54 protein-coding genes and 1 pseudogene (1 of these 55 running past the window's edge) are annotated in these 57,671 nt (G+C 34.6%); 17 read left to right on the top strand and 38 right to left on the bottom strand.

All coding sequences use genetic code 11. The features are described from left to right. From AC3WOM_RS13005 to AC3WOM_RS12980, 6 genes are all read right to left on the bottom strand, one after another. Positions 1-108: the 5' portion of a sigma-70 family RNA polymerase sigma factor gene (locus AC3WOM_RS13005; protein WP_492447195.1), read on the bottom strand. 411 nt of this gene lie to the left of the window's left edge; 108 of the gene's 519 nt are visible here — the first part of the coding sequence; the start codon lies at positions 106-108; its stop codon lies beyond the left edge, outside the window. 294 nt (positions 109-402) lie between these two features. Beyond that, positions 403-1,017, bottom strand: coding sequence for a class I SAM-dependent methyltransferase (locus AC3WOM_RS13000; protein ID WP_492447194.1), 615 nt, complete (start codon positions 1,015-1,017; stop codon positions 403-405). Between the two features lie 1,085 nt (positions 1,018-2,102). Beyond that, entirely contained in the window at positions 2,103-3,302 is a 1,200-nt protein-coding gene (locus AC3WOM_RS12995) for an MFS transporter (RefSeq protein ID WP_492447193.1), read from the bottom strand. Positions 3,303-3,462: 160 nt separating this feature from the next. Next, complete coding sequence (locus tag AC3WOM_RS12990; RefSeq protein ID WP_492447192.1) at positions 3,463-4,278, bottom strand: arsenite methyltransferase; 816 nt, start codon at positions 4,276-4,278, stop codon at positions 3,463-3,465. Further along, on the bottom strand, positions 4,279-5,343 hold the full coding sequence (gene arsB / locus AC3WOM_RS12985; RefSeq protein ID WP_492447191.1) for an ACR3 family arsenite efflux transporter: 1,065 nt from the start codon (positions 5,341-5,343) through the stop codon (positions 4,279-4,281). Next, complete coding sequence (locus tag AC3WOM_RS12980; RefSeq protein WP_492447190.1) at positions 5,344-5,661, bottom strand: ArsR/SmtB family transcription factor; 318 nt, start codon at positions 5,659-5,661, stop codon at positions 5,344-5,346. 590 nt (positions 5,662-6,251) lie between these two features. On the opposite strand from AC3WOM_RS12980, the pseudogene AC3WOM_RS12975 reads away from it, so the two are divergent. Beyond that, a pseudogene (locus tag AC3WOM_RS12975) lies at positions 6,252-6,659 on the top strand (ArsR/SmtB family transcription factor). Positions 6,660-6,695: 36 nt separating this feature from the next. Continuing rightward, positions 6,696-7,694, top strand: coding sequence for an NADP-dependent oxidoreductase (locus AC3WOM_RS12970; protein ID WP_492447189.1), 999 nt, complete (start codon positions 6,696-6,698; stop codon positions 7,692-7,694). A gap of 281 nt (positions 7,695-7,975) precedes the next feature. Here AC3WOM_RS12970 and AC3WOM_RS12965 read toward each other — a convergent pair whose 3' ends face one another. Then, positions 7,976-9,400, bottom strand: a complete 1,425-nt coding sequence (locus AC3WOM_RS12965; RefSeq protein ID WP_492447188.1) for an aminotransferase-like domain-containing protein — start codon at positions 9,398-9,400, stop codon at positions 7,976-7,978. A 113-nt stretch (positions 9,401-9,513) separates the two neighbouring features. On the opposite strand from AC3WOM_RS12965, the gene AC3WOM_RS12960 reads away from it, so the two are divergent. The 3 genes from AC3WOM_RS12960 (at position 9,514) to AC3WOM_RS12950 (ending at position 12,132) form a co-directional block, all read left to right on the top strand. After that, on the top strand, positions 9,514-10,437 hold the full coding sequence (locus AC3WOM_RS12960; RefSeq protein WP_492447187.1) for a DMT family transporter: 924 nt from the start codon (positions 9,514-9,516) through the stop codon (positions 10,435-10,437). 279 nt (positions 10,438-10,716) lie between these two features. Beyond that, positions 10,717-11,376, top strand: a complete 660-nt coding sequence (locus AC3WOM_RS12955) for an MBL fold metallo-hydrolase (RefSeq protein ID WP_492447186.1) — start codon at positions 10,717-10,719, stop codon at positions 11,374-11,376. Positions 11,377-11,550: 174 nt separating this feature from the next. After that, positions 11,551-12,132: an AAA family ATPase gene (locus tag AC3WOM_RS12950; RefSeq protein ID WP_492447185.1), complete on the top strand. Its 582-nt coding sequence runs from the start codon at positions 11,551-11,553 to the stop codon at positions 12,130-12,132. A gap of 745 nt (positions 12,133-12,877) precedes the next feature. Here AC3WOM_RS12950 and AC3WOM_RS12945 read toward each other — a convergent pair. The 5 genes from AC3WOM_RS12945 to AC3WOM_RS12925 form a co-directional block, all read right to left on the bottom strand. Continuing rightward, complete coding sequence (locus AC3WOM_RS12945) at positions 12,878-13,045, bottom strand: hypothetical protein (RefSeq protein WP_492447184.1); 168 nt, start codon at positions 13,043-13,045, stop codon at positions 12,878-12,880. 242 nt (positions 13,046-13,287) lie between these two features. Further along, entirely contained in the window at positions 13,288-13,473 is a 186-nt protein-coding gene (locus tag AC3WOM_RS12940) for a hypothetical protein (RefSeq protein ID WP_492447183.1), read from the bottom strand. Positions 13,474-13,728: 255 nt separating this feature from the next. Further along, a complete protein-coding gene (locus tag AC3WOM_RS12935) occupies positions 13,729-13,956 on the bottom strand; it encodes a hypothetical protein (RefSeq protein ID WP_492447182.1) in 228 nt (75 codons plus the stop codon). A 161-nt stretch (positions 13,957-14,117) separates the two neighbouring features. Next, entirely contained in the window at positions 14,118-14,831 is a 714-nt protein-coding gene (locus tag AC3WOM_RS12930; RefSeq protein ID WP_492447181.1) for a hypothetical protein, read from the bottom strand. A gap of 819 nt (positions 14,832-15,650) precedes the next feature. Then, the gene (locus AC3WOM_RS12925) at positions 15,651-16,130 is read right to left on the bottom strand and encodes a hypothetical protein (RefSeq protein ID WP_492447180.1); all 480 of its coding nucleotides are present in this window, start codon (positions 16,128-16,130) and stop codon (positions 15,651-15,653) included. Between the two features lie 291 nt (positions 16,131-16,421). Between AC3WOM_RS12925 and AC3WOM_RS12920 the strand changes: the two genes are divergently transcribed. After that, on the top strand, positions 16,422-16,835 hold the full coding sequence (locus AC3WOM_RS12920) for a DUF3888 domain-containing protein (protein WP_492447179.1): 414 nt from the start codon (positions 16,422-16,424) through the stop codon (positions 16,833-16,835). Positions 16,836-17,210: 375 nt separating this feature from the next. Here the strand turns inward: AC3WOM_RS12920 and trhO are convergent, their stop codons facing one another. The 4 genes from trhO to AC3WOM_RS12900 form a co-directional block, all read right to left on the bottom strand. Then, on the bottom strand, positions 17,211-18,152 hold the full coding sequence (gene trhO, locus AC3WOM_RS12915; protein ID WP_492447178.1) for an oxygen-dependent tRNA uridine(34) hydroxylase TrhO: 942 nt from the start codon (positions 18,150-18,152) through the stop codon (positions 17,211-17,213). Positions 18,153-18,796: 644 nt separating this feature from the next. Then, entirely contained in the window at positions 18,797-19,702 is a 906-nt protein-coding gene (locus tag AC3WOM_RS12910; RefSeq protein ID WP_492447200.1) for an NAD(P)/FAD-dependent oxidoreductase, read from the bottom strand. 706 nt (positions 19,703-20,408) lie between these two features. Then, a complete protein-coding gene (locus AC3WOM_RS12905; RefSeq protein WP_492447177.1) occupies positions 20,409-21,476 on the bottom strand; it encodes a DUF4085 family protein in 1,068 nt (355 codons plus the stop codon). Positions 21,477-21,808: 332 nt separating this feature from the next. Then, positions 21,809-21,988, bottom strand: a complete 180-nt coding sequence (locus AC3WOM_RS12900) for a hypothetical protein (protein ID WP_492447176.1) — start codon at positions 21,986-21,988, stop codon at positions 21,809-21,811. A 303-nt stretch (positions 21,989-22,291) separates the two neighbouring features. Here AC3WOM_RS12900 and AC3WOM_RS12895 point away from each other — a divergent pair, with 303 nt between their 5' ends. Continuing rightward, the gene (locus tag AC3WOM_RS12895) at positions 22,292-22,765 is read left to right on the top strand and encodes a DUF2975 domain-containing protein (RefSeq protein ID WP_492447175.1); all 474 of its coding nucleotides are present in this window, start codon (positions 22,292-22,294) and stop codon (positions 22,763-22,765) included. A gap of 115 nt (positions 22,766-22,880) precedes the next feature. On the opposite strand, the gene AC3WOM_RS12890 is transcribed toward AC3WOM_RS12895, so the two are convergent. After that, positions 22,881-23,324, bottom strand: a complete 444-nt coding sequence (locus tag AC3WOM_RS12890; protein WP_492447174.1) for an NUDIX hydrolase — start codon at positions 23,322-23,324, stop codon at positions 22,881-22,883. A gap of 437 nt (positions 23,325-23,761) precedes the next feature. Between AC3WOM_RS12890 and AC3WOM_RS12885 the strand changes: the two genes are divergently transcribed. Continuing rightward, a complete protein-coding gene (locus AC3WOM_RS12885) occupies positions 23,762-24,676 on the top strand; it encodes a C40 family peptidase (RefSeq protein ID WP_492447173.1) in 915 nt (304 codons plus the stop codon). A 58-nt stretch (positions 24,677-24,734) separates the two neighbouring features. Here the strand turns inward: AC3WOM_RS12885 and AC3WOM_RS12880 are convergent, their stop codons facing one another. From AC3WOM_RS12880 to AC3WOM_RS12865, 4 genes are all read right to left on the bottom strand, one after another. Continuing rightward, on the bottom strand, positions 24,735-25,604 hold the full coding sequence (locus AC3WOM_RS12880) for an ornithine carbamoyltransferase (RefSeq protein ID WP_492447172.1): 870 nt from the start codon (positions 25,602-25,604) through the stop codon (positions 24,735-24,737). A 115-nt stretch (positions 25,605-25,719) separates the two neighbouring features. After that, positions 25,720-26,427 carry a DNA alkylation repair protein gene (locus AC3WOM_RS12875; RefSeq protein ID WP_492447171.1) on the bottom strand — a complete coding sequence of 236 codons (708 nt, stop codon included), beginning with the start codon at positions 26,425-26,427 and terminating at the stop codon, positions 25,720-25,722. 47 nt (positions 26,428-26,474) lie between these two features. Beyond that, positions 26,475-26,948 carry a GNAT family N-acetyltransferase gene (locus tag AC3WOM_RS12870; RefSeq protein WP_492447170.1) on the bottom strand — a complete coding sequence of 158 codons (474 nt, stop codon included), beginning with the start codon at positions 26,946-26,948 and terminating at the stop codon, positions 26,475-26,477. A 212-nt stretch (positions 26,949-27,160) separates the two neighbouring features. Beyond that, on the bottom strand, positions 27,161-28,591 hold the full coding sequence (locus tag AC3WOM_RS12865) for a DHA2 family efflux MFS transporter permease subunit (protein WP_492447169.1): 1,431 nt from the start codon (positions 28,589-28,591) through the stop codon (positions 27,161-27,163). A 163-nt stretch (positions 28,592-28,754) separates the two neighbouring features. Between AC3WOM_RS12865 and AC3WOM_RS12860 the strand changes: the two genes are divergently transcribed. Beyond that, positions 28,755-29,294 (top strand): TetR/AcrR family transcriptional regulator, encoded by a 540-nt coding sequence (locus AC3WOM_RS12860; RefSeq protein WP_492447168.1) that lies wholly within the window; start codon positions 28,755-28,757, stop codon positions 29,292-29,294. 96 nt (positions 29,295-29,390) lie between these two features. Here the strand turns inward: AC3WOM_RS12860 and AC3WOM_RS12855 are convergent, their stop codons facing one another. The 7 genes from AC3WOM_RS12855 to pdxR form a co-directional block, all read right to left on the bottom strand. Next, positions 29,391-29,843, bottom strand: a complete 453-nt coding sequence (locus AC3WOM_RS12855; protein WP_427542451.1) for a GNAT family N-acetyltransferase — start codon at positions 29,841-29,843, stop codon at positions 29,391-29,393. A gap of 32 nt (positions 29,844-29,875) precedes the next feature. Next, positions 29,876-31,381, bottom strand: coding sequence for a DHA2 family efflux MFS transporter permease subunit (locus tag AC3WOM_RS12850; protein WP_492447167.1), 1,506 nt, complete (start codon positions 31,379-31,381; stop codon positions 29,876-29,878). A gap of 345 nt (positions 31,382-31,726) precedes the next feature. Continuing rightward, positions 31,727-33,223, bottom strand: a complete 1,497-nt coding sequence (locus AC3WOM_RS12845) for an ATP-binding cassette domain-containing protein (protein WP_492447166.1) — start codon at positions 33,221-33,223, stop codon at positions 31,727-31,729. Positions 33,224-33,554: 331 nt separating this feature from the next. Beyond that, a complete protein-coding gene (locus AC3WOM_RS12840; protein ID WP_492447165.1) occupies positions 33,555-34,337 on the bottom strand; it encodes a helix-turn-helix transcriptional regulator in 783 nt (260 codons plus the stop codon). Between the two features lie 21 nt (positions 34,338-34,358). Then, positions 34,359-34,934, bottom strand: a complete 576-nt coding sequence (locus AC3WOM_RS12835; RefSeq protein ID WP_492447164.1) for a LysE family translocator — start codon at positions 34,932-34,934, stop codon at positions 34,359-34,361. Positions 34,935-35,111: 177 nt separating this feature from the next. Further along, positions 35,112-35,489, bottom strand: coding sequence for a hotdog family protein (locus AC3WOM_RS12830; protein WP_492447163.1), 378 nt, complete (start codon positions 35,487-35,489; stop codon positions 35,112-35,114). Between the two features lie 657 nt (positions 35,490-36,146). Then, on the bottom strand, positions 36,147-37,577 hold the full coding sequence (gene pdxR / locus AC3WOM_RS12825; protein ID WP_492447162.1) for a MocR-like pyridoxine biosynthesis transcription factor PdxR: 1,431 nt from the start codon (positions 37,575-37,577) through the stop codon (positions 36,147-36,149). Positions 37,578-37,927: 350 nt separating this feature from the next. Between pdxR and qoxA the strand changes: the two genes are divergently transcribed. The 4 genes from qoxA to qoxD all read left to right on the top strand — a co-directional run bounded on the left by qoxA (position 37,928) and on the right by qoxD (position 41,703). Beyond that, complete coding sequence (gene qoxA, locus AC3WOM_RS12820) at positions 37,928-38,806, top strand: cytochrome aa3 quinol oxidase subunit II (protein ID WP_492447161.1); 879 nt, start codon at positions 37,928-37,930, stop codon at positions 38,804-38,806. A gap of 68 nt (positions 38,807-38,874) precedes the next feature. Continuing rightward, positions 38,875-40,824, top strand: coding sequence for a cytochrome aa3 quinol oxidase subunit I (qoxB, locus tag AC3WOM_RS12815; RefSeq protein ID WP_492447160.1), 1,950 nt, complete (start codon positions 38,875-38,877; stop codon positions 40,822-40,824). Next, on the top strand, positions 40,821-41,417 hold the full coding sequence (gene qoxC / locus AC3WOM_RS12810) for a cytochrome aa3 quinol oxidase subunit III (RefSeq protein WP_492447159.1): 597 nt from the start codon (positions 40,821-40,823) through the stop codon (positions 41,415-41,417). The genes qoxB and qoxC overlap by 4 nt, the downstream gene beginning before the upstream one ends. 1 nt (position 41,418) lies before the next feature. Then, the gene (gene qoxD / locus AC3WOM_RS12805; protein ID WP_427542406.1) at positions 41,419-41,703 is read left to right on the top strand and encodes a cytochrome aa3 quinol oxidase subunit IV; all 285 of its coding nucleotides are present in this window, start codon (positions 41,419-41,421) and stop codon (positions 41,701-41,703) included. 61 nt (positions 41,704-41,764) lie between these two features. On the opposite strand, the gene AC3WOM_RS12800 is transcribed toward qoxD, so the two are convergent. Further along, a complete protein-coding gene (locus tag AC3WOM_RS12800) occupies positions 41,765-42,319 on the bottom strand; it encodes a helix-turn-helix domain-containing protein (protein WP_492447158.1) in 555 nt (184 codons plus the stop codon). Between the two features lie 145 nt (positions 42,320-42,464). Between AC3WOM_RS12800 and AC3WOM_RS12795 the strand changes: the two genes are divergently transcribed. Both AC3WOM_RS12795 and AC3WOM_RS12790 read left to right on the top strand, forming a co-directional pair. Then, the gene (locus AC3WOM_RS12795; RefSeq protein WP_492447157.1) at positions 42,465-43,664 is read left to right on the top strand and encodes an MFS transporter; all 1,200 of its coding nucleotides are present in this window, start codon (positions 42,465-42,467) and stop codon (positions 43,662-43,664) included. 225 nt (positions 43,665-43,889) lie between these two features. Continuing rightward, complete coding sequence (locus tag AC3WOM_RS12790; protein ID WP_492447156.1) at positions 43,890-44,711, top strand: spore germination protein; 822 nt, start codon at positions 43,890-43,892, stop codon at positions 44,709-44,711. Positions 44,712-44,742: 31 nt separating this feature from the next. Here AC3WOM_RS12790 and AC3WOM_RS12785 read toward each other — a convergent pair whose 3' ends face one another. The 3 genes from AC3WOM_RS12785 to AC3WOM_RS12775 form a co-directional block, all read right to left on the bottom strand. Next, complete coding sequence (locus AC3WOM_RS12785) at positions 44,743-47,913, bottom strand: ATP-binding cassette domain-containing protein (protein ID WP_492447155.1); 3,171 nt, start codon at positions 47,911-47,913, stop codon at positions 44,743-44,745. 132 nt (positions 47,914-48,045) lie between these two features. Next, positions 48,046-48,456, bottom strand: a complete 411-nt coding sequence (locus tag AC3WOM_RS12780) for an SRPBCC family protein (RefSeq protein WP_492447154.1) — start codon at positions 48,454-48,456, stop codon at positions 48,046-48,048. Continuing rightward, the gene (locus AC3WOM_RS12775) at positions 48,453-48,779 is read right to left on the bottom strand and encodes an ArsR/SmtB family transcription factor (protein WP_427542423.1); all 327 of its coding nucleotides are present in this window, start codon (positions 48,777-48,779) and stop codon (positions 48,453-48,455) included. The genes AC3WOM_RS12780 and AC3WOM_RS12775 overlap by 4 nt, the downstream gene beginning before the upstream one ends. A 425-nt stretch (positions 48,780-49,204) precedes the next feature. Here AC3WOM_RS12775 and AC3WOM_RS12770 point away from each other — a divergent pair, with 425 nt between their 5' ends. Together AC3WOM_RS12770 and AC3WOM_RS12765 are read left to right on the top strand one after the other, a co-directional pair. After that, positions 49,205-49,837: a TetR/AcrR family transcriptional regulator gene (locus AC3WOM_RS12770; RefSeq protein ID WP_492447153.1), complete on the top strand. Its 633-nt coding sequence runs from the start codon at positions 49,205-49,207 to the stop codon at positions 49,835-49,837. A gap of 130 nt (positions 49,838-49,967) precedes the next feature. Then, on the top strand, positions 49,968-50,657 hold the full coding sequence (locus AC3WOM_RS12765; protein ID WP_427542429.1) for a M23 family metallopeptidase: 690 nt from the start codon (positions 49,968-49,970) through the stop codon (positions 50,655-50,657). Between the two features lie 258 nt (positions 50,658-50,915). On the opposite strand, the gene AC3WOM_RS12760 is transcribed toward AC3WOM_RS12765, so the two are convergent. The 6 genes from AC3WOM_RS12760 to AC3WOM_RS12735 all read right to left on the bottom strand — a co-directional run bounded on the left by AC3WOM_RS12760 (position 50,916) and on the right by AC3WOM_RS12735 (position 57,424). Beyond that, positions 50,916-51,602: a Dph6-related ATP pyrophosphatase gene (locus tag AC3WOM_RS12760; RefSeq protein ID WP_492447152.1), complete on the bottom strand. Its 687-nt coding sequence runs from the start codon at positions 51,600-51,602 to the stop codon at positions 50,916-50,918. Positions 51,603-51,712: 110 nt separating this feature from the next. Continuing rightward, positions 51,713-52,558 (bottom strand): GIY-YIG nuclease family protein, encoded by an 846-nt coding sequence (locus tag AC3WOM_RS12755; RefSeq protein WP_492447151.1) that lies wholly within the window; start codon positions 52,556-52,558, stop codon positions 51,713-51,715. A 210-nt stretch (positions 52,559-52,768) separates the two neighbouring features. Next, entirely contained in the window at positions 52,769-54,205 is a 1,437-nt protein-coding gene (proS, locus tag AC3WOM_RS12750; protein ID WP_492447150.1) for a proline--tRNA ligase, read from the bottom strand. A 570-nt stretch (positions 54,206-54,775) separates the two neighbouring features. After that, positions 54,776-56,497 carry a putative bifunctional diguanylate cyclase/phosphodiesterase gene (locus tag AC3WOM_RS12745; protein ID WP_492447149.1) on the bottom strand — a complete coding sequence of 574 codons (1,722 nt, stop codon included), beginning with the start codon at positions 56,495-56,497 and terminating at the stop codon, positions 54,776-54,778. A gap of 391 nt (positions 56,498-56,888) precedes the next feature. Next, positions 56,889-57,059, bottom strand: a complete 171-nt coding sequence (locus AC3WOM_RS12740; RefSeq protein ID WP_427542444.1) for a transcriptional regulator — start codon at positions 57,057-57,059, stop codon at positions 56,889-56,891. 215 nt (positions 57,060-57,274) lie between these two features. Further along, positions 57,275-57,424, bottom strand: coding sequence for a transcriptional regulator (locus AC3WOM_RS12735; protein ID WP_283868035.1), 150 nt, complete (start codon positions 57,422-57,424; stop codon positions 57,275-57,277). Positions 57,425-57,671: the final 247 nt, after the last annotated feature.

The following is a 57,671-nucleotide window of genomic DNA, read 5'->3' as shown; positions in this document are numbered from 1 at the left end:
TAAAATCTTTGCCGTACGATAAAGAATCAATTCATATTGACTAATTAACTGTATAAACGCTTCTCCATCTCCTTTTTGAGCTTTTTTTACTAGAAATTCAGATTCCATCTATAACACCTCTTCTTTCCTTACATACCGTTAGAGTATTTTGAATAGTAATTAGTTGCATTGAAGTTAAATGTTTTTATAAAGCTATTGTACTTAGCATTTAAGTACATGAAAATAATGACGGTGTTTCGGGAAATCAGTCGGTTTAAAAGATATTTGATTAACAAACAAAATAAAAAAACAAGAGTTAGTCAACAAGTGTTGAGTTTGCTCTTGTTTTTTTATTCGTATTTTCCTTAGCTAAGGTTTTAATTTTATGTAAACTGTAACTGTAAAACCTAAGACCATTCTTAACTATTGAATCCTCTTTGAATCAAGAATAAACATAGATGAATCGTGTCCCATGAATATTTTACTTCCTGTATAAAAAGTTTTGAATTGAATATCCCTATACCCTATTTTAGTCATAATGTCGGCTAGCTCTTCTGGATTAAAACCGTTATGAACAATATCTGAAACTATTTTTTCATTTTTATTAAAATCTACGATTAGTAAATGACCGCCTTCATTTAGAACATCAAATAATCTTGATAAAACTAATTCAACATCATGAATGTGGAGTAGAACCTGAGTCATAAAAATATAGTCGGCTTGTACATGTAAATCTGACAAACTTTCCTTTTCAATATCAAAGCATAATGAATCTACATTTTGAATTTTTAAATCAGTTATTTTTTGGTTTAATTGATTAATCATGTTTTGTGATGTATCCAGAAAAAGTATAGAATTAAACTCGTTTAACAAGTTCATTCCGACAAGACCAGTTCCACACCCAAAATCAATAGCATTCTTACTTTTAGTATCAATTAAAAAATTTTGTATGGCATCTGATGAAATCTTTGCAATTTGGATTCTTTCAGGAGTGTCATATATATTAGCTATCATTTCAAACTTATCAGTATTTCCCATTTCAATCTCTCCCTATCAGCAATATTAAACAAGTCTCATTAGCTTACATTTCTTCATATCACAATTCAACATTTAACTCAATGGTTCTCAACAAGTGTATTACTTGGTGTTAACTCCATATCAATAACCTTTTTGAAGAATAAATCAGGAAATTTTTATGATGGATCTTATTATCTTTTAAAATTTTATTCCTCATTTGATTTTTTATAAACTTTTACAAAACTGTTCAAGTCTATTTCCTTTGACAATCATATCACAACTGAACGTTTAACATTTATATAAACCTAAAGAAGTAAATTGCACAGTTAGTACAAAAAACGTTTATCTTTTTTAATTAACGCATACGTTAGTTAACGTTCATTAACTTTCCAATCTTCTTCATACAAAGAACACGCCTGGTTATTGCTCTAATATATATAGTATTGGAAGTAAAATTAAACCTATTAGAACAAGTATAGGAATCGAGGAAAGAATTAAAGCAAAATTTCGTAACTTACCCTTTTGGCTAAAAAATGCAGCTAGAAATGACGTTATAATTAATAAAATGACCAAAATGTCCCCAATTTCCGAGGTTCCGTTCACTACGATTGGTGTAATAAAAGAAAAATTAATGAACAGAGAAAACAGTAACAATGAAATAATACTTAAATATCTTTTTATCATAATTACTTCCTCTCCTCTCTCTTTTATACAATTGACTATATTTAACATAAAAAGTTTCCTTTTGTTTAAATTAAATTTTCCAGTTAAGTTAGCATACCTCATAATTTAATGAATATTAACATAAATATCCAAAAAAATCACCTCACCATATAGAAATCACTACAGGTAAGATGATTTTAATCAACTTAAAAATAAAGAAATTTAAACTGATGCATTCTTTTACTGAAGACATATAGGAACACTTTTTCTAAGTAATGTTCAAATCAAAAGAATAGACTAAAAATTTTATGCAAGTTTCAAGACCTAAGTAATGATTTTTTACTGGACTAAGATATTCATATTGCACTTTCGATTGAAAAACTATTGGAAAAAACCTTGATTTCTCATCCTTTAAGAATATGTTTTTGCATCATAAGTTACAATTATACTTCTTCATCATTGAGTTCGTAACGTCTATATTTGACCATTGATATAATTCCTAGAATAGGTCCAATCGCTAAAATTGAAAATCCCCACTCCCAACCAAGGATCTTCTGAATAATAGGGATGAGATTGATAGAAAATATAGTAATTAGGAAACCAATACACATTTGAAAGGTAAGGGCTGTACCTACATATTCAACTTCAGCAATTTCTGAAACTGCTGCAGAGAATTGGGCCGAATCGGAAATGACAGACATCCCCCAAATCATTGCAATTATGAGTGTTAACCAAATAGATTGTCCAAATGTAAAACCTATTAAGATAGAACAGATGGCACTGATTAACATAGAAATAATCGTTAAATTGGCTCTTCCGATTTTATCTGAGATTAGTCCACCTACCACACATCCAATCCCTCCTGCAATTCCTATTGAAATAAATGAGGATAATGCAATGAACCAATGCGGAGTTTCTGATGAATAGGTTAAGAAACTAGCTGTTAAGAAAGCAGGAAGCCATGTCCACATTGCGTATAATTCCCACATATGGCCAAAATAGCCGTAGTTCGCAAGCATTACTGGTTTATTCACTACTACTTTTTTTATTAATTGAAATGAGAATGGCAATTTTTGTGATGTTACAGGAGCATCTTCTAAAATAGTAATGACGATAATAGCCGATAATAGAGACAATACTGAGCTACAAATTATCACGAATTTCCAACTTAATGAAGAAAAAAACACCACAACAAAATGTGGTAATGATGAGCCTAATGTTAAAGCTGCTATTAAGATACCAATCGCCAACCCACGTTTTTTAGGAAACCATTGTGATAAAATTTTTACAGCTATTGGGTATACACCAGCAAGGGTTATGCCAGTTAAAATCCTTAATAGAATTCCGAATAAGCTGGAATTGACTAGAATTAGCAGGGTATTCAATATTGCACCTAGAAATGCTGAAATTGCAAAAACCTTTCTTGGATTAAAACGATCAGCAATCCCAAAGTATGAGCTAAATAATGCTCCTATTACAAATCCAATAGGAACAGATGCAGAAAGCCATGCTTCCGAATCTGAGCTCAAGTTCCAAGCTGTAATTAACTCAGGTGCAATCACTGATGCACTATACCATAAGCTTAAAGCGCATAATTCTGATAAACCTATCCATAACAATGCTCTCCAAGAACCTTGAATCATCATATCCCACCTCTGAAATAATATTGAATAATATAAATTATACAAGGATTAAGATATACTTCTCCATGGTTTTTGCTCTTTCAATAAATTAAATAAAATCTACCACTGATCGCATTATTTGGTTGGATAATAATCGTGTTCACGTGTTTAAAGGTTATCTCTATTCATTTTCCTTTTTAACGGCCTGAATAATTGCTGAGACAATATAATTTTCTAAATCATAATGAGGTTCCCATTCACGGATAAATTCTTTTGACTCGTCTTTTGGTATGATTGAGATATTAGTAAAGCCTGCATCTCTTAAAAGTGTTTTGTATTCTTCAATTGAAATGGCACCAGAAACACAGCCAGAATATAGATTCATATCTAATAAATAACTCTCTGGTAAGGCTGCTGTTAACACAATATCTGAAATTGCTAAACGACCAGCTGTTTTTAAAATACGGTATGCCTCTTTAAATACCTGTGGTTTGTTTGGCGATAGATTGATCACACAATTTGAAATGATAATATCAGCGGTATGATCAGCAACTGGCATGTGCTCAATTTCACCTAAACGAAATTCTACTTGTTCATATCCAGGCTTTTCTGCATTACGACGTGCCTTAGAGATCATTTCAGGTGTCATATCAATGCCAATTACCTGACCGTCTTTTCCTACTTTTTGGGCAGCCAAGAAGCAATCGAAGCCACCACCTGACCCTAAATCGACAACAATTTCTCCAGGCATCAAGTCCGCGATAGCTTGAGGGTTGCCACAGCTAAGTCCCATATTTGCTCCGTTTGGGATAGAAGCTAGTTCCTCATTTGTATAGCCCATTTTTTGCGAAATCTCTTCAATGGAAACATTTTGATTTCCTTTTGGGCTACAGCAGCTAGGAGCTGGCGTACAGCATCCCTGTGTACTGTCTAATTTCAATGCTAGCTTCGCATAGCTTTCACGTACATTTGCACGAATATTATCTTCACTTTTCATCTAAAATCCTCCTTTTATGGTTTTAAAATATTTTTTCTGCCAGCGTAAAGCAACCCATACAAGTCCAATGAGTACTGGTACTTCAACAAGAGGTCCAATAACAGCAGCAAAAGCCACACCACTGTGGAGTCCAAAAACACCTACAGCTACTGCAATGGCTAACTCAAAATTGTTACTAGCTGCTGTAAAAGATAGGGCTGCTGTAACAGGATAAGATGCACCTGCTTTACGAGAAGAGAAGAATGAAACAGCGAACATCACCACAAAGTAAATAAATAATGGAATAGCAATTCGTATTACATCGAGTGGTAGTTCAACTAATTGCTCACCCTTTAATGCAAACATCATCACAATTGTGAATAGAAGTGCTATTAAAGTAAGTGGTGAAATTTTTGGTAAAAACTTTTCCTCATACCACTGTTTTCCTTTTGTTTTCATACTGATCCATCGTGTGAGGAACCCAGCAGCAAATGGTATGCCTAAGTAAATAAGTACACTCTTGGTAATCTCCCACATAGAGATGGATACATTAATTTTCTCTAAACCAAACCAACCAGGTAATATATTTAAGAAAAAGTAAGCAAAAATCGAATACGTCACGATTTGAAAAATGGAGTTAAAAGCAACTAAACCAGCTACATATTCACGGTCTCCACGAGCCAGATCATTCCATACAATCACCATTGCAATACAGCGAGCTAATCCAATCATAATGAGCCCAGCCATATACTCTGGATAATCACGTAAGAAGATGATCGCTAAAAAGAACATCAAAAATGGTCCAAGTAACCAGTTTTGAAAAAGTGAAAGTAGAAGTACCTTCCAATCCTTAAACACTCGCCACATTTCCTCATATTTCACTTTCGCCAATGGTGGATACATCATCACAATTAACCCTATAGCAATCGGTATCGATGTTGTGCCAATAGACATGGTCTCTAATGCTTCACCAATATCAGGCATTGTGACACTTAATAAAACACCTACCCCCATTGCAAGAAATATCCAAAGCGTGAGGTAACGATCTAGAAAAGATAGCTGTTTAGTTAAGGGTTCATTATTCATTTATTTCTCCCCTTCATGGCAACAGTCTGAGACACAATTACACCTATTTAATGGCTGAATTTGTGCTAAAATTCCCTTCATCAGTGGGGTTTGATCTTCCACTAGACGATAATGCTTCCAGGTCCCTACTTTTCGCTCAGTAATAATGCCTGCCTCCTTTAATTTACGTAAATGCTGACTAACTGCTGGTTGTGATATACCTAAAACATCTACAAAATCACATACACATACTTCACCATGTTTCATGCATGCAAGTAATTTAATGCGATTCAAATCAGCTACTGCTTTTAATTGTTTTTCAATTAGTGTGTTTTCCATTTATCTGCACTCCTTATATAACCATATACTTATATATAATTTTAAATAAAATCCCCTGACTAGTTAGAGGTAATTAAATTTATATATAATTATATACTTATATTAAAGTTACTAAGTAATAATTACAATACATTCCTTCAAAAAAATTTTAGCAAAGACCTTTTTACAAGAGATTGATACTTTTGAATTTAGGGACATGAAAATAAAACGGTATTAATTTGGTAATATTGGAACTCGCGGAATTCTGGATAATTCGTAAATTATAAGTTTTCATTCATCATATTCTCGGTTACAAAGCTTATAGAGAATAATGATATGGCTCACAACCCTGCCAAGTATTGTGTTCTTCTACTTCAAAGCCATAAAGTTATGTGATAATTTCTATCCCATATTTGTTCACTTGGTATATTTGTTTCAAAACATTTCTTTCCTTCCCCTATTTGTTCATGATGTTTCCCATCTAAAAAATGATTCGTCTCGATTTACTTTCTCAATATTGCACTGAATATAACAATCATATATTGTTGAATTCTGTGGTATGGATCATTAGCTTAAACTATTCAACTAACTTAATGGAGGAGTTTAATCGAATGAATAAACAGGACCAGCTAAATAGTATTAAAGAGGATTTTATGAATTGTCAAAAAGTACTATTGGCAATTGGGGATGAAACACGTCAATCAATTTTACTGGTTTTAATGGGAACGGATTGCCAAACAGGATTACGTGTAGGTGAAATCACTGATAAAACCCATCTTTCTAGACCTGCTGTGTCACATCATCTGAAAATTTTGCGAGATGTGGTGTTATTTTAACTTCTTTCAGCGGGTGTCCAAACACCCGCTGAAAGAAGTTAAAGCCTCCGGCGGATGTCACGGCATAATTGATTGCGCAAAGAAGGTACAAAAAACTTTTATTATATTGATATACGTACAAAATTAGGTTTATTAAAAACACTTGTCTTAGATATTGAAACGTTATTTAAAAGCTTTTATTGAAATTACAGGCACATACATTATTTGGAGGTATAAAAAATGAGAGCAATGATTATTGATGGATATGGCAAAGCCCCAATGCGTTTAGCAGAGATACCTATACCTGTAATTAATGAATATGAGGTTCTTGCAGAAATTTATGCTGCTAGTATTAACCCTATAGATTTTAAAATACGTGATGGGAAAGTTAAATTGTTAATTAAATATAACATGCCACTAATCCTTGGTAATGATTTTTCGGGTGTTGTGGTAAAGGTTGGCGCAAAAGTGACTCGTTTTAAGGTTGGGGATGAAATCTATGCACGTCCACGTAAGAGCAAAATTGGTACTTTTGCGGAATACATCTCTATACAAGAAGATGACATAGCCCTAAAACCTAAAAATTTGAGCTTTGAGGAAGCCGCATCAATCCCACTAGTTGGATTAACCTCATATCAAGCTTTACTTGACATAATGCAATTACAAAAAGGACAAAATATTTTGATTCAAGCTGGGGCTGGTGGTGTTGGTACCTTTGCTATTCAACTGGCAAATTTAATGGGTGCCACTGTTGCAACGACTGTTAGTGAAGCAGGTGCAAATTTAGTAAAATCTCTTGGTGCAGATGAAGTCATCAATTACAAGACAGAAAAATTTGAAGATAAATTGAAAAATTATGATGCAGTATTGGATACACTTGGAGGTAAAACTCTCGAAAAATCTTTTGATATTATCAAGGATGGAGGAAAAATTGTCTCCGTTTCGGGAATGCCGAATGCCCGTTTTGCTAAAGAATATGGTTCAGGTCTATTCAAAGCGTTGTTATTTTCAGCAGCAAGTCATAAGCTTACGGCACTTGAAAAAAAGCATAAAGTACAATATACGTTTTTGTTTATGAAGCCAAGTGGCGATCAATTACGCATTATTGCAGACTTTATTGAGACTGGTAAAATCAAACCTGTCATTGATAGAATTTTTTCATTTGAAGATGCTCAAAAAGCGATGGAGTTCGCAGAGTCAGGAAGGGCTAAAGGGAAAATAATTTTAAAAATGAAATAGTTATCAAACGCTACATCGAGATAGAAAATAAATATCCCACATTAACTGGCAGTAATTTATCTGTACCGGAAGCGAAGCGGTAGTAAGACTCCCACCCCAAGGCTTAAGGAGACCTGAGGAGTATAGGCGGGAGATCAACTGCCCGTAAAAGCCCGATTGGTGAAGACTAATAATCAGTGGAGATGAGGAAACCCCACTGATTGAAGTTTCACTTTATTAACTCAACTTTCACAGAGCAAAAGCAAAATAGGAAGGCAGGCCTGATATAGCTTTGCAAGCCTTTAATCAAAGCCCCTTCCCTCACTTAGAGATTGCGCCAATGCAACAAACTTTTTTACTCCTTCACTTAGTTGCTTTTCATTTGCGTAAGAATAGCTCAAACGTATCCAGGATGATTGTTGTTTTAATGGATCAAAAACTTGACCTGGCACAAAGGATATAGATTGTTCGATACTTTTGGTTAATAATAATTCAGTTGGAATTTTATCTGGAAGCTGCACCCATAAATTAAGACCACCTTTTGGACTGGTCCATTTCCAATCTGTTACCTTCAGCTCTTTCTCCATGATTTCTTTTCGGATCTGTAGGGCGATCCGGATTTTCTCCAAGTGCTGCTGCAATCTTAGTGATGAAAAGTAATGGAGAAAAATTTTTTGATTGAGAAGTGGTGAGCCATTATCAGCTAACGATTTTACTGTTAGCAGTGAATTCATTAGTGATGATTGACAAATAACAGCTGCAATTCGCAAACCAGGTGAAATATATTTGCAAAAGCTTCGGATATAAATGACTGTGCCAGCAGTATCATATGTGTAAATTGGTGGCGGCGGGGCATGATCAAAATATATATCGTGATAGGCATCGTCCTCAATTAATAGAAATCGATATTGTTCAGCTAACTCTACTAATTTTTTGCGCTGCTCGACAGAAACAGTATAACCAGTTGGGTTATGGAATGTGGGATTGAGATAAAATAGGCGTGGCCTGTATTGTTTAATATAGGTTTCAACCTGTTCTAAATCGTACCCCTCTGGATGGATATCAACCGTTATAATCTGTGCTCCTTGTGCTCTAAAAATATCAATCGCAGCACTATAGCTTGGACGTTCAAATAAAACGACGTCTCTTGGTTTAATAAAAATTTGAGCGATTAAGTGAATCGCTTGCTGTGAGCCAGAAGTGATTAACAGATCGTCTGCACCCAGATGAGTTTTATACTGATTGATAAAATATTGAGTAAGTGTTTCGCGTAGCTCTAAATCACCTTGCACAGTTGAGTAGGTTGCAAGTACTTTTGGATAAAGGTCAAACACTTCCTTCACGTAATCTGAAAAATAATGATTAGGCAAAAGATTTGGATCAATTAACGCCTGAGAAAAATGATAGGAAACAGGTGATTGATGGATTTCAGATAAATGATTTTTCTGTACGTATGCAGAAACAATTGGATTGTCCAGATCAAGATCTTTCGTTACAGTTGATTGGACAAAATAGCCTGCTTTATCTTTTACATAAACTTTGTCATGCTTTTTCAATAATTGATAAGCCTTTAAGACAGTTAATCGATGAACATTCATTGCAGTTGCTAATTGCCGGACTGAGGGAATCCTTTCATGTTCTTTCCATTCTTTCCGTTCTATTCTGTGCAGTACATAATCATATACTTTCTTAAAAAGATAGTCTCCATTTTGAATCGCTTTGCCCACATCGATTCCTCCTATTCAAAACGATTGTACCACGTTCTAATCTAATCTGTTCTATCTTTTTCAATCTGTTCTACTGCCCTTCTTTTATGATAGAAAAAGAGGAGGAGTTTTATATGGTTATTATTAATTATTTCTTTATGTGTTTGATTTTTGGAACGACATTTTTAGCGATTAAAATTGGTGTTGATGCAGGAGTACCTCCATTTTTATCAGCTGGACTTCGTTTTTTCATTGCTGGTTTGCTACTATTTAGTTTTATGGTTTGGAAAGAAAAAACGACAATAGGGTTTTTATTTCGGAAAGAAATGTTTTTTACAGGAGTAGGTTTAACCTTTGGGACGTTTGCCGCATTATATTGGGCAGAACAGTATGTGACATCAGGAATTGCAGCTGTCTTATCTGCTACAGGTCCAATGATGATCATAGTTATTCAGATATTCATATTGAAGCAAAAAGGAAATCGGAAATCATTCATTGGTTGTATCGTCGGAGTTATTGGTGTCACGCTCTTGATCTTACCAAGTTTTTCAATTGAGATTAGTCCCTTCTGGATGGTTGGCTGTCTCGCCATTATATTGGGTGAAGTTTTTTACGCATCTGGAACGATTTATACGAAGCATGTCATCCAAAAATTTGAAACGACATCCCCGATTGCTTTAAATGCAGCACAAATGATGCATGGTGGGGTTTTATTAATCATTTTATCTTTTTTTACTGAGAACATTCAGCTTGATTATCTTTTAAGCCCAGCTTCAATTGGCTCTCTACTTTATTTAACTATTATTGGTTCAATGATTGGCCATAGTATTTATTATTGGCTTGTCTCACGGACAAATCCTGTTTTTCCTTCTACATGGCTGTATATCTCACCAATCATTGCCGTAATACTAGGTGTTACCTTCTATCATGAATATATTTCTTGGCTAACAGGTATAGGAGCTTTGACGATTATAGTAGGAACGATTCTAGTCAATTTCGAAACATTACGGAAGCTGTTTTGGAGGAAGGAGGCTGTTCTTCAGGATATTAAAAATTAACCTGCTAAATTTTGTCCTGGTAAATTATAAGTTTAATAATAAATAAGATAGCAGAAAAACTCGGAATTGAATTAGATTGTTGAAGTACAGCAAGAATTTTTATGAAGCAAATCTAAGTTAATAGCGTGTTTGTGCTATCCAATTAATTTTCAGGTTAGCTTTGGTAATGAGTAATTAGTGATACGCGTATATATTACAAAATTTGCTTTACTCTTTCGACTTTCTAATGTAACAAAACTTTTACATCGATAAAATCTAATGATAAAGGAGACTAAAGTTATGGAAATTTCTAAGGGAGTAGAGATGCTCCAGCTTGAATTTCACGGAAATATTATTCATCCCACTCTTTTATGGGATCAAGAAATGGCTGTTTTAATAGACACTGGGTTCCCTAGTCAATTTGAAGATTTAAGGGTGGCAATGGAGAAGGTCGGGGTGTCGTTCGACAAGCTAAAAGTTATCATTTTAACGCATCAGGATATAGATCATATAGGTAGTCTTCCTGAGATATTACAGAAGTGTGGAAGCAATATTAAAGTCTACGCTCACGAACTAGATAAGCCTTATATTCAGGGGGATTTACCTCTTTTGAAAGATGGTCACATAGAGAATCCACCAAAGGGAAAAGTGAATGATACCTTGAGTGACAGCCAAGAACTGCCGTATTGTGGAGGGATTTGTATCATTCATACTCCTGGGCATACTCCTGGCCATATCAGCCTCTATTTGAAACAAAGTAAAACATTGATTGCTGGGGATTCGATGTACAGTGTAAACGGAATAATTGAGGGAATTCATGTCCCAACCGTACTAGATTTAAAAGAGGCTCGACTCTCTTTGAAGAAATACCTAGACCTCGACATTGAGTCTGTGGTTTGTTACCATGGAGGATTAAGTAAGGTAAATATTCATGATCAGATACAAAAAGTAATTTCATAATCAATTATGCCTCGGCATAATCGACTCTGGAAGCTTTAACTTCTATCAGCGGGTGTTTGAACACCCGCTGAAAATTCTACAACTTTCTTCAGTTATCAGTCACAGTAATTGAACAACTGTTATTTTTAAATGATTAGAAACTCTATTTTAAAAAAAGTTAAGGAGTATTCAATAATGGAAAATAGTAATTTATTAAGGAATGACTTTATAATTATTACAGGTGGACCTGGCGCCGGTAAAACGACTCTATTAGATGAATTACAGAAAAATAATCATAAATATGTTCCTGAGGTTGCTAGGAAAATTATTCAAACACAGATTTCTTCCAATGGCGATGCGTTGCCTTGGGGAAATGTAACAAATTATCGTGATCTAATGTTGGATCAATCTATAGAAAGTTATATTTCAGCCTTGTCGAATCCTTCAGATCAACCTCTTTTTTTCGATCGGGGTATTCCAGATGTCCTTGCCTATTCACATTTAATAAAAATTCCTACTTCGGAAAAAATTGAAACTGCCGTCAAAAGATACAGATATAACAAAAGGGTATTTATTTTACCTCCTTGGAAGGACATATACAAAACTGATGATGAGAGAAAGCAGAACTTTGAAGAAGCCGCCGAAACTTATAAAGTCATGTTTAGAACTTATGAGAAACTTGAATATGAGCTTATTGAGGTACCCAAAATAGGAGTGAAGCAAAGAGCAAGCTTTATACTTAAAAATATTATACCGTTAAGGCACTTTCAAAGTTAAACGTTTGCCGCAAACGGGCAAGATTATTGAATAAAACTTTATTTTACCCAATCCAAAAAAGGATAGAGTTTTGTTATGGAAATATTTCGTTTTTAATGACTTATTATAACATTGACATTATCTAACTGTGGGTGGTGTCAGCTTCGTTAGTACTCCCTATTAGTTGCTTTACTTTACTCCCTTTGTTTAACCATTAATAGAACTTTGAATGGATTTTCCCAGAGTAGAGATTTCCCTTATTATTGCAGATTAAAAGCTTAATCCCCTTTTCAATTTCTTCTTCATCTCTTTCTAAGACGGCTCTCCTGTAAAAAGACAATAAAGTTATTTTTTTTATAACCTAAAACAAGTAACCCCATTCTAAATTTAGACCAGGGTTAAAATATAGTTGTTTAATTTTCGATATAAGATAGTTCACTGTACTAAAAAATACTACAATAAGATCGTTTGAAAATCTAAGGTTTTTTCAACAACAGCGCCCGATTGTTGAAGTACACAATGTTTTTATTCTTCAAAGTAAATTTGTACAATCGCGAATTGCCTATTTTCAATTTTTACGTCAACACTTATTTTTGCCTATTTTTCTCGAACAAAAGGGGGTTCAAGTAATTCCAATTTTCCTGATTAATTGTTTCTATAATCTCATTTTCGTTAACATATTTTGTTAATGTTAAATATTTTAATGGTTTTTCAGTAATTTTCACCATCTTTTTATCGCTAGTATATAGTTGCCAAACTGCCACCGTTACTGCTGAAACATCTCCATCACCCCACTCATAGAAATCAGAGAAAGCATTCCTGCAAATCCCATAAATATAGAAAATATTATTAATAGACGCCGTTTGGAAGATAATCTAGCATTTCTTAGTGCCAAACTATTTTTCTTATATTGTTCTTTTATATCATTCTTCACTTCTTGTTTTCCCCCTCTGTTTTAGTAAGATAAAGATATATTGCTTCGGCTATAATTTTTTCTGTAAATAGGATCCAATCAACATACTTTTATTACATAGGTTTCAATTTTTCTTGATATTCTTTCTCCACTAAATGGTCCTTTAATGGAAAAAAACGCATTCTTTATTAAAGAATTGCGCCCGATTGTGGAATTTTATTTTTAAGGGAGAACTGTTGATAGCTTTGGCTAAAACGATTCTATTATTCAACTAAGGTTGTAACAGCAATGCTCCATACAATTAATACAAAAGATATTGTTAACCAAATTGTGTTAGCAGTAGTTGGTTGTTCTTTTTTTACTTTCTTTATTATTTCTACAAGGTTTATACAAAATATAATAGCTAAAATCGGCATTAAATAAACACTAATGAACACAAATACTATCATATATGAAACGTTCACCTCCATAATGATTATACCAGATTCTTACAATTTCACTTAGCTTTTATTAAAGAATATGGCCCTTTAAAAGAAAAAGACGCGTTCCTAAATAACCGTGCCCGTTAATGGAATAACTAAACTTCATTTTGTGGCCTTGAAGTGTGGTTCCAAACTTGTATTTGGGAACGTTATTTGTTTTAAATTTGCATACTTTATAAAGTCATTTTGATTACTAAGGCTCAATTCTTCAAACAAAACCAATTAGTGCATCATTTGATTAAATATGTAAATTTGATAAATTGCAGGAACTCCAAACGCAAGAAAAAATGTAATGACAGCAAAAATTTTTGATTGTTTTATCAAGCGCTTATCGTCTTGTTTTAAATGTTCAAAATATGAAAGAATGAAATAAAGACACACAGCTAACATTAGAACTGTAAATATCCCCATGCCACTTCCTATTAGCCCGTTTAACGTAAATGAATCCATCTACAATCATTTCCTTTCTATTACTCAACGTTCAAATTATACCATTTATTTTTGCGGATTTTAAGCGTGGTTTTGTTACCTAACTTTCTTTTAGGAATGTTTTTGAAATTATTTTAATAATTTATACAACGATAAAATTCTGTTATAGTAACTTAGGGTTTCTAACTAATTCCTCCATATATATCACATTGAAATTCCATCTCTACGATATGTGAAGAAATAATACCACTTTGCGAGTATTTTCCTCCCACCGCAATTTTATATACAGTATTACCATCAATTAAAGACTCCTCATAGCCTAGTTGTGTCCAACTTCCATTAGCGTCCGCAGCTTCCGAAGAAATACCGTTAAATACTGAAAATAGTTGTCTTCCCTTTGATGTATTTTCGTTTAATTGTGTATCAAAAGAACCTTTAAAAATAATGTTTGCTTCTTTGGAACCTATTTTTAACGTTACTGTCTTCGGTACTGACATCGGATTATAACGTTCATTATTTTCTACAACAACAATTGACACATTAGCTCGCTTTTTTGCTAGCTGTTCAAAGTCTTCTATTTCAATCCAATATTCATCAAGAAAATCTGTTATAGGCTCCAACTCTAGTTCAAAGCCTTCGTTATTTTCTGCATTTACTCTTTCTATGATAGCTACATATTTTTTATAATATTCTTGTTTTTGCTCTTGCGTTAAGTTCAAAGGAATCGGTTCTACTTCTTCTGTTTTTGTAGTATTAGCCTCGTTGTTAATTGTTCTGGAACGTTCAGTAGCCAACGATTCTGCTGTAGTTTCTGTGTTATCAGTTTCATCATTAATACAACCTGATAAAGCCAATGTTCCTAATAAAATGCTTATGTAAAAATATCTTTTCAACATTTCCACCCCATTTAATATTATTAAAAAAGTTACTTTAATAATACCATAAATGGATTTTATTAGGTTTTAAGTGTTTTAAATTCCCAAAGCGTCGTTTGGAAACATATCATAAAAGGTTGTTATTCAATAATATGGCCCGATTGTCGAATAAGAAAAAAGCCTACATATCAACACAGGATTTTTAATCAAACTTTATTATAAATGATCGAACTTTGTTTTAAATGATCAAACTTTTTTATAAAACTATACCTGCTGAGGGACCTAGCTTGATCGATGTGCTCATAAAGATTAAAATCTATGACTCATTATTATTATTTTCTTCCAATTCAAATTGTTTTTTATTGAATATATAGTGTTCCTTGCAAGGCCAGTTTCTCGATGAATATTCATGACTGATTCATTTTGCTTTAATAATTGGACTACTACGTTATATATAAGACGATCCTTGCCCTTTGCTTCAGCATGATACTTTTTAGTCTTACCCTTGAAAGCTCCACGTTCTTTTGCAAGAGCAATTCCTTCTCGCTGGGCTGCTTTTATCCTTACCCCTTCTTCTACCTGTCACTTTAGGAGTTATTTTGCACATCCAACTTGAGGTAGTGTCAGGAACTGTATATTTACAACGTTAAGGAAATTACAATATTGAAAAGTCGAATTTCTCAGTATTAAAAAATTGAGAAATTAGGCTTTTTTCGTTTCAAGAATTGCGCCCGATTGTTGAACAGCATTTTCTGTTTTCCCAAACCTTTCTTTGGGAACATTTTATAGTTTTACTATGTATAGGTTATAAATTTTTGTTGTACTAAATTATGCACAACACTAAAAAATTTGTGTATAATGCTTAATTATTTGAAATTCAAGCTCTCTAATAATTATATTTGTTTCTGCATCTAAAATTTTTATTTCAATTATTGTCTTGTCCCATTCTTCTAAATATGAGCGCTTTACGCATTTTTGAAAACTTCTAACCCCAGAAAATTTATCTAAATACAGAAGTTTTTCAGAAGATAGATTATAGATACTGTCATCAATTTGCCATTGACCGAATTGAATATTTATATTTCTATCAATTTTATTTTGTGTATCAAAATTTAAAAATATTTCTTCAGTCGCTTCGTTAAAGTAAATACAGGTTATTTTTAGATAAAAATCGCTATCACTTATCAGCAACAGTTGTATACCATCGTGGTCCTTTTCTTCACCAACAAATTCCTGCCACTGTTCTTTAGTCCACGATTCCATTTTAGTTGTATCATATGTTCTCATTGGTAAAACGACGTTAATAATTTCTCTTGACATTCCCAAGCACAACCTCCCTAATATTTGGTATTTAAATTGTATCATACTCGAAGATATAGGTCCCAGGGGTTGTTTAGTTAACTTTCATAAAAGAATGTTATTCAACAATATAGCCCTTTAATAAAAAATACGCATCTCTTTATTTAAGAAATGCGCCCGATTGTGGGAGATCATAAGCATATTTCTTGTTTAACTATAGCCCTCTGTTACTTCAATAAGTACATACTTTTTTCAATAAAGGTAATAATACAATTAATTATGTAATGATCTTAAAGAGGTGTATTTAGGAAAATGAAAAAGATATTACTCGTTTTTATACTCTCCCTTGCTCTAATTACATCTTTTCAAACAAGAACCGTTTCATTTTCTGAACCCACGCAAGACTCTAAAGAACTTAGATTACAGGATATGCTCATGCTAATGCTTACTCCTTATATTGAAAAAGATTTGAATAGCTATTATTATCCGAAGATTTTAAGGGATTTTTCACCTCATGTTACTCCATGGAAAATTGAAGTTATTGAAACTAAAAGAGTAAATGGATTCCGTGGATTTTTATTACAAATTACATTTGAAATTGAACCTACAGGCAGTCAGTATAATCCTGTAGGGAAGGATCGAATGACCTATGAAATATCTTATGGGCCTGATGTTAAATTGATAAATCACACTCACCTAGAGACGTATAAATATCCACCAGAATAATTCGTGGTTTTGGAATATAGTTTGATTAGAAAAAACTCACAACTTCTTGTTTAATTATTAAATCGTAATGATAAAAAAGTTCCGAAAAACACTTTGCGAGCTTGCACTAACTAAAATCCTGTTATATTTTTTTGAATACCCTGTGATCATTTACTTTAAACAGCTTCAGATCTATTACCCTCTTCATCCTATGAATTAGTCATTTACTTTTTCCTTACAAAAGAAAAAACACCCTATGTAAGCGAGCAGACTAGTCCAATTTTGAAATGGATAGTTTGAACATTTACATAGAGTGTTTTAAGTACCTCTATATAGATGGTTGAGGTTTTGAAAGATATTTAATGATGTTTTTTATGTTTAGACAGCTTTTCATGCTTATGCTTGTAACGCCTCAATTGTTTGAGCTACTTGCTCTTCTGTTAAATTGTGACGTACGATGTAGCGGTTGCGCGCATGCTTTGTACATTCGATTGTACAGCCACCTAAATGCTTTGCTTCATTTTCTTCAGATGCGATGATTTGCTTGTTACATTCAGGGTTTGCACAGTTAATGTAACGTTCACAAAGTTCACCGTTATAGTGATCACGACCGATAATCACATGCTCTACTTGATTGATGGGCACCGTTAAACGCTCATCAAATACGTACATTTGACCGTCCCATAATTGGCCTTTCACAACAGGGTCTTTTCCGTATGTTGCAACACCGCCATGTAATTGACCGACATCGCCAAAGCCTTCACGTTTCATCCAGCCCGAAAACTTTTCACAACGAATCCCACCCGTGCAATATGTTAAAACATTTTTACCTTCGAATAGCTCGCGGTTTGCACGTACCCATTCCGGTGTATCACGGAAGTTTTGTACATCTGGTCGAATCGCGCCACGAAAATGGCCGACATCGTATTCATATGTGTTACGCACATCTAATACTATTGTATTTTCATCTTGCATTTCAGTAAGGAATTGTTCTGGTGACAGGTAGCGACCTGTTAATTCATGTGGGTTTACGTCTTCTTCTAAGCCTAAGTTTACTAACTCAGGTCGCGGGCGTACGTGCATTTTTTTGAATGCATGCCCATCTACCGCATCAATTTTGAAAACTATGCCTTCAAATAATGAGTCTGCTTGCATGTTTGCCATGTATTGTTCTGTTTGCTCAATCGTACCTGAAACAGTACCGTTAATGCCCTCATTGGCTACTAAAATACGACCTTTTAAACCGATTTCTTTACACATTGCTAAGTGCGTTGCTGAAAACGCAGCTGGATCTTCAATCTTCGTGTAATGGTAATATAATAAAACTTGATAATTCATTGTTTTCCACCTATCATTTCAATATTTGCAGGATATTCCTGATAGTGTCTATTACGACCTATTAAACATAAAGGATAATCATTTAATATGCTATCGGTAATTAGACTGAAATGGGTATAAATATAGTTTTTAAAGAATTTGTGAAGTGGTCAGGGGACCTTTTTTATAATGAAGTGTTATTCCACAATCTGGCCCTTTTCATGAATAAAGACGCTTTCCTTATTACGGAAAAGCGCCGGTTACTTTAAGTACATTTCTTCACAAACTTTTCGTTTTAACAATCAGATAATGCTTGGAATTTCTTAACCATACTTTTTTTAGATAATAGCGAAATACACTCAGAATGTAGAGTACACTATCCATCATAATAGTTAGTTGGGAATAAAGGCTGGAATTTAGCTGAATAAACAAAATAACCGAGTTGGCTAATATATCACGCCCATTTGTTGAATAAGTCTATAAACTAAGCTGTGATTTAATAAACAAGAAAAAACGAATTTTAAAATCAAAATACTTTCTTCGTAAATTCTTATACTAACTCTAACACAATGTTTGGAGTATATGTGTGAACACATTGGCGCTGATGTGTTTAACTATATTAGCTAAGTTCCTATTTAGTTGAAGAAGAAGGTGTTATGACGTAATCAAAAGCGTTCCATCGTTAAATCAGTATTTACCGAAACCGCAGCTTTATTACCTTTAGCAGCTGAAATCATTAAAGAGGATGGTTTAGATCTTTCGATTTCCCCTGCAATATATACATTTTTTTGGGTTGTTCTACCAACACCATCTGTTATAACTTTTCCATTTTCATGAATTTCACAGCCAAGCTTCTCAGCAAATTGATTTGGGCGATAATAAGATGGGGCAACAAATCCACCCGATCTTATAATTGTTGCTCCTGTTTCAAACACTACTTTTTGTAAGTAGCCATCATTACCTATTAAGTCTTTTATCCTTTCCGATATAATTTTGATATTGTGTTTTTGTAACTCCATTTTACCTTCTTTAGATAATTGAACTCCATTCGTTAAAACAACCAAATCCTGCGACCAATTATAAATTAACTTAGTCAAATGCAGTACATGCTCTTCTTTTTCTGCAATAACCACTAATGGTTTATCTTTTTGCTCCCAGCCATCACAATACGGACAACTAAATAGACTTTTCCCATAAAACTTTCTTATACTTGCTATAGTAAATATTTCTTGAATACCGGTGGCAAGTATTATTTTTTCTGAAACAAATTCCTGACTAGTAGATGTTTTGACAGTAAATCGCTCTTTACCTATATCCTTTATGATTTCAGTAACTGTTGCAGTAAAATATGATACGGACGGGTAATTCTCCAACTCTTTTAATGCTATTTCTTTAAACGCTTGTGGTTTTATCCCATCTCGAGTAATAAATCCATGTGACGCTTGTGTCACTCTATTCCTATTCGTTCCATCGTCAAATAATGCAATGTTTCTCCTAGCCCTTCCTAAAGTTAAGCTAGCACTTAACCCAGAAGGACCTCCACCTATAATGATACAATCAAGGACATTCATTTTTTTACCTCCGTATTGATTTTGTTTTATTTTGAATTGATATTTGCAAAAGAGAACTACATTATTTCCCACATCATGGATTTCCATTCTTTACACACTAATATTAAATATGAAAAGAAGTGACGGTGTGTTTAGCGACAACAGGGGACATTGCTTTTATTTTTATTTCTAAATCTGAACATCAATAGTATAGTGAGACTACCAAAAAATCATTCATGAATAATAAGTTGTCAAATCAAAAAGGATCAATTTATCGTTATTGATAAAATGACCCTATTTCATATCGAATTATTCAGTTTAATTCCAACTAAGCAACCTCTTCACAATGCGCGGAGTGTATGTGGCAACACATGGGTGCTAGTGGGTTATATAGGCTTAGTTCCTATTTTAGTGGGATCGAGTCTATTTTTCTTATACATATTCAACTTTAGTTTCCTCAACTGAAATACTCTATAGTTAAAGAAGGAATCAGACGCTTATTCCACAATCTGGTCCTATTACTGAAAAAGGCACAATTCCAATTCAAGAATTGCGCCCTTTAATGGAGTAATGTAGGTTCATAGGTTCATCTATTAGCTCAGCTAGTAAAAGAAAAGATGTTTTTCAGGTATTAAAAAATTTACGATAAAATAAATCTCAAGCTATACTGGATTAAATAAAAACAAAAAGGCTGTTCAATCGGAGAACGTTTTGAATAGCATTCTTCTTATTCCCTAAGCCATTTCAGTTTTACATCATCCTCTAAACAACCGAGCTGATCGAAATGGCTTGCTATAATGCCAAAATACATATTTTCATCTGTGCTTACATCGACTTTACGTAGCGCATCATTAACGATATATGCAGCATCCTCTCCTAGTGCAAAAATTGTGTTGAAGGCACGTACTCGTATATTTTGGTCTAAATCAAACATAGCAACTAACAACTCATCAGTCGGAATAGGCTCACTAAAATGAGCATATGGATCTTCATAAGTAGCACAATAAATTCGCTCTCTTGCCTCCTCAAAGGTATCACCTAGTAATACCCCTCCAGCAAAAATCCCATTATCCGTTTGCGAAAGAGTAGCCAAATCAATCTCTACAAAGTGCATATCTTTTACAATATAGTATTTGTCATCTAGGTTTAGCGCATTAACATAATCATCCCACGTAGCGACTTCTCCCGGTTCAATATAAACTGCAGGACGATACAAGTATTTTGCTGTCACATCTTTGAAGAAAATCGTCCATTCAGCATAAAGGCTACCAAAACTAGATAAAACTCGTAATGCAAATCTACCTTCGATCTTTATTAGTTCGTCATACACGTAATAGCCTTCAAGATTACCTTCTGTTTGTGCATCATGAAAAACTAACTGCACAATTGACTCGACTGTAAACCCGTTACTCATATCTAATAGAAGCGTAAAATTATTGCCTTGTTGCTCAGCATTTAAAATTTTACCATCATGAAATGATTGTGAAAAAACGGTTTGTGCAAACGGATTAAGGCGTTCAACAATTGCTTCACGCTTTTCATAAATAGCATTACTCTTAGTTGTGAACTGCTCAATTGTCACATTGCACCATTCTTCAAACTCTTCCATTAAAGTATCATTTCGAAATAAAGTTCGTTCAATAATTCCCGACTGAAACTTTTGGGGTAAGACATCTATATACTCGGCTAAATGCTCATATAAATGATCTTCAAATTCAGCATCGAACTCTTCCTCAAATGGATATGTATGTGCTGCGTTGAATACTTCCTGTCGTTCACGTGTTAAGAAAAACATCATTCCACCCCTTTTTTGTTGTATAGCGAAAAATAATGAATAAATATTATAATAGATACTTCCGTTTATTCTTCTAGACTCTAAGGGACTTGAACTTCAGAATACCTTTAAGTAGTTGATTACTTTATACTTAATTGATGGCGTTGCAAAACTAAAAGGATAGTACCGATTTTCTCCATTTCGCAAACCTCATCCCTTTATTCTAAATATATCATTTTTTTAATTGCTATTTCTTATTGAACTAAACGATCTAAATAATTTCATAATATGGCTTTTTAATGAAAATAAGCGCTGATCCTTATTACAGTATCGCGCCCGATTGTTGAATATACCTATACTCTTCTTTTATTCTTATACATCAGGATTTCACTAGAGGCTTTCCACTCCAATTCATTTAACAGATTCAATGCTTTTTGAGTTGAGTCAATCAATGAGAAATCTTCTTTTGTTTTTCTTAATTTCAATGCTTCTAAAAAACATTCTTCGGCTTCATTTTGCCTCGCTAATTTCATAAGGTATTTATCTTTGTGTTGCTAGCCATACATGTATATTTCTCCTTCTATTTATCAGAAACCTTTTTCGATTTCCAATCTAACCTTTTCAAATAGAAAAAGCATAATTCTTGCTGCAGAATTGCGCACGATTGTTAGGTTACTTCATAATAAAATTTACAATAATTCAAGTACGATTCCCACATAACAATCAAATCAATATATAAAACAATAATAATATAATAAAAAACAAAATAAATTTATTGATAATCGATAAATATTGTATTAAAATCAAATAATCATTAAATCAGTGAGGTGCTTTAAATGAATGGTAAACTAGGTTCAACTTTTTTCTTAAAGGTTGTTGCTTTTCTTACTGGAATTGCGGTACTTGCCGTGTGTATATTTTTGTTGCCTGAAGCAGCCAGAAGAGATGCTATAGTCCGTCCAGGAGATTACTCGATATATCCGTTGTTAATATGTGCGTATGGAGTATGCATTACGTTTTCCGTAGCTTTGTATCAAGCATATAAACTATTGAGTTATATTGATAGTAACAACGCTTTTTCCGAGTTATCCCTTAAATCCTTGAAGGTTATAAAAAAATGCGCTTTTACAATTATTTTTTTAATTTTATTAGTGATAGTATACTTAAGGGTGTATGCCATGTTCACGGGTGATGACCCAGCAGGTCCAATAGCACTTGGACTAATAGGGATATTAGCAACAGCTATCATCGCTGCCATTATGGACGTACTTCAAAAGCCATTAAAAAATATCCTAGAAAAAAAGAAATAAAAATGTAGATGTTTATTTTGCAGGTATAATATCTCCTTTCCCTATTAAATTAAATGGCTCTTAAATGAAAAATGGGCCTATTCTTTTTCAAGAATTGCGCCCTTTTGTTTAACAACTATAATTGTTTTATTTCTTCATTAACTGCCCAGCTTTGATGTTCGTGGAATAAGTTTTTTATTGCCTGGATTGGTTCAATCCATTTAAGGAAATGTTCTTTTTCCGTTGGTTTATTTATTTGCATACCCATATCGCATAAATAAAAATAACCTTCGCTAAGGTAATATTTATTTTCATTTGTGGAATAAAAATATCTTCTGGCATACCCTACAAAATTACCTATTTCAATATCCATCCCCATTTCTTCAAGGGCTTCTCTTTTTAAACATTCTTCATGAGTCTCATTATTTTCAATTCCGCCCCCTGGAAGAAAATACTTTCCATCAGTTGTTTGAATAATCCCTATATTTTCTTTATGACTATCGAACATTAAACAATAAACAGCAGGTCTCCTTATGTATTCTATATCTTCTTTCTTTTTACCGAATGTGATAATATCCATAATTTAATCTCCCCCCGTCCATTTTTCAATTTTAACATAAATATCCAATATTCAAATATGAGTTATTCAACAATGTGGCCCGATTGTTGAGTAACATGACTGGCGTTTTTAAAAAACTTTATTATCTCAGTTCATCTCTCCCATGATTTTTCATAAATAATTGTAAAGTATGTTGACCTATAAACATAAGAAACTTATTCATCTTAAGTTGAATGAAATATGAAAAACAGGACATATTTCCCTGTATATCTAAATGTTACATATATTTTTAGTAAATTTACCCATAATTATTGCAGGTATTTTACACAGATAAAATTAAGGTTTCAAAATCACTGTGAAGGAATAATCAGTAATATTAATGAAAAATCATGCTTATATTTTTCATGCTATTCTTACTCTTGTCAAAGGCAAAAGCTATTTGAAAGGAGTAAGTTTAATTGAAAAAGAAATGGTTACTACCAATTTTTGCATCTTTTGCACTCTTCACAGGAATGGGTATAAATGACGCAGAAGCAGCGACAATAACAGATTTATCAAATACAGCAAAAACATACATTGGAGCCCCATATAAATATGGAGGAACAGATATTAAGACAGGTGTGGATTGCTCAGCATATACACAATTGGTTTTTTCTAAGTTAGGAATTACATTAGAACGTACATCAAAAGCTCAGTATCAACAAGGTTCTTCTATATCAAAAGACAATTTAAAGACAGGTGATCTTGTATTTTTTAATACGTCAGGAGACGGTGTTTCACATGTTGGGATATACATAGGTGATAGCAATTTTATTTCTGCAACTACAAGTTCTGGGGTTAAAATAGATAAAATTAATGACCCTTATTACTGGGGATCTCGTTACATGGGGGCAAAACGTATTGCAAGCTTCTCTGAAAATGACAATGGCGAAGTAAAAAACGCAGAAATAGACTTTAGTATTTATGCGTCACGCGGAGAGGTTGCTCTTCGATTAGCTGAAATATTACATTTAGATACAAGTGATACAAATTCAAGTTTCCCTGATGTTAAACCATCATCTAAATATGCAGGTGCTGCTGTGGCATTAAAGAAAATTGGTGTCTTTACTGGTGATGAAAATGGAAAATTTAATCCAAGCTCATCTATTACACGAGGTCAACTATCTAAGGTTTTAGTGGAAGCATTTAAACTAAAACAACAAGGAAACGCACAGGGGTTCGCAGACGTTCTAAGTACACATTGGGCCTCTAATTATGTAGATATTCTTTCTTCCAATAAAATTACGATAGGTAAGGGAGACGGAACATATGGGGTAAACGATAATGTAACATTGGTTCAATTAGATACTTTTATCCAACGATTAACCAAATAATTTATAAAATGGCGACTCATGTATGATTGAGACGCCATTTCCTGTAGTATTGTTCTAACTAATTTGTATTTAACTTTAAGCTTGTTAATCCAATACAATATAACATGATTGCTTGTTGCACATAAATCAAGTTCTTTTTAAATTGATATCCAACAAAATAATCTGATGAAATAGCGTCCTCACTAACCTCTTCATTTCTAAAAAATGGAGGACAAGGATTTAATATTGCATGTGGTTTAGCTTCTTTCAGTCTATCTAAAGTAATTTGATATTTATTTATATAGTTATTTGTCCTTAAATCTTCTGGTAATGAATCCGTCAATATTACATCACTTGATACTAATACATTGTCTAGCTCTGTATAAAATATATAATTAGAGGTGTCCTTACCTATTTCGTATCCAGGTTTACAAACATGGTTGAATTTTAGATTCATTACTTTTGCAATATTCATCCACGATTTTGCTATATTACTTGCAGGTCCAATGAATGTATATACTAAATCTTTGGGATTTAACTTTAACTTACTTATAGAATAAAAATCAGCTAATATTTCGCAAGGATGATTTTGAGCTGTCATAGCATTTATGATGGGTATAGATGTATATGTCGATAATTCGTAGATTTTAGAGAAATCTGTATGTCTTACAATAACACCGTCCACCCAGTTTTCGATATATTTAATAACATCTTCTAATGCCTCTCTTTTATCAAGACTTTCTGGCGGAAATAAAATACACTCTCCCCCTAAATCTTTTATCCCCTTCTCAAAGGTAATTCTCGTTCTTATACTCGTTTCAGGAAAAAATAACACAAAAGTTTTTCCTTTTAGAGGTTTTATTCCTTTGTGATGAATAAGCTGATCTGTTAAATGAAAAATCTCGGTTATTTGATATTCAGATAAATCATCGATACTTAATAAGTTCAAAAAATCCCTCCTTATTTCATTGTTTTAATGAATAATTATACATGAATAATGATTATTATGCAATAAAGTCATACAAGAAAAACCTCCAATAGTGAAAAAATGGAGGTTTCATTATTCAACATCTTACATATTTACGTTTGAAACCTAACCTCCCCTTATCTACCTCTTTCTGTATATTTTCATAAGCGTGTAGAATAGTGCTTTTTTTCTTGTCCCGTTTGAGTTCGACTGGACCTACTGCTTTCGCAATCTCGATCGCCAAACCATATAGTGGCACATAGGAAATTCCGACAGTATATAGAAAATTATTCATAGCTGATTTCGCTCGCCCTGGAGCAGTGTGAATCGTATTTTTCACTATTTCAAGCATGCTGGCAATTTTACTCTCTGAAAACTCAACATCTGAGCGATTTCCTAAAAGCCAACAGTAACAGCTCCAACCAGCTGACATTCTTAGCTCTTCCCCACTAGCAATCCATTGATCTGCAACCTCTTGTGCAATATCTGCTTCCGCCAATGTTACGGCTACCACATAATCCGACAGCATATAAAAATATGCCAAATCCATCCAACGATTATAATCTGTCACAGTCATTGCATTTGAATCTGCAATAATGCCTGCAAAGTACATAGCATCATAGTTGCCTGTGGCATAAAGTTCTTCTGCTAATGCTTGATTCATTTTTATTTTCTTTGCTATCGGCTTCATAGCACCTGTTGCCACGCCAAAAAGTGGCTCATGCGCACCATTGGACATGTACATTTTTTTCGTCCGTTCCTTACCGAGGGCTTCAAGCTCCTGCATAACCATTTCTACATTCATCTTTTGCACTTCCTTTTTTATGATTATCCTTAGCGCCTTATTCTTGTTTAAATGAGGGTAAGGATGAACTCTTCAACTTCTTCGCCACGTGTATTAGAAAATCCGATGTCCTCACCAGTTATCATGAATCCACATTTCTTTAGAACCTTAAGAGATCCTACATTGTCTTTCGCGGCACGAGCATAAAAAGGGCGAATTGAATTGAGGTTTAGAAAATCTTGTAAAGCATTAGTTGCTATTCCTTTTCCCCAATATTCCTTGCCAATCCAATAGCTAATTTCTGGTTTACCAAACTGCTCGAAACATAGAATATGCCCAACTACATTATTATTGACAATGATCGTTTGCTTAATAATATCCTTATCATTAAGAATTTTGTTCCAGTGTGTAGAAAAGCCAATCCAATCATTAGGGTCTTTTCTCGTAAATGCAGCCATATGGTTGGCTTCACAGTTCTGTTGGTGTTTAAAAAAAATGGAAAGATCATTCAAAATCACATTTCGAAGCATTATATTACTCATTATCCTTCCCCTTTGTCGTTTCACCCTTATTTTAACGAACGTACATTCTAATTTCAATGGATTTGTAAAATACTAATTTCATTCTCAAAACTCTTATCAATATGCCGCATAATAGCTAGATTGTTTACCTAACCTCCATTGAATAATTGCCTACATGTAATCTCGACCACAGTAGATTAAAAAATTTCTCGTAAATGGTACTGACTTAAAACTTAAACTTGCTGTTTCATCCTTTTTTTAGTTGGAACAAATAGCGTTAAAACAAATGCAATAATCGCTAAGATGGTCATAAAATAATAGGCATCACTTGAGCCTAAAATGGAAGCAAGTGTGCGAATAGCTTCAACTGTAGTATTAGGTGCTTCTGCTAGCAATGTTTTCGCATGATTTGTCGTTTGTGCTGTAAAAATGGTAATAACTACTGCAGCTCCAATTGCACCTGAAATTTGGCGCAAGGTATTATTGACTGCAGTACCATGTGTTACAAGGGTTTTCGGTAAGGCATTCAAACCAGCTGTGTTCAATGGCATTGTGATAAAGCTTAATCCAATACGTAGGAAAATAGTACGTAGCATTAAAAAGGTAAAGGAAGTTGTTTCCGTTAAATCTGTAACTACCCACATGGAAGGAATAATAAAAATCAAACCAATCATAAATAGCGGCTTTGCACCAAAACGGTCATACATTTTTCCTGTAACAGGTGACATAAAGGCGTTTACAAGAGCACCAGGTAATAATAATAAACCAGCGTCTAATGCAGTGAATCCTCTTCCGTTTTGTAAATAAATTGGTAATAAAATCATATCCGCGTACATCATCATTGTGACAATCATATTGATGATAGATGTTAACGTGAATACTTTATTTTGAAAAACGGATAAGTTTAGAAGCGGATCACTGGATTTAATTTGTCGAAGGCAGAATATAGCTATCGTTAAGATTCCCACAAATATAGAAACGATGACGACTTTATCATCCCAACCATGGCTTCCTGCATTACTAAAACCATATAAAATAAGACCAAAGCCAATGGTTGATAAAATAACACTCACTACATCTAACTTAGTTTTTGCTGTTTCAGAGACATTGATTAAATATTTTAATGCCATTAAAATGATTATCACAACTAATGGAATAAGACCGATAAATAACCAACGCCATGAATAATAATCGATAATAAAACCTGCTAATGTTGGTGCAATTGCTGGTGCGAAAATCATGGCAAGACCTATTAATCCCATCATACTGCCTCTTTTTTCAGAAGGAAAAATAAACATTACTATGCTCATAAGCAAGGGCATAATAATTCCTGCACCAATCGCTTGAATCATACGACCAATTAGTAAAGTTGCAAAGTTTGGTGCTACTGCACAAAAAATAGAGCCTACTAATAAAAACAACATAGAGCTAATAAATAATTGGCGTGTAGAAAAGCGTCTCATTAAGTAGGCAGCGATTGGGACTAGCACCCCGTTTACCAACATAAAGCCAGTCGATAACCACTGAACAGTTGTAGCAGAAACAGAAAACACGACCATTAAATTACTTAAGGCAACGTTTAACAGTGTTTGATTTAATGTAGATAAAAAACACCCTAAAATTAAGACTGTTAATAATACTTTTTTATTGATTGTTTCTGACATTACATAATTCCTCTTTCTACTTGTTTTATTAACACTGTGTCAATAAAATAGATAATAACATTTTTATTTTTTGATGCCTATTTACAATTTTTCAAGAAGTGTTAATTAAACAACAGATTTTAAAAAACTATTAATGAAGTTTGTATTTAATAGATAAAGGAGAATGAAATTGACCACACATAAAAAACAAGATCCGCGAGCTATTCGCTCAAAACGGGTGTTTAAAGAAGCTGTTGTAGATATATTAATTGAAGACTCGGATATTTCAAAACTGACTGTCCAAAAGATAGCCAAACGTGCTGAGTTAAATCGAGCAACTTTTTATTTGCATTTTATGGATATAAATGATTTATTAAAACAGGTAGTTTACGATATTTTCGACGACCTGTCGTTAAAAATAGCTCCGACTTTACAAATTGATAACTTAAATAATCAAGAGCAGTTAATGACGTTTTTAGATTTTTTTTATATGCATCGAAAAATTTTAGCAGTCCTCTTTGAGCACCCTGGTTTCAAAAGGAAATTTCATAGTATGCTAACAGATTTGATTGTAATTCGACGCGAAAGGGATTTTACGGAAAAAACCTTATCAATGGATATTCTCGCATCTTCAGTATTGGGGATAATTATGTGGTGGCTCAAAGATGGGATTCATTTTAGCTCTGAATATATTGCTAATCAAATTATTGAGTTATATCGCTGATCATCCATATCTCAACAAAAAAACGTTCATCATTTTTAGATGAACGTTTTTAAGTATGTCTTATCCTATGCTAGTGTATTAGAGATTGCAAATACATTATTTTGGGGATATCCATTCATATTGAATGTCAGGTAAATTTTCTTCATTTTCATGTCCCCTACCTATGATTTTAAAACCATGTTTTTCATAAAATCGTTGTGCATTTTCATTTACTTCAAATGTGGATAAGGTTAATCTCCCGCATGAATGTGTCTTTACTTTATCTAGTAATATTTGACCGATACCGATTCCTTGATAATCTATATGAATATATAATTGGCTTATTTCCCTTTTATTATAAGCTATCATTCCAACTACTATTTCATCTATTAACGCTATATCTATTTGAAACTGTTCAGGTAATAGATGATTTAAAAAGTAAACATGATTGTCAAAGCTATGAATTTCTTTCTGTCCAATAGCCTGTTCCTTACTATCTCGCCACATAGCTACCGTTTGTTCGGCGTATTTGGATTTATAAGGAGTAATGATGATTTGGTATTGGTTCACTTCAATCTCCACCCTTTGGACTGACAATTTTTCTACTCCCCTTGAACGTCTATCCCTTGATTAGGTTTGACTCTTTTAATAAAGAATGCAAGAATAAGGGCGATCACCGTAATCAATGTTGAAATAAAGAAGGTAATATTAATACCATGTAACATAGCTTCATTCATAATTTGTTGTTGTACTTCAGCTGCAGCTTGTGTAGATGATTGGGTTGCATTGGCACTCATATTGTTCATAGCTTTAGCAGCTAATTCCTCTGCTTTTACAGTCGTTATATTGTTCATGACGGTAATCAATACCGCAGAACCTATAGCACCAGACACCTGCTGTAATGTATTGTTCATCGCTGTCCCGTGTGGATTATTATAGGCTGGTAACTGATTTAAACCATTTGTCATTACTGGCATCATAACCATTGACATCCCAAACATACGTAGAGTATAGAGCAGCACAAGCGTAGAATACGCAGTATGCAGACCGATTTTACTAAAGTAATAAGTTGTTATAATGGTAATAGTCAACCCAATTACGGCCAGGGTTCTTGCTCCGTATTTATCAAAGAGTTTCCCTGTGATTGGGGACATTATCCCCATGACAATAGCGCCTGGAAGCATTAACAGGCCAGAATCCATTGGTGAAATCCCACGAATTGTTTGTACATAAATCGGCATTAGAATCATTGCTGAGAACATCGCAACCGAAATAACGATTGAAATGGTTGTTGATAAGGCGAACATTGGATATTTGAAAATACGAAACTCAAGCATGGGCTCATCCATTCTTAGTTGACGAAGGATAAAAGAAATCAAAGCAAGTGTACCAATGATAATCGTACCGTAGACGAGAACATTATCCCATCCTTTTTCCCCTGCTGAGCTGAAGCCATAAAGCAAGCCACCAAATCCAATACTAGATAATACTAGAGACAGTACGTCCAGCTTAATAGGACGTTGTGGTGTGACATTCTTTAATTTAAAGGCTGCAAAAATTAAAGTTAAAATGGCTATTGGCAGTACCAGATCAAATAACATTCTCCAGCTATAATGCTCGATCAACCATCCAGAAAGTGTCGGTCCAATCGCTGGAGCTGTAATCATTACAAGACCAAACATCCCCATTGCTGCCCCTCGTTTTTCGACTGGAAAAGCAGTTAGCATAACATTCATTAATAACGGCATCATAATTGCAGATCCTGCAGCTTGAATCATACGAGCCCCTAATAATACGCCAAATGCAGGTGCAATACTAGCTAAAAATGTTCCCAAAGTAAACAAGGTCATGGCGATAATGAATAGCTTTTTATCAGTAAATCGTTGAATGAAGAATGCACTTGCAGGTATTAAAATCCCGTTAATTAGCATATAGCCTGTTGAAAGCCATTGTACTGCAGTGGCATTGACCTCGAATTCCTCCATAATGGCTGGAAGAGCAATATTTAATAATGTTTCATTCAAAATAGCTACAAATGCCCCGATAAATAAAATGGCAATCATGCCATATGGCGGTTTTGTCTGAACAGAAATTGTTTTCTCCGACATGTAGTATCAGTCCTACTTTCTTTCTCTTTTTCAGTTACATTCACATCTTTTTTAGATTTGATCTTCTTCGTCAATTTGATGAGTAGTTTTTTCCTCCAATTCGTTGTAGTGCCCCTTCTGATTTCATAGCAACCACCCCTTTAAAATTAAATTAAAAATTGTTGACGAAAGAATAGAAAGTATTGTATAATTAAAATAGGGATAATTCTAATTATTTATATTATACAATGTCTAGCTATATAAATTTATCATAAGACAGCCTTTATTTCAATGTGTTCTACATAAATTTTTTGCGAAAAAAGTCGGTTCCTTTACTACAGGAATTCGACTTTTTCTTATCTTTCCCTATTTTTTCGTTAATCCTTCATTAGTTAATTCATAAATGGTTGATGCTACTTCTTTTAGGTAGCGTCGATCATGTGAAACACTTATAATGGCTCCTCCATATTGTGCTAATGCCTGACACAGAACAGGTGTTGTCAAAGGACTAAAATTTCTCGTTGGTTCATCTAATATCAATATTTCGCAACCATCCATAATCATTTTTAACAATAGTAGCTTCGCTTTTTGACCCCCACTCAAATACCCAATTGTCTGCTGCATTTCATCGCTAGTAAATTTCATACTGCCTAAAAGTGTGAAAGCCTTTGTCATGGCTTCCCTTTCACCAGTAGTCTCTAGAAAACTAATCGGTGATTGAGCAGGGTCCAATAGATCCTCATAATTTTGTGGCATGTATCCTATTTTTAATGAAGAATGTTCCTTTATCTTTTCCAAAATTATTTTTAATAATGTTGATTTTCCTACTCCATTTTCCCCAATAATCGCCACTTTTTCTGGTCCAGTAATGGATAACTTAATATTTTGGGAAAGTTGTTTATTTGCTATTTCAAGCTTTTCTAATGATAATTCTAGAACTTTTTTATGGCGATGTACATGTATAGAGGAATCAAAGCGAAATTCACTTGCCTCTTCCACGCCTGGTATCTCTAAAAAATCCTCTGTAGCTCGGTCCATACGTTTTTTTTGATTTTTTAATGACTTTATTTTCTTTTGTAATCTGGGATCTGAGCGAGACACATTCTGATGCTGATGCTCAGCCTTATTCCATACCTCATGCCACTTACTCATTTGTTTTTTATAATCAGATGCTTGCTTTCTCGCCATCTGTTCTTGCTTTTGCAAATTGTTTTCTCGATGAAAAAGGTACGTTTCATAAGACTCTCTTGTAAAGGTATATTTAGGTATTTGCTTGCGATTGGTAAGCTCAATGTGAATAATTGCGTTTGCCGTACTATTTATAAATGTTTCATCATGTGATACAAAAATAATTGGTATCGAAGTTTGTTGAATAAATTTTTCCAGCCATTCAATTGTGCCTATGTCCAAATCATTTGTCGGTTCATCTAACAAAAGAACATCAGGATTCATGGCGAGTAACTTTAAAAAACGATACTTAAATCGCTCCCCTCCCGAAAAATCACCAATCCTTTTATCTGAAACAAATGAATCAATCCTAAAATCATCCATTGCTTTTAACAATTCTTTATTCCAATTGTTCTCCGAAAATAACTCAGTGATGGTCAACTTTTTTTCATGAGCTGATAGTTCCTGTGATAGATATCCCAGTGAATAATCATTTTTAAGAATTTTTCCTTCATAAGTACAATAATCTGCTATCAATTGATCATTGTAAATGCATTTTAATAATGTACTTTTGCCATTACCCTCTTCCCCTATTATGACAATCTTGTCTCCTTTTTGGGTACTCAGCTGAAGATGATCTATTAACGTTCGATTATCTTTTATCGTTTTGATGGTAAGGTTGTGTATTTCTATCATGTAAACTCCCCTTCCTTTTTTCATGGCGTAATTGTTTAATGTTAGTTGTTCATATGCATCACCCTAAAATTTGATAAAAACAAAAAAAAGATGCCTCTGTTTATAAACAGAAGCATCTTCTCGCACAACGAAAAAGTTTTCACCCTATGTGTAAAATCATAGAGTGGTAGATTTAAAATATGATAGGTGAAAATTAGCTTCTTGTTTATTTATTATGAGATTAGCCTTTTTAATAAATAAACAATTGCTCAAATTCTTCACCCTCCGTTCGTTCAAATTTGTATTTTTAATTTAACATATAATTCTATTTATTGTCAATTGTAATAGTAAATTAGGGATTATTAATAAAAGATACATACTCAAAAGCTGTTGTTCCAAAAACACTTTTAAATTGTTTATTTAAATGAGGTAAATCAACATATCCACATTGTGCGACTGCAGCATAAATATCCCCAGTTTGCTCGATGATGGATTTTGCCCGTTCAATTTTGCAATTTAAGAAGTATTGATAAGGTGTAATACCAGTATGTTTTTTAAAAAAGCGAATGAATTGGAATGTAGTGAAATCTATTTCTTGACATATATCCTCTATTTTTAGTACATTTTCGACATGTGAATGGATGATTTCTTTAGCTTTATTAATAACAAAACTATCCTTTTTCATTGGTGAATTAAAATCTTGTTCAACTAAGCTGTCTGTTAACTGTAAAAACAACTCGTTACATAATGCAGAATTTTCTTCTGCTAAAACAGCCTTCGATAGCTTTAGTATTTGTTGCTTTAGCATATTATTATAGATAATGGGCTTCTCAAAACAGATAATATCCTTTTTTTGAATCGCCTCTAAAAATAAAGAGGGTTCTATATAGATCATTACATACTCAAGCCCTTCTCGATTAAAAGCCATCCCATCATGGACCTGCTCGGGATTAAAAAACATGACACCGTTTTGATGAGATAGCTGTAGATTCCCATCTAAATAATAATGTTGAATCCCTTTTAACGTGACACCAAAAGCATATTCTTGATGAGCATGCTTTTTATATTTAAAATCTGTAAAGTTAGCTTTTAATGCTGTAATTCCATCCATTTTTCTATATGTAAAACTTTGCATGTTTTCACCTCTCACTTCCCATTAAATCCAGATCATCACGGCTGCATAAATCAAACAAAATGCCATGAATCCATTAACGGTTTTTTTATGATCTTGTAAAAATTGTTTAAAGATTGCTCCAAACAATACCCATAATAAGAAAGCAATTAAACCAATAATGGTAATAGTTATTACACTTAAGGATAACGCTAAAAACGAATCATAATAAGGTAAGACAAAGCTTGGAATTACCGTCATTGTAAATAATACTACTTTAGGATTTAAAAACTGCAACAAAAACCCTGAAGAAAAATTTCCCGTTTTATTATTGCTGTTACTAGAAGTATCCATTTTGTATATTTGGTATGCAAGATATATCATATATGCCGTACCAACAATTTGCATAATCAGCAACACTTTTGGAATCCATGTTGAAAAAAGAGTGTTTAGAAAAGCTGATAATACAAGTAAAATAAAAAATGCAATCGTAGAACCAGAAGAAAAATGTAAGCCTCTTTTTATACCATAATGCTGTGTTGTTGATAAAATTACGATATTTGTCGGTCCTGGTGTAACCGTAATAATAAAACAGTACAATAAAAAAGATGTAATATTCACGGAGCAAACTCCCTTTCAAGTTTATCTCTATGAATTATTACATCTATTATTTAAATCCAATAGTACAAAATTGCACATATACCTTGTCCATTAAATCCTTTTCTTGATTTCCTCGATATAAAATGCATATTGATTATGTCATTTAATAGCTTCGGTAATATCCAATAAACCAACCTGTTATAAAATAATGCCTGAAAAACTCCCCTTTAGTACTTCTTTGTCTAGTTGGTTTATGCATGTAAATGCTGCAGTAATGGCTGTTCGATTTTTTCCATCCGGTTCATATTGTTCGATAATTACATCACAGCGAATTGTATCATCACTAAAAACAGGACGTAAAAACTCGAAATTCATTTTGCGGGCTAATACGTTATTGTCACCACCGACCTTTGTAGGAAGTGTTGCTGTTAAAAGCCCTTGAACCACAAATCGACCTTGTTCGTCTGGTGTGATATGATGAATCCCTTCATCTTTTGATACCTTCGTAAATAATTCAACATCTTCCACTGTAAACGTACGTTCAAACGTAATTTTTTCACCTACTTGTAATCCCATCAATATCCCCCCTGAGAGTAAAAAACTATCATAATCAGAATATTAAAACTTATTATCGTATTACTCAACTATTAAAATATTTATATTACTGAAAAAAACAGCCACCTAGCGCCGATTGAATATCGAAACTAGGTGGCTAGATGGTGTTTTTGACTAAGATTTAATAGTGTATATAAGGAGTGCCTATTTCCCTTATATACTGTTGTGGGAAACCTAAAATATAATAAGTAGTGACTGCCTTGATTTTTTTCATCAGCAGTAAAAGCTAAAAAAATGAGATTGTTAGAACAGGTAAAACATAGAGACAAAATTAACGATACTTGTTGTGAATGATAAAACCTCTTTTTCAAAAAGCAGGTTTCTTACATGTAGCTTTTTTAATAACCCCATTAACATTTGATCCACACTGAATTAGATAACTACCTCTTACCTAATGAAAAAATGGGTTTGTCCTATCACCTTCCTACAACTTACAGATTTCATTACCTGTGTGAATAATTGTGAATCAATCCACACTTCAATGATAGTAGATAGCCTTTATGGATTTTTCTGATCCATATCTTTATCATAAATAGTTTACGTATATTTTTAACCATCCACTTTGCCACTATTTTAGTCATCCACTTGTCTATAATTTACAAAAATTCATCTTCTTACTTATAAACTATTAAGTGCTTGTGCAAATCTTTTTATTCCTTCATCGATTGAATCCACATCTTCTCTAGCATACGTAAAACGGACAAAGCCATTTTGGGATCCCATGGTGGAACCAGGAACATAAATGACGCCTCGTTTAATCGATTCTTCCAGTAATTGTGTTTCACTATAATTTTTCAGCACTTTACACCAGATGTGGATACCCCCCTGGGGAATATAAAACTCCACCTGATTTTTTAAATAAGTATCGAGACTTTGAACAATTGTATCCCTTCTTTTTTCTAATTCTCTAATTAAACTTTTGATATGCAAATTAAAGTTAATTGACTCTAAAAAATCATTAGCTATCCACTGTGTAAAGCTAGAATGACCAAAGTCAATTTGTTGCTTTGCATCAGATAACCTTTCAATAACGGATGTGGGACCAACAATCCAGCCTATGCGTAATCCCGAGGCAACAATCTTAGATAAAGAGCTAATGTATAATACATTTCCGTTTTTATCTAGTGATTTCAGGGTAGGAATTTTATCCCCCGAAAATGCTGTCAGACTATAGGGATCATCTTCTACTACTGGAATACCAAGCTTTGAGGATATGTCTAAAATAGCCTCTCTTCGCTTAATATTTAACGAAGAGCCTGTTGGATTGTGAAAATCAGGATTTAAAAAAATCATCTTAATACGATGTTTTTTATATAATGTTTGTAAATCTTCTGGGGCGACACCATCCTTATCAACAGATAAATAATGAAGTTGTAAGCCTGCTGATTTAAAAATAGGCAGATTATAATTGTACGAAGGGTCTTCTATTGCGATTGCATCTCCAGGCTTTAATAAACATTGGACAATCAAATGTAATGCTTGCTGCGCCCCTGATGTAATCAGTATGGAAGAAGGATTTGTATCAATCCCTCTACTATTTTTAATATGCTTCGTAAGAGTAGTTCGGAGTATTTCACTACCCTGTGGATGATCGTATCCAAGGCTGCCGATAAAGGAGCGAGTTGCAGTTATTTCTCTTAATGAGCTTTTAGGGAAAAGATCTTCTGATAATTCTCCTGTCGCTAAATTTATTAGTTTGTGTTCTACTGCCTCTTTTCTTATTTTTTGTGTGACAGGTAGATTAGGTAAAAAGGAGCCCGCCTCAATATATCGATTCCAACTAGGAATTCTTTTCCTTGTGATTCCCCAAATATCCTTACTAATGGTCGTGCCACTTCCTCTATTCCGTTCAATAAGCCCCATTGCTTCTAATTCGTCATATGCACTAACAACTGTACTTCTATTTACGTTCAAAGTATTCGCTAAGTATCGCTCTGATGGTAAAGGTTTATCAGGCGGAAATGTCCCATCAGCAATCCCTTTTTCAATATATTCTGCAAGTTGTTTATAGATAGCCTTTTTGGCATGTCGATCTGGTTTCCAATCCATATTTTCTCACCTCAATAGTGCTTCTAATTTCTAGCTTTATCTGAAAAGCTAAAATATCAATCATAGTATAATGTCATTTATATCGAACCATCCACTATCTTATTACTTTCCCCATCCACTTTGAATTTTAATCTATAGGACCCTATGATAACACTTACTAGACGTGTATTCCTCTCCAAAATATTATTCTGAAATTACTTTTCTCGTTTGAGAACATTCTGTGTTATCTTGCAAAACGCCTTGTCTTTCAAAGTATGTGCCACTATGATAAAAATCAATTGTGAATCAAAATCCATGCAAACCCAAAGTAGCCGATAGCACTTCAAAGAATCAGTTAAAGGGGTTTGTTTATGAAAAAAAGTTGGCTCAGATTAATTGGTCTTTTCACTATTGTCACTATGTTAACCGGTTGTGACCCGTTATTAGTATTAGATCCAAAAGGTCCTCAAGCTCAAGTACAAGCCAAAGATATTATGCTATCGATAGGGATTATGTCCTTTATCGTACTAATCGTTTTTGTGATTTTAGCTTATATGTTAATGAAATATCGTGCTTCTAAGCAAAGTCCCGACTATAAGCCTCCCCACATTGAAGGGAGTACAATGGTTGAAATAATTTGTGTAGGTATACCTGTTTTAATTGTTGCGTACATGTCTATTATTTCTGTTCAAAGTAATTATAAGGTGGAATCGACGCCAGAAAAATATAAAAATGAGAAACCATTGGTCATTTATGCTTCAACCTCTAACTGGAAATGGCATTTTAGTTATCCAGAAGAAGATATTGAAACCGTAAATTATTTGTATATCCCTGCAGAGCGTCCAATTGAGTTCAAACTTTACTCGTATGGACCGATTACTAGCTTCTGGATTCCTCAACTGGGTGGTCAAAAATATGCGATGGCCGATATGGTGAATACTTTGCATTTGGCTGCGGATATGCCCGGAGAGTTTATGGGAAGAAATGCAAACTTTAATGGCAAAGGGTTCGCTGAAAATACGTTTAACGTTACAGCGGTGACTCATGATGAATTTGATGATTGGGTAAAGGAAGTAAAAGAAACAGCAGATCTATTAACGGAGGAAAAATTTAATTCGTTACTAAAACCAGGACATGTGGGACAGTCCACTTATAATGGAACACATTTAACTTTTCTACCAGCACCTGAGGGTGAAAATGGTGGACATCAGCATGGTTCTTCTCACGTAAAAGATCATGCGGCTCAATGAAACAATCTTGAAATTCTCGAAATGAACTAGTTTACGATAAGGTTTATGTTGAAAGGAGACATAGTCAGATGGATTACTTTGAACGATTTGCAATACCCCATCCAAGCCCAGCTATTTATGCCTCAATGGTCGCTATTGGTCTTACGGTGATAGCGGTGATTGTAGGATTAACCTATTTTAAAAAATGGGGCTACCTTTGGCGTGAATGGTTAACAACAGTTGATCATAAACGAATCGGTATTATGTATTTAATTTCAGCTCTTCTTATGCTTTTCCGTGGTGGAGCGGATGCTATTATGATGCGAGCACAAATGGCAGTACCTGACAATAAGTTACTAGATGCACAGCATTATAATGAAATATTTACAACACATGGAACAGTAATGATTATATTTATGGCCATGCCGTTTATTATGGCCTTTATGAACTACATTGTGCCACTTCAAATTGGCGCAAGAGATGTAGCCTTCCCACGTTTGAATGCTTTAAGCTTTTGGTTATTTTTCATGGGGGCCATGCTATTAAATATTTCCTTTGTTATTGGTGGCTCTCCTGATGCTGGCTGGACGAATTATTTCCCTCTTGCTAGTAATGAATTTAGTCAATCTGTAGGAACGAACTATTACTTGTTTGCTCTACAAATTTCAGGTCTTGGTACATTAATTACTGGTATTAACATGATTGTGACAATTCTCAAAATGCGAGCACCAGGTATGACATTAATGAAAATGCCAATGTTTACGTGGTCCTCATTCGTCGCAAATGTAATTATCGTTTTTGCCTTTCCAGTATTAACGGTAGCACTTGTCATGGGAACTTTTGACCGCCTATTTGCAACGAATTTCTTCACAACATCCAACGGCGGAATGGATATGCTGTGGGCGAATTTCTTCTGGGTATGGGGACATCCTGAGGTTTATATCCTGATTTTACCAGCCTTTGGACTATACAGTGAGATTATTTCTACATTCTCCGGACGCAATCTCTATGGCTATAAATCGATGGTCGGTTCAATGGTCATTATCTCCTTTCTATCGTTTTTAGTATGGACCCATCATTTCTTTACGATGGGACAAGGCGCTTTAACAAATAGTATTTTTTCAATAACAACGATGGCCATTGCTGTGCCGACTGGGGTCAAGATTTTTAACTGGTTATTCACCTTGTGGAAAGGAAAAATTGTCTTTACAACGCCGATGCTTTATTCCATGTTGTTTATCCCTACTTTTACAATAGGTGGCGTAACAGGCGTGATGCTTGGTATGTCAGCAGCTGACTACCAATACCATAATACAATGTTTTTAGTAGCACACTTCCATATGGTGATTATTCCAGGTGTTGTATTTGCGATGCTAGCAGGCTTACATTACTATTGGCCAAAAATGTTTGGCTTTATGTTAAATGAAAAAATCGGCAAAGTAACGGCATGGATTATTGCAATCAGTACCTTACTAGCCTTTATGCCGATGTTCTTCTCTGGCTTAGATGGACAAGCACGCCGTATGTATACTTACTCGGCCTCCACAGGTTTTGGTATGTGGAATATGATTTCTTTTGTCGGCGCTATTGGTCTTACGATTGGCTTTATCTTAATTGTATATAACGTTTATTACAGCATTCGTTATGCACCAAGAAATGTTGGCTCAGATCCATGGGACGCACGTACATTAGAATGGGCTACACCAAATCCTGTACCGTACTATAATTTTGCAAAGGTGCCGCATGTCATTTCAACTGAGGCTTTATGGGATGCAAAATATCGCCAGCATGATTTGTTCCCAGAGAAATATGAAAACATTCATATGCCAAATAACAGTGGTGTACCTTTCATTTTAGGCTGTATTTTCTTTGCATGGGGATTCTCATTTGTGTTTGGTATGTGGATTCCAACCATTGTTACAACTATCGGTATTTTTATTTGCATGGCTCACCGTTCGTTGGAAAAAGATCCAGGACATTATATTACTGTCGAAAAAGTGAAAGCAACGGAATCAAAATTGCGAGGTAGTCAATCATGAAAATCGATCAATCACTTCCTTTAGAATATAGTACACAGCAAAACCAATTGAATATATTAGGCTTTTGGGTTTTTATCGGTGCTGAAATCATGCTCTTTGGAACGCTGTTCGCAGCTTACTTTGTTTTAGTGGATCGCACTGGAACTGGTCCTACAGGAGCAGACATTTTTGAAATTACCCCTGTTTTATTTGAAACATTTATTCTCTTAACAAGTAGCTTTACCATTGGCTTAGGAATACACGCTATGCGCAAGGGCTATACGAAAGCGATGATAACGTTCTATGTTGTGACGCTCCTACTTGGTGTAGCCTTTATTGGTTTTGAAGTTTATGAGTTTATTCACTATGTACATGTTGGAGCAGGCTTACAAACGAGTGCCTTTACAGCTACCCTTTTGACAATATTAGGGACGCATGGTGCGCACGTCACATTTGGTGTGTTCTGGGGTATGTTTATTGTCTACCAACTAATTCAGCGTGGATTGACGCCTGAAACAGCCAATAAATCGTTCATCTTCTCCTTATATTGGCACTTTTTAGATGTGGTCTGGATCTTTATCTTCAGTTTCATTTACTTGAAAGGAATGGTTTGAAATGAGTGATTTATTCCCATTTAAACAAGTTATGGGATTTGCCCTGTCAATTATCCTTACCATCATTGCGGCGAGTGTGTATTTTTTTGATATATCTTCGCCCATTACCATGACAATACTTTTAGTCACAGCATTTATACAGGCTGGCTTACAGTTAGTCGTCTTTATGCATGCCAGTGAAACAAAGGATAAACCTGCGATCTATACAAATATCTACTATGCATTAATAATTGCTCTCGTAACCATTTTTGGGACATTATTATGTATGATCTGGGGCTATCTATAACAGAGAGTATGAAAAAATCGTCCTTTACTTGATGAGTAAGGACGATTTTTTTATGACAAAACTATCGGGTTGTATAGCTTAACGAGAGCATCAAATGTATTTTTTCGTTTGAACGATTGATGTATGTGTGAAGCTCTTCGCCATTAAATTTAATGACATCCCATTGATTTAATTGATGAATTTTTTCTCCTACCTTCATCTCCAATTGCCCATTTAACACAAGGACAATTTCTTCTGATCCTGCTAAGTGACATTCACTGTACTCACTATTTGGTTCGATGCAACCTCTATACCATTCCGTTCCATGTGTATTCAATAATGGCTCGACAAACCAGTTGTTATTATTTCCCTTAAATTGGTAATCTGATCCAAACCTATGCACTTCTATATTTTCTTTAAATGATAATAAAGAGACGAGTGGAATATTAAGCCCTCTGCATATTTTCCAAAGAATATTGATCGTTGGATTCGTTTCCCCTCTTTCAATTTTTCCTAACGTCAATTTACTAACACTACTTACATTTGCTAAATCATCAAGACTCATCCTTTTATTTTTTCGAATTTCTCTTAGATTAAGCCCAACTTGACTAGATAAGTCAATATTTTCCTCATTCAAAGTGTTGCACCCCTTCTGTTGACTTCATACATTAAGTATATTATAGTATACAAGTCGATAAATTATAGTTTGTTTTTTTATTTATAAAGTTAACTATAGTATATCAAACAATCATTCATATTTACAAAAAGAGGTGTTTTCAGTTATGGCGAAATCAAAAAATCTGACTATTATTTGGAGTATTTTTTCTTTGTTTATACTCTCTATGAATCTACGAGCTTCCATTACATCCATCTCGCCAGTATTGAAAAATATTCAAATGGATTTACAGATGTCTAGTGTAGTAGTAAGTTTACTAACGGCCCTACCTGTTTTTTGCATGGGGATTTTTGCTCCATTGGCTGGGAAGTTAAGTGAAAGATGGGGTATTGAGCTGACGATTGCTTTATCCGTTTTATTAATTGGTGTTTCTACGGCATTACGTTTAGTAGCGACTTTTCCTTTGCTGTTATTACTAACAGCTATTCTTAGCGGGATAGGTATCGCGATTACAGGCCCACTGATCTCTGGCTATATCAAAAAGGAATTTCCTAAATATTCATCTACCATGATTGGTGTCTACTCAGCGGGGATGGGAATTGGAGCGTCTTTAAGCGCTGGCTTAGTCGTGCCCGCCATGCATGCTTTTCATCAATCGTGGAATGCAGCTTTAGCAATATGGTCGGTATTCGCACTTATGGGAATCATTGTTTGGATTCCTATTATCAAAAAATCAAAGCAATCTCAAGTGTCAATAGAGAAATCTGTCAGTCAAAAAAGCCGATTACCTTGGGGAAATCGATATGTTTGGCTCCTTATGATATTGTTTGGTTTACAATCAGGTATTTACTACTCCCTGGCGACATGGCTCGCACCAAAAGTACAGGACTTTGGATATAGTGATGCCTACGCCGCAACAACGGTTACCATTTTTTCCGTAATGCAAATGATTTGTAGCTTTATTATTCCGATCTTAATTAATAATAGTGTGAAGAGAAAGCCTTGGATGCTCCTTTGTGCATTAAGTTCTTTTATTGGCATTCTGTTATTAATAACTGGCGGGATTTCACCCATTTTCTGTGCCACATTAATGGGCATTGGTGCTGGTGGTTTATTCCCATTGGCTATGATTTTACCTTTAGACGCAACGACAACTCCAAAAGAAGCAAGCGAATGGACAGCCATGATTCAATTTGGTGGCTATATTATTAGTGGCATTATTCCGATGCTTGTTGGTGTTATAAAGGATGTAACAAACACTTTTGACTTTGCATTTTACGCATTATTATTTATTTTAGTTGTATTAATGTTGATAACGTTTAAAGTTAGAGCAAAAAGCGATTCAAATACTTACTTCCTTCAATAGAGAAAAAAATGTCGAAGCTACCCTCTCAAAAAATAGCACGAATCATAAGAGATTTGTGCTATTTTTTCTAATTAGCAACGGGTTAAGGAGAACTAAATTATGTCTGCTATTTTAGGATATACATTTATCGATGTCTATTTGAAAATGCACAAAATAAGTTTAGATCGCCCTTCGAAAGTCAATTCTATAAACTAAGTTAGTAATGAAGGGAGCCTATAATTCCACATGAATTTTAAACAGCCTTTATCACCAGCCAAAGAGGCACCTAAAGAAAATCTTGTGAGGGTCGCATATTCGACAGATCATTTTATTCAGTCGATTAAAAATGCTACGAATAATCCAGCTGACTTGATTGTTAAGCTGCTCCCACCGAAACTTATGCTTATTTATATCGATAAATTAGTTGACAATCAGACTTTAAATAAAGATATTATCGGCAATTTACAGAATAAACCACATGAAACTCCAGATACAATTGAGGCTACCCTTTCTATTCCTGAAGTTGTTATATCTAGTCTACTAAAGGAAACAATAGAATCTATCGTTAATGGTTCTGTTGTTATTCATGTAGATGGGTTTCCGCAAGTACTGCTAGCCAATATCGCCAATAGAGAATCCAGAGCTTTAGCAGCACCTGAAAATGAATCACAAGTCATTGGTGCACAGGTTGGTTTTAATGAGAGTCTTTCCACAAATATTTCTGTTATTCGTCGCTACATAGTAAGTCCCGACCTTTGTAATGAAAAACTAAAAATTGGCACACGCACCAATACCTCTGTCTCACTCTTATATATGCATGGAATTGCCAACGATCAGATGGTCAATACTTTGCGACAACGAATCACAGATCTTAATCTCGATGAACTACTCGACAGTGCAGTGCTATCTGAAATGATTGATGATAACTCTTTATCCGTCTTCCCACAGATGCTATTAACTGAAAGACCGGATAGGTTTTGTGATGCGCTATTAGATGGCAAAGTAGGTGTTATTGTGGATGGTAGCTCGGTCTTTGGAAAATGTTCAACGAAAAAAACTCAATTGTAGTGCATCACTACAAATGAGTTTACGGCCCTGATTAATTATTCTGCTCAAGGTATTGATAAATCGCCATCATCTCTTGTTTATTCAGCTCTCGGATACGATTGAAAATAGGAATATCTGCAACAGCCTCAAGATATGAGCCTTCTGTAATAACCTCATTTACTGTACCAGTTAGCCAAGTTTGCACGTCAATACCATCGACAGTTTCCTTCCGTCCCTCTTCGTCAATACCACTTGCTTCGCAACTCACACAAGGAACTGATAATTTAAATACGCCATCATGAAGATTATCTTCTGAAATGACTTTCTTTCCTTTACAGAATGGGCATGGATGACTTGCTTTCACCTTATTAATTTGCGTAACGATTTTTTTGTAGCCAAATGCCTCATAAACATACGTGAGTTTCTTGAATTTTCCATTGGTGAAATATTTATCGATAATGGCTTCTCTAGTTTCGTTAATAGTAGCAAAATCACAGATGGTAATTAGATTTTTGTTACTGATTGCTTCAATGTTGGCTTTAATACTGTCCCAGAATGGTAGCACGTTTTGCAAGACAATTTCATAACCGACAAAGCTTGCCAGCTCTAATTCAAGCATTTTTAATGATACCTTTGTTTCCCTAGGTAGTAAGGAAACATCGGTTGTAAGCGACATATCTCCTCCAACAATCGCTTTGATTTTTTCTAGCTCTGGTAATGACCCTACTGTTTTTATGACTTCATCAATCGGTTGATGAATAATTTCACGGATATCCGTATCAACGTATCGTAATTTCTTTTGGTGGTTGAGGACAGAGCCATGACAGATTGGGCAAGGCATCATTTCTCTAGTTTCTTTCATTTGCTCTTTAATGATTGATTTAGAAATTACGATATAGCGACCAATAATAAAATTAAAGCCTTCCCATTTTTTTGAGGATTTCGTTGCTTTATCATAAAAAGACTTATCCCAATAACCATATAAAAATGTATGCTTTTCATCTTCTGTCATGTCGTTGTAGCTTTTACTGATATCTTGACCAAGTTCATTTTTTATTTCTTCAAAGAGGAACTCCAGTTTTGAATGTTGATAGTATTTTAAGACCTCCATCACATCTGGATGTAGTGATCCCTCCCAAAATGGCACGTTTTTATCTTGAATGACAAGATCAAAATCAAATTTTTCAATTTCTAAACGCCCTGAACAGCTAGGACAATGATTTTCTTGATTAAAGAAATCGAAGCTCCTTGTATCCTTATTCGTTGGATGTGCAGCGACAATATGATTGATTAGGCCGCCAATTTCATATAGAAAACTATACTGGCTATACAGATGTCTTTCAAGGTCAATAGCAATGACGGGGGCAATCTTGTTTGATTCATATTCACCGTAAATAAGACGGGCCATTGAGGATAAGCTTTTTAAGATGCCGCCCTTGTAAACATTTTCTGCATTTTTAAAATAACTTATATGATGGTTTTCTAAGTATTGAATGCCGTTTCTTGACTCAAGCGTAGACGCGATTTGTAATGGTACATTGTTCCGAGTATCGTTTTTCTGGTTAAAATAGTCTTCATGGCTAACCACCTCAAGGTGTGTCACAGGTTCCTGCTGTCTTTTACCAAAGTCAACAATAAAATCTGAACTTTCTAACATATAGGCATTGTGCTCTATCATAATGATGGAGATGGATTCTTCTTGTAGGATGTCTCTAATACTATCTATAAATTGATTTAGAATGTTTTGAGATAGCCCTTTTGAAGGCTCATCAAAGATAAAGAGTGTATGTGGGTTTCGAGAATTCGCAAACAACTCTGACACTAAATGTACACATTGGAATTCACCAGTTGATAGGGATTGTGTTTTTCTTTCCAGCGTTAAATAACCAAGTCCAAGCTTAATGAGCAAGCTTAAACGCTTATGGGCGATATCTTCATTCGGAAGCTCGTCAATAATATCCTCAATTGAACGTTGAAAAATATCCTCAATGTCCTCACTATATTTTGTCAGTTTCCTTTTAATATCGAGGAAGGTTGCAACAGTGGAGCGGCTAGTAATCGATTGGTTGCGATCTTGTCCCACCATTACTAGTTTATCCTTTGGATAGCGTTTTACAAAATCCTTTGCGATACATTCATTGACAAGCGTGGATTTCCCACAGCCAGACTCTCCTGTAAAGGTCACCAGTCGGTTTTGAGGAATTTCTATTTCATCCATTTGAATATTTCGGCAATGTAGATCACGGAATTGATAGAAGGTAGTTGGCATAGCCTGATTTCGTTCCCAAAAGATTGGCTGTGGTCGAGGGGAATCTTCGACAATTTTCCCACCATATTTTCCACTGCCTGGTCCAAAGAATATAGGCTGATCAGCCGTGTCTAACACTGTATCCGAATGATCGATAAGCCAAATTTGATTTTTAGAACCTAATTGCTGTATTTGTTCTAAAATTTTTAATAAGGTATTATGATCTAAACCAACGGAGATTTCATCGACAATAATCACTGTATTTTCGCTCGTTGCCATAAATTCTGCTAAGTAAAGTCTAGTTAATTCCCCACCTGACAATGTCCCCATAATGCGATTTAATGTTAAATAGCCAATATTCATCTGGATAATATTTTGAAGAATATGTTGTTTCTCTTCACTAATATTTAATTCCTTTGACAGAGAATAGATCGTTTCGATACTTAAATTGTGGATGTCAGATATACTATATTGGTCATTCCATAAAGTTATTTTATGTTGTTCTACCTCCTGACTATAGCGCTTGCCCCCACATTTTTTACATTCTACATTTTTGGTTGTACCTCGCCCTTTACATGCAGGGCACCAGCCCAATGCATTATTAAAGGAAAAAACCTCAGGAGATAGATGAAATTCATCAGCCAGTCGATCACGAATCTCCTTAAAAACACCCGTATGCGTGCCAATAGTAGAGCGTGGATTTGTGGAAATGGATGATTTCCCTAAAAAAAGTACTAAGGGCATGTCCTCCATTTTAATGGCACTGAAATTTGTTTCCATAATATCTGAAAATAAATATTGATATTCAGCCTTTGGTAATAAAGAAACAAGGCGTTTTTTTGATTCTTCTCCAATTGTTTGACAAAATGTAGTTTTCCCTGATCCAGACAAACCAGCAATTCCTAGTGATTGATCCTCTGGTAAGATGACATCTAAACGGTTAATATTGTTGGCAATTAGTTGATTGATTTTCATTATGTTATCCTTCCATTTACTGAATTAAGAGGGTGCGTCCAGTTCTTATCCTAGAAGAGTGCCCTTCAGAAAAAGAAAGAACACAATTCTTGCTAAGGAATTGCGCTCTCATTTGTTTCAATTTGATTTGAACTAGGCTAATACTTTTTCAAGCTGCGAACTCATATTCGTCCAAGCGTATTTAGCCCCTTCGATCGCTCCTTGACGAGCTTTTGTTTCTTCACTAAATCCACCTTGATCAAGATGTAGCTGTGTAGTACCGTCTGCTGTTTGTGTTAACGTCCAAGTAACTGTCGTAGTTTCACCAGCACTTGTCCAAGTATATGATAATTTATGAGGCTCTTCTATTTCAAGTACCTCACAATCGACAATGCCATCCCACCATTCGTTTGGCTCAGCTCGGAACTGAAATTTATGACCTACAATTGGCTGAAAATCATTGCTCCAAATCCATTTTGCAAGTGTATCCGAATCTGTAAGGGCATGCCATAACTGCTCAATCGAACTTGTAAATTTAAAATCTAATGATACATCTGGTTTCATTTTTTTTCCTCCAATATAAGATGTAATTTTGAAATTCTTTCTTTCCAAAATCTTTCGTAAAACGATATCCAATCTTGTATTTCTTTCAACGGAGCAGCATTTAGCCGATATCTGGTTTCTCTTCCCTCTTTTCGAGCAACGACAAGCCCAGCCTCTTTTAGGATGGCTAAATGTTTAGATACAGCTGTACGCCCCATTTCAAATTGAGCCGTTAATTCGTGTAGCGGTAACTCATCTGCCTTAGCTAACAAATTTAGCAATTGACGTCGTGTTGGGTCAGCAATTGCTGCATAGACATCACGCTCTTGGTTAGTGTTATTCAATACCACCACCCTTTCTAATAGGACACTAAATGGTGTCTTAATTATATGACACCTTTTAGTGTCTAGTCAATTTTATTTTGGACAAAATGATATTGATTTTATACCTTTGAAAGACTTATGTTCGAAATGCAAAAAGTACAGAGATTAAATCCTTTTTACTTTTCTTCATCCGTGTAAAGATCGTTTTTTCTATTCAGTTCCTCTCACGTAAGGCTGTAGCTAAGCTGTTTTGTCTTGATTAAGAACCTAGTTTCCCCATAATAAGGGATATTGAAAATGTTCCTTCTTTGCTTTGGATATGAGTACGCCTATCCATAGCAAATAAAACTACAACATAGGTTACATTGACCTTATAGGTAAAAATATATATACTGAAATTAACCTAATAGGTAAAATCTTTTCTCTTACTTAAGGAGTGACAGATGTTGACAAAGTTATTAGCTTTAAACCCTCAAAGGAGGGACGCTATTTTAAATGCAGCATTAAAAGAATTTTCATTAAAGGGATATGACGACGCTTCAACAAATATTATCGCAAAAGAAGCTGGAATTTCTAAAGCTCTTATGTTCCACTATGTAAGTAGCAAGCAGGAGCTTTTTCTTGTTATGTATGATTTCTTCTCTGACCTAATTAAAAATGAATTTCTTGAATTGATAAATTATGATGAAAAAGATATTTTTGACAGATTACGTCAATCGTATCATTTGCAGATTAAATTATGGGAAAGGTACCCCTGGGTTTTTGAGGTTAATAAACTTTTTCGCCCTACTAATTCCGAAGAGGTTAGTAAGATACTAGAAAACAGAATATACAAAGAACATTCAAGCTGTTATCCTAAATTATTTAATGGAATAGATGAAACTAAGTTTAGAGCAGGTTTGGATATTGAAAAGTGTAAACAATTTATCCTTTGGTCTAATATTGGATTTACTAATGAAATATTAGAGAATATTAGAAATTCAGAATCACCGGCTATAAACTTTGAACTTGTTGTTGAAAAACTTGATGGATATTTTGATGAGCTGAGAAAAGTATTCTACACGTCAAGCAATGAATAAAGTGGGAATGTGCGTTTAACATGAGAAAAACAAATGCCTATACGCATCAGTATCGTACTGGGACTTGCTCTTGTAGGACTAGGCTATTTTTAAAAATATAGGTAAAGAATTGACGGAGGTGGGATATGAGATGATTGATGCGCGTAAGCCGATAATTGTAGAGTTTCCTTTGAGAGGAGAATGGTACTCTCCTAACACTCCAGGGACAAAAATTCCGAGTCACGGTACAAATCAATTTGGATCAAGATATGCTTATGACTTTATACAAGTGGATTGGGAAAGAAAGGGCTGGCCCGCCTATCGCGTTAGTTTGGCGCAATATCTACTATTTGGGGTTCCCTTAGATGAATATTATTGTTGGGGGCAAGAAGTATATGCTCCTTGCGACGGAATCATTGTCCAAGCAGAGGATGGTTACAAAGAACGAACACGAACAAAATTGCTTTCAGATATGTCTAACGCTTATAAAAATGCTCATTATTTCGACCCGAAAAAAGACGACATACAATCAGTAGCTGGTAACTACATCATTATAGAATGTGGCGACAATGTATTTGCTGGATTAGTCCATCTACAAAAAGGTTCAATTCAGGTTTCAGTTGGTCAAAGTGTAAAAAAAGGTGAAGTTATTGGGAGAGTTGGTCATTCAGGTAACTCATTTGCTCCACATTTGCATTTTCAACTTATGGATAGTAGTGACATAGCTAATGCAAACGGATTGCCTCTTGCTTTTGAACAATACGAATTATTTAAAAATGGAACATGGGAAAAAGTAAATAATGGAATTCCAACAAATAAGGATAGAATAAGATTTAAATAATCTAATGAATGGAATCAATTTGAAACTGCATAAAGGGGTGCCGTCAGGAAAATTCCTGACGGTACTCTATCCAGCCTTTGTAGCCATATACAAGACACGTTCAAAAGCTGAAGGCAAAGGCGATAATTTAAAGGCTGATCCATAGACAGGGCATTTAAAATGAGCATTCCTTGTGCACAAAGATGAAAGCCATGATCATCAATGTTTGTATTAATCCTAGAATGGAGCTCATATTTTTCTCTTCATTGTAAATCATTTTTATGCAAGTTCCAAAGGTAAAAATGCGTATTCTTTATCACTAATAATCGGACATTTCCGAACAGCAATTGGATATTGAAAAAGAGGTCCATCAATGACGGTTGTATGGAATTCCCCACCTTCGCCGCAAGGATCAACGTTACGGGCTTCAAGTTCCTTTATATAATCAGGTGTAAGTACTCGTCCTAAATCTTCCACTTTCATGCCTAATGATAAGTTGACCGTGACAATCATCGTAACAAATCCTAAGTGAATAAATTCATCGACAACTTCTCGATGATTCATCTCCCATAATGGCATGCCAAGCTGTAATCCAATCTTTTTTGTGACCTCATCATGCCAGCAGCCATGTGCAGGCATATCTATATCACCTGTAACTAATACTTCTGCCCCTTGATTTTTAGCATTTTCTAAAAGACCTAAAAAAACACTTTCGTAATCTGCCCAACTTGCCGCAGCTGTATAGACAGGTAAACCAATCGAGTCAGCTTGTGCCCGTATAAGCTCAGGTGGCATTCCATGTGATCTAGAACGTTGCCCCTCTTCCTCCAACATAACGATAAGACCAATCGCTTGTCCCACTTGTGATGCCTTATAAATTGCTAGGACACTATCCTTACCTCCACTAAAGGAAGCTATAAATTTATGTCCTTTAGCACTATTTTTCCAATCGATTATCTCTACCATTCAATTTTTTCCCCTTTTTTTATTCAGCTATTGCAAATAGATTCTTCATTTTTTTTATATAAACAAATATGATATATAGATATTCGAGTATATTTCCATGGTTTACCTTTTTAATTATGGTTATAACCAAACTGAATTGTTTGAAGCTTTTGTTTAAAATTGTTTTCGACCTCGATGGCTTCTAATGCAGTGATATCTTTTGGTAATACCTTTAAAATCGTATATTGGAACTGCAAATGTGCATTAGCGTTTTGTTGACATAGCTGCTCAAATGCTAGATTGCCTCCATTGATTGTCGAGGCATACTCTGACCAACGACCGAGTATGCCATTTTTATTGTAGGAGGAACCAATATAAATTTTTCCGTTAGAACGGTCTGTTATGGCGTAAATGGCATTGATTGCGCTTAATGCGATATGCCAATCAGCATATGGTTGAGGATTATCAATGATTTGTTTTAGCTCTTGAAACGTTAACAATACATTTTCGTATCCTGGAAAGACAAATTGACTCGTGTTGACGAGCTGAGTAACGAATTTATCATTGGTGGCCTTTTGATACCATCTCACGGCTGCCTTGCCCCATTCAATAAATAATTTATTTTCATAGGGCTGTAATGGGTCATTTGGGATTTCGAACAAAGGATGCATAATTTCACCTTTATAAGGTTCTAGCAAAAATGGTGAGCAATCAGGGGCTACGAGTGGTGATGTCCCATGTCTTACTTCATACGATGTTAAGTATTTCGCTGTCGTACCTTCATCCGCTGAAAAGACAATGACATGATCATAGGCAGCATAAAAATCGGGCATTTGTTTTTGTGTATATTCCCGTAGAAAGCCGTCACGATACGCTTTAATAAATCGTTCATGCTTTAAAGAATGTCGAATAAGTAAAGTTCTATTGACATTATAATTACAGCGGGTTAATAAATCAGATAAATAGAGATGAACCATTTTTAATCTCCTTTTTTAGACGATACTCTTTTTTGATAAGACACATTTATCGTACTATATTTTGTGAATATTCATAACCAAAAATTAGCATTATTTGATTTGATGGAGTTGAAGTGTATTAGTGTCTGTTGGAAGGCTATCAATCCAAAGTTATGTAATAAAACACCCTCTTATTCGTTTTTCATAAGAGGGTGTTTGGGGCACAGCCTTTTAATATGCTTGGGCAAACCAAACTGTATACTTTGCCTCGTTTCCACAGCAAATACAAGAAGTCTTTGTTGTCGGCGGATTAAATGGAATATTACGAGTCGTATATTTTGTCTCTTCTTTCACTTTTTCCTCGCATGCATCATTCCCACACCATCCAGCAAGAACCCAGCCTGGAATAGTGCCGTTATCTTTGGCTGTTTTAATATGCTGTTGTAATTGTAGTAGAGTGTCAATCGTTGTATGAGCGTTTGCCTCACGGAATTGACGTGCTTTTTCGAGTAAACGGGTTTGCATTGTTGTTAGTTCTTCTTCAATGGCTGTAATGACATTAGCTAAATCGATTGTTCGTTTACCTTCTTCATCACGTGCTTTCAGTAGAGCTTGATTGTTTTCAAGGTCACGAGGTCCTAATTCAATACGAACTGGAACACCTTTTAGCTCCCATTCATTAAACTTAAAGCCTGGTGATTGGTCTGAATCATCAAGACGTACTCGGATACCTTTCGCTTTTAGTGCTGCAAACATCTTATCCAGATGCTCCAGAATTTGAGGATTCTTTTTCCATGGACCAACAGGAATCAATACTACTTGGGTTGGAGCAATTTTTGGCGGTAAAATAAGCCCTTGCTCATCACCATGCACCATAATGACAGAACCAATTAAACGAGTAGATGTACCCCAAGAAGTTGTGTGTACATATTCGTGCTGGTTTGCTCTATTTAAATACTTAATATTAAAGGCTTCAGCAAATTTTGTACCTAAATAATGGGATGTACCAGCTTGAACTGCCTTTCCATTTTTCATCATAGCTTCAATTGAATACGTATCAACAGCCCCTGCAAACCGTTCAGAAGGTGTTTTTTGTCCATCATAGACAGGAATCGCTAATACTTGCTCCACAACCTCCTTATAAATCTCTAGCATTTGCATCGTTTCCTTACGAGCATCTTCTTCATCTACGTGGGCCGTATGTCCCTCCTGCCATAGAAATTCAGATGTACGAATAAAAGGAAGTGTTTTCTTTTCCCAGCGGAAGACATTTGCCCATTGATTAATAAGGACTGGCAGGTCACGGTAGCTTTTAATCCAATTTGAGTAAAGATGGCCAATCATCGTTTCTGACGTTGGGCGAAGCGCTAAGCGTTCTTCTAATTGCTCACCAGCAGCCTCTGTCACCCAAGGAAGCTCAGGTGAGAATCCTTCAATATGATCCTTTTCTTTTTGGAAGAAGGATTCAGGAATTAACATTGGAAAATAGGCATTACGATGTCCTGTTTCTTTAAAACGGCGGTCCATTTCCTCTTGAATATGCTCCCAAATCTCATAGCCATCCGGTTTAAAGGCAATACAGCCACGAACCGGTGTATAATCCATTAGATCTGCTTTTTGGATGGTTTCGATATACCATTTTGAAAAATCTTCTAGTTGTTTTGACATGTTTATTTTCCCCCATTTTTATAAAATCAATTTCGCCTTGGCGTAATTGTTGCTGTCGCTTCGCTTTCGCACAGATAAACAATGTGTCCGGATTTTGAATTGTGCTTGTACAATTCATTCCTTTGAAAATCCGTGACATCCGCCGGAGGCTTTATCTTCATTTCACCACCTGTAGAGGAGGGAGTCTTCTGTATCTGCCGCTGTCACTACGCTTACGCGCATAAAACATCTGCCACTATGCTTTCGATACAAAAACTTTTGCTGAATGAAGATAAAAAGCACAAAGCTGTCCTCTGAACAAGGACGTCTTTGTGCTGGATAGACGTGGTACCACCTTTAATTTAGTTTTAAGTTTTAAAACTTAAAACCCTTTAACGTTTGGTAACGAAAACGATTCGGTTATGTTTGTGCATAACATCTCCGTGGTAGGTTTTCAGATAAGAAGCGGTGATATAGCTCTCAGCAGCTGCTATATTTTCTGGTTCACAATTCTTTCTTACTTGGCCACATCATCAATTGTATATTTTCAATAACTTTAGCAAAACAGTTAAAAAATATCAATCATTTTACTTAAAAATCTGATTTATTCACTGATACACTATCATTAATCAGTTTTGTGAAATCTTCTACGGATAGTGGTTTACTGAAATAATAGCCCTGTACGTATTCACAGCCATGCTCACGAAGCACTTTTAACTCAGCTTCTTCCTCTACACCCTCTGCTACTACCTCAAGGTTTAGTGCATGAGCTAAAGAAATCATCGCGGAAATCATGGCAATTCCTGATTTTTCTGGGACAATATCACGGACAAATGCACGATCTATTTTTAAAACATCTACAGGGAATTTCTTTAAGTAATTTAGCGATGAATAACCAGTTCCGAAATCATCTAATGAAATCGTTATTCCCAGGGCTCTTAATTGCTTAATTGTATCAATTAAATCCTCTGTGTAATCCAACATGCTCATTTCTGTAATTTCAATTTCTAATAAATGTGGATTTATTCCTGTTTCTGCAATAACGTCTCGAACCATTTCGACAAATCCTGTTGTACTGATATGGATAGGAGAAATATTGACAGCCACTCGTAAGTTTAAATGGTAGTTTTCGTTCCATGCACGTGCTTGCGCGGATGCTTTTCGTAATACCCAAACACCGATATCATTAATAAGTCCACATTCCTCTGCGAAAGGAATAAAGCGGTCAGGTGGCATTTGACCTAAATCAGGATCATACCAGCGTAGTAATGCCTCCATTCCTATCACTTTATCTGTTTTTAAATCAATTTTTGGTTGATAATGTAGTTCTAAAATATCCTTTTTTAATGCTTGATGTAATTTTGTTTCGAGTAATAGCCATTTATCATTTGCCTCTTCCATATTTGGACGATACAAGCGGTATTGATTGCCGCGTGTAGATTTTGCTGCATACATAGCAATATCAGCATTTTTTAATAGCTCTTCAATAGAACTTGCGTGATCTGGGAAAATACTAATGCCCATACTAATGCTTGCATAGAATTCATACGTATCGACAATAAAGCTATCATTAAATACACCCATGATTTCCTTGGCCATTTCCTCAATGCGGCTAACATCATTCAGAATCATTACAAATTCATCACTATTGTGACGGTAGAAGGAATTAGATGTATGATCAATATTTCGCAGGCGATTCGCCATCTCTACTAAAAACATATCTCCGATAATATGACCAAGTTCATCGTTAATGTTTTTAAAACGATTCACATCAATGAAAAACAACGCAAACTTTTCTTCTGTACGTCGAGATTGATGGAATTCATTTTCTAAACGTTGCTCTAATTTACGACGGTTTGGTAGACCTGTTAATTCATCGTGATAAGCAATATGTGTAATTTTTTTTATATCCTTTTGAGCAGTAATATCTACTCGTATAGCAATATATTGATATGGCTTTCCATTATCATCAAGGAACGGAATAATCGTCGTTTTTACCCAATACAAGCTACCATCCTTTGCGCGATTACATACCTCTCCATTCCACATATTCCCCTTACCGATTGTTTTCCACATTTCTCTGAAGAAAGATTTTGGATGGAAGCCCGAATTAAGCAAACGGTGATCCTGGCCTAATAATTCTTCACGCGTATATTTTGATATTTTGCAAAAATGATCATTAACAAAAGTAATTTTTCCAGTTCGGTCTGTAATCGCTACGATGATTGAACTATTCATGGCTGAAAAAATATCTTGTAATTCTTTCAAACTGTAGTTAACTTGATTGATACTACTAGGCGTGATATTCATCATTTTCATTCTCCGTTCATTAAAATAAGAAGGGTTTGGTACTTTTGCTTTATCATTGCGAGGTATAAAGTTGTGGTATAGTGCCCTTTTTTATGTAATTATATTATAGTCCTAGAAAAGCAGTTAATTCAACCCAAATATCAAAAACATTCAAATCTAGATTTGATAAATTTCAAGGAAATCGACAAAATTTAGGTGTATTAAACATACATAGTTTCTCTTATTTTAAAGATATACATTACTATAGAACTATGTGTTATGTTATCTTTAGGCTTTTTTTCTTTAGAATATATGATTTTGATGTTAATTTTACGATACTTAAATAAATTCTTCTTTTATGTTACATTCAAAAAATGCCTTACTGTCACATACAGGCAGTAAGGCATTTCATGATCTAAGAGATTTCATATTCTATTCGGCCTCCCAATGCTTTGGCTTGCTCATTGTATGCATCTAATTGCTCCTGAGATAAATTTAAAATATAATAATGAAAATTAATTGGTTCAAGACCATGTTTCTCACATACTTGTTTATAAAATTCATAGCCTTCTCGATAATCTGTCATCCTAATAACTTCCTTTCAAATATGCAGCTTGTTAAAACAACTTCATTGTTCTATAACAGAAATGTTATTTTTAAAATAATATATAACAGATGCACTCTCAAGTCAATGAATTATCTGATATTTCTTTCAACAATTTTAAAGCCCAGTCCATATGAATTAAGTATGGCTGGGCTTTTCATAAAATATTCACATCGGCTTCCGTAATAATCACATCCTTAAACGCCTAATTGCTTGGCTTGCATGTTATAAGCAGAAAGTTGCTGTTGAGATAACTGTAATACATAATAACGGAAAGAGATTGGTTCTAATCCATAACGTTCACACATTTCACAATAAAATTCATAGCCATCACGATACTTTGACATAAAAATTCCTCCTCTAATTAAAACTGTTTTATAACAGTTGATTTTATTTTTATTTAATATATAACAGTTTACTTTGCTCGTCAAGTATTTGCTTATAAAATAAATACATTTGTATGGATGACAATAAAAAACCAATATCCCCATCTACAAATGGGGATATTGGTTTTTTATTGAAATACTATTATGTCAATGAAATCAAGGTGACAAATTAAAAAGTATAGCCCTTTTTCAAAACGAGGGGTTGATC

The sequence above is a fragment of the Lysinibacillus sp. FW301-JW8 genome (genome assembly GCF_058788755.1).
This window is presented reverse-complemented; position numbering and strand designations above follow the sequence as displayed.

Bases quoted from the DNA above. Each gene is read 5' to 3' on its own strand.
- AC3WOM_RS13000 (WP_492447194.1), bottom strand. From the start codon at position 1,017: ATGGGAAATACTGATAAGTTTGAAATGATAGCTAATATATATGACACT.
- AC3WOM_RS12995 (WP_492447193.1), bottom strand. From the start codon at position 3,302: ATGATTCAAGGTTCTTGGAGAGCATTGTTATGGATAGGTTTATCAGAA.
- AC3WOM_RS12990 (WP_492447192.1), bottom strand. From the start codon at position 4,278: ATGAAAAGTGAAGATAATATTCGTGCAAATGTACGTGAAAGCTATGCG.
- arsB (WP_492447191.1), bottom strand. From the start codon at position 5,343: ATGAATAATGAACCCTTAACTAAACAGCTATCTTTTCTAGATCGTTAC.
- AC3WOM_RS12980 (WP_492447190.1), bottom strand. From the start codon at position 5,661: ATGGAAAACACACTAATTGAAAAACAATTAAAAGCAGTAGCTGATTTG.
- AC3WOM_RS12970 (WP_492447189.1), top strand. From the start codon at position 6,696: ATGAGAGCAATGATTATTGATGGATATGGCAAAGCCCCAATGCGTTTA.
- AC3WOM_RS12960 (WP_492447187.1), top strand. From the start codon at position 9,514: ATGGTTATTATTAATTATTTCTTTATGTGTTTGATTTTTGGAACGACA.
- AC3WOM_RS12955 (WP_492447186.1), top strand. From the start codon at position 10,717: ATGGAAATTTCTAAGGGAGTAGAGATGCTCCAGCTTGAATTTCACGGA.
- AC3WOM_RS12950 (WP_492447185.1), top strand. From the start codon at position 11,551: ATGGAAAATAGTAATTTATTAAGGAATGACTTTATAATTATTACAGGT.
- AC3WOM_RS12940 (WP_492447183.1), bottom strand. From the start codon at position 13,473: ATGATAGTATTTGTGTTCATTAGTGTTTATTTAATGCCGATTTTAGCT.
- AC3WOM_RS12935 (WP_492447182.1), bottom strand. From the start codon at position 13,956: ATGGATTCATTTACGTTAAACGGGCTAATAGGAAGTGGCATGGGGATA.
- AC3WOM_RS12930 (WP_492447181.1), bottom strand. From the start codon at position 14,831: ATGTTGAAAAGATATTTTTACATAAGCATTTTATTAGGAACATTGGCT.
- AC3WOM_RS12925 (WP_492447180.1), bottom strand. From the start codon at position 16,130: ATGTCAAGAGAAATTATTAACGTCGTTTTACCAATGAGAACATATGAT.
- AC3WOM_RS12920 (WP_492447179.1), top strand. From the start codon at position 16,422: ATGAAAAAGATATTACTCGTTTTTATACTCTCCCTTGCTCTAATTACA.
- trhO (WP_492447178.1), bottom strand. From the start codon at position 18,152: ATGAATTATCAAGTTTTATTATATTACCATTACACGAAGATTGAAGAT.
- AC3WOM_RS12910 (WP_492447200.1), bottom strand. From the start codon at position 19,702: ATGAATGTCCTTGATTGTATCATTATAGGTGGAGGTCCTTCTGGGTTA.
- AC3WOM_RS12905 (WP_492447177.1), bottom strand. From the start codon at position 21,476: ATGTTTTTCTTAACACGTGAACGACAGGAAGTATTCAACGCAGCACAT.
- AC3WOM_RS12900 (WP_492447176.1), bottom strand. From the start codon at position 21,988: ATGAAATTAGCGAGGCAAAATGAAGCCGAAGAATGTTTTTTAGAAGCA.
- AC3WOM_RS12895 (WP_492447175.1), top strand. From the start codon at position 22,292: ATGAATGGTAAACTAGGTTCAACTTTTTTCTTAAAGGTTGTTGCTTTT.
- AC3WOM_RS12890 (WP_492447174.1), bottom strand. From the start codon at position 23,324: ATGGATATTATCACATTCGGTAAAAAGAAAGAAGATATAGAATACATA.
- AC3WOM_RS12875 (WP_492447171.1), bottom strand. From the start codon at position 26,427: ATGAATGTAGAAATGGTTATGCAGGAGCTTGAAGCCCTCGGTAAGGAA.
- AC3WOM_RS12870 (WP_492447170.1), bottom strand. From the start codon at position 26,948: ATGAGTAATATAATGCTTCGAAATGTGATTTTGAATGATCTTTCCATT.
- AC3WOM_RS12865 (WP_492447169.1), bottom strand. From the start codon at position 28,591: ATGTCAGAAACAATCAATAAAAAAGTATTATTAACAGTCTTAATTTTA.
- AC3WOM_RS12860 (WP_492447168.1), top strand. From the start codon at position 28,755: ATGAAATTGACCACACATAAAAAACAAGATCCGCGAGCTATTCGCTCA.
- AC3WOM_RS12850 (WP_492447167.1), bottom strand. From the start codon at position 31,381: ATGTCGGAGAAAACAATTTCTGTTCAGACAAAACCGCCATATGGCATG.
- AC3WOM_RS12845 (WP_492447166.1), bottom strand. From the start codon at position 33,223: ATGATAGAAATACACAACCTTACCATCAAAACGATAAAAGATAATCGA.
- AC3WOM_RS12840 (WP_492447165.1), bottom strand. From the start codon at position 34,337: ATGCAAAGTTTTACATATAGAAAAATGGATGGAATTACAGCATTAAAA.
- AC3WOM_RS12830 (WP_492447163.1), bottom strand. From the start codon at position 35,489: ATGGGATTACAAGTAGGTGAAAAAATTACGTTTGAACGTACGTTTACA.
- pdxR (WP_492447162.1), bottom strand. From the start codon at position 37,577: ATGGATTGGAAACCAGATCGACATGCCAAAAAGGCTATCTATAAACAA.
- qoxA (WP_492447161.1), top strand. From the start codon at position 37,928: ATGAAAAAAAGTTGGCTCAGATTAATTGGTCTTTTCACTATTGTCACT.
- qoxB (WP_492447160.1), top strand. From the start codon at position 38,875: ATGGATTACTTTGAACGATTTGCAATACCCCATCCAAGCCCAGCTATT.
- qoxC (WP_492447159.1), top strand. From the start codon at position 40,821: ATGAAAATCGATCAATCACTTCCTTTAGAATATAGTACACAGCAAAAC.
- qoxD (WP_427542406.1), top strand. From the start codon at position 41,419: ATGAGTGATTTATTCCCATTTAAACAAGTTATGGGATTTGCCCTGTCA.
- AC3WOM_RS12795 (WP_492447157.1), top strand. From the start codon at position 42,465: ATGGCGAAATCAAAAAATCTGACTATTATTTGGAGTATTTTTTCTTTG.
- AC3WOM_RS12790 (WP_492447156.1), top strand. From the start codon at position 43,890: ATGAATTTTAAACAGCCTTTATCACCAGCCAAAGAGGCACCTAAAGAA.
- AC3WOM_RS12785 (WP_492447155.1), bottom strand. From the start codon at position 47,913: ATGAAAATCAATCAACTAATTGCCAACAATATTAACCGTTTAGATGTC.
- AC3WOM_RS12780 (WP_492447154.1), bottom strand. From the start codon at position 48,456: ATGAAACCAGATGTATCATTAGATTTTAAATTTACAAGTTCGATTGAG.
- AC3WOM_RS12765 (WP_427542429.1), top strand. From the start codon at position 49,968: ATGATTGATGCGCGTAAGCCGATAATTGTAGAGTTTCCTTTGAGAGGA.
- AC3WOM_RS12760 (WP_492447152.1), bottom strand. From the start codon at position 51,602: ATGGTAGAGATAATCGATTGGAAAAATAGTGCTAAAGGACATAAATTT.
- AC3WOM_RS12755 (WP_492447151.1), bottom strand. From the start codon at position 52,558: ATGGTTCATCTCTATTTATCTGATTTATTAACCCGCTGTAATTATAAT.
- proS (WP_492447150.1), bottom strand. From the start codon at position 54,205: ATGTCAAAACAACTAGAAGATTTTTCAAAATGGTATATCGAAACCATC.
- AC3WOM_RS12745 (WP_492447149.1), bottom strand. From the start codon at position 56,497: ATGATGAATATCACGCCTAGTAGTATCAATCAAGTTAACTACAGTTTG.
- AC3WOM_RS12740 (WP_427542444.1), bottom strand. From the start codon at position 57,059: ATGACAGATTATCGAGAAGGCTATGAATTTTATAAACAAGTATGTGAG.
- AC3WOM_RS12735 (WP_283868035.1), bottom strand. From the start codon at position 57,424: ATGTCAAAGTATCGTGATGGCTATGAATTTTATTGTGAAATGTGTGAA.